59 protein-coding genes, 1 other RNA gene, 1 pseudogene and 1 other annotated feature (1 of these 62 running past the window's edge) are annotated in these 57,671 nt (G+C 36.0%); of the genes and pseudogenes, 35 read left to right on the forward strand and 26 right to left on the reverse strand.

What is annotated here, in order from left to right; genetic code table 11:
- Positions 1-439 precede the first annotated feature (439 nt).
- A complete protein-coding gene (locus tag ACP3VS_RS15140; protein ID WP_012292536.1) occupies positions 440-2,626 on the reverse strand; it encodes an MMPL family transporter in 2,187 nt (728 codons plus the stop codon).
- Between the two features lie 116 nt (positions 2,627-2,742).
- Between ACP3VS_RS15140 and ACP3VS_RS15145 the strand changes: the two genes are divergently transcribed.
- The 4 genes from ACP3VS_RS15145 to ACP3VS_RS15160 all read left to right on the forward strand — a co-directional run bounded on the left by ACP3VS_RS15145 (position 2,743) and on the right by ACP3VS_RS15160 (position 6,589).
- On the forward strand, positions 2,743-3,372 hold the full coding sequence (locus ACP3VS_RS15145) for a TetR/AcrR family transcriptional regulator (protein ID WP_230584527.1): 630 nt from the start codon (positions 2,743-2,745) through the stop codon (positions 3,370-3,372).
- Between the two features lie 477 nt (positions 3,373-3,849).
- Entirely contained in the window at positions 3,850-4,278 is a 429-nt protein-coding gene (locus ACP3VS_RS15150; protein WP_012292538.1) for a DUF1641 domain-containing protein, read from the forward strand.
- A gap of 45 nt (positions 4,279-4,323) precedes the next feature.
- The gene (locus ACP3VS_RS15155) at positions 4,324-5,508 is read left to right on the forward strand and encodes an NAD(P)/FAD-dependent oxidoreductase (protein ID WP_012292539.1); all 1,185 of its coding nucleotides are present in this window, start codon (positions 4,324-4,326) and stop codon (positions 5,506-5,508) included.
- A gap of 127 nt (positions 5,509-5,635) precedes the next feature.
- Positions 5,636-6,589, forward strand: coding sequence for a methyl-accepting chemotaxis protein (locus tag ACP3VS_RS15160; RefSeq protein ID WP_012292540.1), 954 nt, complete (start codon positions 5,636-5,638; stop codon positions 6,587-6,589).
- Positions 6,590-6,656: 67 nt separating this feature from the next.
- Here the strand turns inward: ACP3VS_RS15160 and ACP3VS_RS15165 are convergent, their stop codons facing one another.
- Entirely contained in the window at positions 6,657-8,318 is a 1,662-nt protein-coding gene (locus tag ACP3VS_RS15165; protein ID WP_426389126.1) for a M20/M25/M40 family metallo-hydrolase, read from the reverse strand.
- A gap of 238 nt (positions 8,319-8,556) precedes the next feature.
- Between ACP3VS_RS15165 and ACP3VS_RS15170 the strand changes: the two genes are divergently transcribed.
- On the forward strand, positions 8,557-9,285 hold the full coding sequence (locus tag ACP3VS_RS15170; RefSeq protein ID WP_012292542.1) for an IclR family transcriptional regulator: 729 nt from the start codon (positions 8,557-8,559) through the stop codon (positions 9,283-9,285).
- Between the two features lie 42 nt (positions 9,286-9,327).
- Here ACP3VS_RS15170 and ACP3VS_RS15175 read toward each other — a convergent pair whose 3' ends face one another.
- Both ACP3VS_RS15175 and ACP3VS_RS15180 read right to left on the reverse strand, forming a co-directional pair.
- Positions 9,328-10,578, reverse strand: coding sequence for an MFS transporter (locus ACP3VS_RS15175; protein WP_281486776.1), 1,251 nt, complete (start codon positions 10,576-10,578; stop codon positions 9,328-9,330).
- A 65-nt stretch (positions 10,579-10,643) separates the two neighbouring features.
- Positions 10,644-10,909, reverse strand: a binding site (T-box leader).
- Positions 10,910-11,086: 177 nt separating this feature from the next.
- Positions 11,087-11,290, reverse strand: a complete 204-nt coding sequence (locus ACP3VS_RS15180) for a hypothetical protein (RefSeq protein ID WP_031418317.1) — start codon at positions 11,288-11,290, stop codon at positions 11,087-11,089.
- 95 nt (positions 11,291-11,385) lie between these two features.
- Here ACP3VS_RS15180 and ACP3VS_RS15185 point away from each other — a divergent pair, with 95 nt between their 5' ends.
- Positions 11,386-12,354, forward strand: coding sequence for a quinone oxidoreductase family protein (locus ACP3VS_RS15185; RefSeq protein ID WP_426389129.1), 969 nt, complete (start codon positions 11,386-11,388; stop codon positions 12,352-12,354).
- Between the two features lie 49 nt (positions 12,355-12,403).
- Here ACP3VS_RS15185 and ACP3VS_RS15190 read toward each other — a convergent pair whose 3' ends face one another.
- Positions 12,404-13,210 (reverse strand): EcsC family protein, encoded by an 807-nt coding sequence (locus ACP3VS_RS15190; protein WP_012292545.1) that lies wholly within the window; start codon positions 13,208-13,210, stop codon positions 12,404-12,406.
- A gap of 150 nt (positions 13,211-13,360) precedes the next feature.
- Entirely contained in the window at positions 13,361-14,722 is a 1,362-nt protein-coding gene (locus ACP3VS_RS15195; protein ID WP_281486774.1) for a PLP-dependent aminotransferase family protein, read from the reverse strand.
- Between the two features lie 96 nt (positions 14,723-14,818).
- On the opposite strand from ACP3VS_RS15195, the gene ACP3VS_RS15200 reads away from it, so the two are divergent.
- Positions 14,819-15,403 (forward strand): GNAT family N-acetyltransferase, encoded by a 585-nt coding sequence (locus ACP3VS_RS15200; protein ID WP_012292547.1) that lies wholly within the window; start codon positions 14,819-14,821, stop codon positions 15,401-15,403.
- 113 nt (positions 15,404-15,516) lie between these two features.
- A complete protein-coding gene (gene ldmS / locus ACP3VS_RS15205; protein WP_036218073.1) occupies positions 15,517-16,668 on the forward strand; it encodes an L-aspartate--L-methionine ligase LdmS in 1,152 nt (383 codons plus the stop codon).
- 15 nt (positions 16,669-16,683) lie between these two features.
- On the opposite strand, the gene ACP3VS_RS15210 is transcribed toward ldmS, so the two are convergent.
- The 5 genes from ACP3VS_RS15210 to ACP3VS_RS15230 all read right to left on the reverse strand — a co-directional run bounded on the left by ACP3VS_RS15210 (position 16,684) and on the right by ACP3VS_RS15230 (position 22,174).
- Positions 16,684-17,391: an ABC transporter permease gene (locus tag ACP3VS_RS15210; RefSeq protein ID WP_012292549.1), complete on the reverse strand. Its 708-nt coding sequence runs from the start codon at positions 17,389-17,391 to the stop codon at positions 16,684-16,686.
- The gene (locus ACP3VS_RS15215; RefSeq protein ID WP_012292550.1) at positions 17,388-18,236 is read right to left on the reverse strand and encodes an ABC transporter ATP-binding protein; all 849 of its coding nucleotides are present in this window, start codon (positions 18,234-18,236) and stop codon (positions 17,388-17,390) included. The genes ACP3VS_RS15210 and ACP3VS_RS15215 overlap by 4 nt, the downstream gene beginning before the upstream one ends.
- 146 nt (positions 18,237-18,382) lie before the next feature.
- The gene (locus tag ACP3VS_RS15220; protein WP_012292551.1) at positions 18,383-19,339 is read right to left on the reverse strand and encodes a LytTR family transcriptional regulator DNA-binding domain-containing protein; all 957 of its coding nucleotides are present in this window, start codon (positions 19,337-19,339) and stop codon (positions 18,383-18,385) included.
- A 12-nt stretch (positions 19,340-19,351) separates the two neighbouring features.
- Positions 19,352-19,966, reverse strand: coding sequence for a dienelactone hydrolase family protein (locus ACP3VS_RS15225; RefSeq protein ID WP_080695161.1), 615 nt, complete (start codon positions 19,964-19,966; stop codon positions 19,352-19,354).
- Positions 19,967-20,062: 96 nt separating this feature from the next.
- The gene (locus ACP3VS_RS15230) at positions 20,063-22,174 is read right to left on the reverse strand and encodes a choice-of-anchor I family protein (RefSeq protein ID WP_426389134.1); all 2,112 of its coding nucleotides are present in this window, start codon (positions 22,172-22,174) and stop codon (positions 20,063-20,065) included.
- A 271-nt stretch (positions 22,175-22,445) separates the two neighbouring features.
- Here ACP3VS_RS15230 and ACP3VS_RS15235 point away from each other — a divergent pair, with 271 nt between their 5' ends.
- The 5 genes from ACP3VS_RS15235 to ACP3VS_RS15255 all read left to right on the forward strand — a co-directional run bounded on the left by ACP3VS_RS15235 (position 22,446) and on the right by ACP3VS_RS15255 (position 26,779).
- On the forward strand, positions 22,446-23,495 hold the full coding sequence (locus ACP3VS_RS15235; protein ID WP_031418330.1) for an NAD(P)/FAD-dependent oxidoreductase: 1,050 nt from the start codon (positions 22,446-22,448) through the stop codon (positions 23,493-23,495).
- Positions 23,496-23,563: 68 nt separating this feature from the next.
- Positions 23,564-24,013 carry a hypothetical protein gene (locus ACP3VS_RS15240; RefSeq protein ID WP_099805778.1) on the forward strand — a complete coding sequence of 150 codons (450 nt, stop codon included), beginning with the start codon at positions 23,564-23,566 and terminating at the stop codon, positions 24,011-24,013.
- Positions 24,014-24,031: 18 nt separating this feature from the next.
- A complete protein-coding gene (locus ACP3VS_RS15245) occupies positions 24,032-24,361 on the forward strand; it encodes a helix-turn-helix domain-containing protein (RefSeq protein ID WP_426389173.1) in 330 nt (109 codons plus the stop codon).
- 107 nt (positions 24,362-24,468) lie between these two features.
- Positions 24,469-25,983: a DEAD/DEAH box helicase gene (locus tag ACP3VS_RS15250; RefSeq protein ID WP_012292559.1), complete on the forward strand. Its 1,515-nt coding sequence runs from the start codon at positions 24,469-24,471 to the stop codon at positions 25,981-25,983.
- Positions 25,984-25,999: 16 nt separating this feature from the next.
- Positions 26,000-26,779, forward strand: coding sequence for a YqhG family protein (locus tag ACP3VS_RS15255; protein ID WP_012292560.1), 780 nt, complete (start codon positions 26,000-26,002; stop codon positions 26,777-26,779).
- 34 nt (positions 26,780-26,813) lie between these two features.
- Here ACP3VS_RS15255 and ACP3VS_RS15260 read toward each other — a convergent pair whose 3' ends face one another.
- Both ACP3VS_RS15260 and ACP3VS_RS15265 read right to left on the reverse strand, forming a co-directional pair.
- Positions 26,814-27,134 (reverse strand): ArsR/SmtB family transcription factor, encoded by a 321-nt coding sequence (locus tag ACP3VS_RS15260; protein ID WP_012292561.1) that lies wholly within the window; start codon positions 27,132-27,134, stop codon positions 26,814-26,816.
- Entirely contained in the window at positions 27,134-27,556 is a 423-nt protein-coding gene (locus tag ACP3VS_RS15265) for an SRPBCC family protein (protein ID WP_031418335.1), read from the reverse strand. The genes ACP3VS_RS15260 and ACP3VS_RS15265 overlap by 1 nt, the downstream gene beginning before the upstream one ends.
- A gap of 163 nt (positions 27,557-27,719) precedes the next feature.
- On the opposite strand from ACP3VS_RS15265, the gene ACP3VS_RS15270 reads away from it, so the two are divergent.
- The 6 genes from ACP3VS_RS15270 to ytxJ all read left to right on the forward strand — a co-directional run bounded on the left by ACP3VS_RS15270 (position 27,720) and on the right by ytxJ (position 31,832).
- Positions 27,720-28,358, forward strand: coding sequence for a LysE family translocator (locus tag ACP3VS_RS15270; RefSeq protein ID WP_031418337.1), 639 nt, complete (start codon positions 27,720-27,722; stop codon positions 28,356-28,358).
- Between the two features lie 221 nt (positions 28,359-28,579).
- Positions 28,580-29,452: a LysR family transcriptional regulator gene (locus ACP3VS_RS15275; protein WP_031418339.1), complete on the forward strand. Its 873-nt coding sequence runs from the start codon at positions 28,580-28,582 to the stop codon at positions 29,450-29,452.
- A 119-nt stretch (positions 29,453-29,571) separates the two neighbouring features.
- Entirely contained in the window at positions 29,572-30,279 is a 708-nt protein-coding gene (locus ACP3VS_RS15280; protein WP_036166667.1) for a CoA transferase subunit A, read from the forward strand.
- On the forward strand, positions 30,279-30,920 hold the full coding sequence (locus ACP3VS_RS15285) for a 3-oxoacid CoA-transferase subunit B (RefSeq protein WP_099805776.1): 642 nt from the start codon (positions 30,279-30,281) through the stop codon (positions 30,918-30,920). The genes ACP3VS_RS15280 and ACP3VS_RS15285 overlap by 1 nt, the downstream gene beginning before the upstream one ends.
- Before the next feature lie 68 nt (positions 30,921-30,988).
- Entirely contained in the window at positions 30,989-31,402 is a 414-nt protein-coding gene (locus ACP3VS_RS15290; RefSeq protein ID WP_012292567.1) for a VOC family protein, read from the forward strand.
- Between the two features lie 100 nt (positions 31,403-31,502).
- The gene (gene ytxJ / locus ACP3VS_RS15295; protein WP_012292568.1) at positions 31,503-31,832 is read left to right on the forward strand and encodes a bacillithiol system redox-active protein YtxJ; all 330 of its coding nucleotides are present in this window, start codon (positions 31,503-31,505) and stop codon (positions 31,830-31,832) included.
- A gap of 56 nt (positions 31,833-31,888) precedes the next feature.
- Here the strand turns inward: ytxJ and ACP3VS_RS15300 are convergent, their stop codons facing one another.
- Positions 31,889-32,350, reverse strand: a complete 462-nt coding sequence (locus ACP3VS_RS15300; RefSeq protein ID WP_012292569.1) for a hypothetical protein — start codon at positions 32,348-32,350, stop codon at positions 31,889-31,891.
- Positions 32,351-33,090: 740 nt separating this feature from the next.
- On the opposite strand from ACP3VS_RS15300, the gene ACP3VS_RS15305 reads away from it, so the two are divergent.
- Complete coding sequence (locus ACP3VS_RS15305) at positions 33,091-33,696, forward strand: hypothetical protein (protein WP_139015309.1); 606 nt, start codon at positions 33,091-33,093, stop codon at positions 33,694-33,696.
- Positions 33,697-33,828: 132 nt separating this feature from the next.
- Positions 33,829-34,302 carry a hypothetical protein gene (locus tag ACP3VS_RS15310; protein ID WP_031418344.1) on the forward strand — a complete coding sequence of 158 codons (474 nt, stop codon included), beginning with the start codon at positions 33,829-33,831 and terminating at the stop codon, positions 34,300-34,302.
- 128 nt (positions 34,303-34,430) lie between these two features.
- On the opposite strand, the pseudogene ACP3VS_RS15315 reads toward ACP3VS_RS15310, so the two are convergent.
- Positions 34,431-34,526 (reverse strand): annotated as a pseudogene (locus ACP3VS_RS15315) (IS3 family transposase); the annotation flags it as partial.
- 154 nt (positions 34,527-34,680) lie between these two features.
- On the opposite strand from ACP3VS_RS15315, the gene ACP3VS_RS15320 reads away from it, so the two are divergent.
- On the forward strand, positions 34,681-35,235 hold the full coding sequence (locus ACP3VS_RS15320; RefSeq protein WP_012292571.1) for a GNAT family N-acetyltransferase: 555 nt from the start codon (positions 34,681-34,683) through the stop codon (positions 35,233-35,235).
- 269 nt (positions 35,236-35,504) lie between these two features.
- Here the strand turns inward: ACP3VS_RS15320 and ssrS are convergent.
- Positions 35,505-35,697: non-coding RNA, 6S RNA (gene ssrS / locus ACP3VS_RS15325), on the reverse strand.
- A gap of 246 nt (positions 35,698-35,943) precedes the next feature.
- On the opposite strand from ssrS, the gene ACP3VS_RS15330 reads away from it, so the two are divergent.
- The gene (locus ACP3VS_RS15330; RefSeq protein ID WP_031418345.1) at positions 35,944-36,282 is read left to right on the forward strand and encodes a zinc ribbon domain-containing protein YjdM; all 339 of its coding nucleotides are present in this window, start codon (positions 35,944-35,946) and stop codon (positions 36,280-36,282) included.
- Between the two features lie 22 nt (positions 36,283-36,304).
- Here the strand turns inward: ACP3VS_RS15330 and ACP3VS_RS15335 are convergent, their stop codons facing one another.
- Entirely contained in the window at positions 36,305-36,841 is a 537-nt protein-coding gene (locus tag ACP3VS_RS15335) for a zf-HC2 domain-containing protein (protein ID WP_036166670.1), read from the reverse strand.
- Between the two features lie 103 nt (positions 36,842-36,944).
- Positions 36,945-37,583: a YfbR-like 5'-deoxynucleotidase gene (locus ACP3VS_RS15340; RefSeq protein ID WP_031418347.1), complete on the reverse strand. Its 639-nt coding sequence runs from the start codon at positions 37,581-37,583 to the stop codon at positions 36,945-36,947.
- 171 nt (positions 37,584-37,754) lie between these two features.
- Between ACP3VS_RS15340 and ACP3VS_RS15345 the strand changes: the two genes are divergently transcribed.
- Positions 37,755-38,195, forward strand: coding sequence for a hypothetical protein (locus ACP3VS_RS15345; protein ID WP_012292575.1), 441 nt, complete (start codon positions 37,755-37,757; stop codon positions 38,193-38,195).
- Positions 38,196-38,243: 48 nt separating this feature from the next.
- On the opposite strand, the gene ACP3VS_RS15350 is transcribed toward ACP3VS_RS15345, so the two are convergent.
- From ACP3VS_RS15350 to ACP3VS_RS15365, 4 genes are all read right to left on the reverse strand, one after another.
- On the reverse strand, positions 38,244-40,085 hold the full coding sequence (locus ACP3VS_RS15350; RefSeq protein ID WP_332292205.1) for an ABC transporter permease: 1,842 nt from the start codon (positions 40,083-40,085) through the stop codon (positions 38,244-38,246).
- Positions 40,075-40,836 (reverse strand): ABC transporter ATP-binding protein, encoded by a 762-nt coding sequence (locus ACP3VS_RS15355; protein ID WP_031418349.1) that lies wholly within the window; start codon positions 40,834-40,836, stop codon positions 40,075-40,077. The genes ACP3VS_RS15350 and ACP3VS_RS15355 overlap by 11 nt, the downstream gene beginning before the upstream one ends.
- Before the next feature lie 103 nt (positions 40,837-40,939).
- Entirely contained in the window at positions 40,940-41,926 is a 987-nt protein-coding gene (locus ACP3VS_RS15360; RefSeq protein ID WP_012292578.1) for a sensor histidine kinase, read from the reverse strand.
- Positions 41,923-42,612 carry a response regulator transcription factor gene (locus ACP3VS_RS15365; RefSeq protein WP_031418350.1) on the reverse strand — a complete coding sequence of 230 codons (690 nt, stop codon included), beginning with the start codon at positions 42,610-42,612 and terminating at the stop codon, positions 41,923-41,925. The genes ACP3VS_RS15360 and ACP3VS_RS15365 overlap by 4 nt, the downstream gene beginning before the upstream one ends.
- A gap of 371 nt (positions 42,613-42,983) precedes the next feature.
- Between ACP3VS_RS15365 and ACP3VS_RS15370 the strand changes: the two genes are divergently transcribed.
- Entirely contained in the window at positions 42,984-43,964 is a 981-nt protein-coding gene (locus tag ACP3VS_RS15370; protein WP_036160660.1) for a GGDEF domain-containing protein, read from the forward strand.
- Positions 43,965-44,224: 260 nt separating this feature from the next.
- On the opposite strand, the gene ACP3VS_RS15375 is transcribed toward ACP3VS_RS15370, so the two are convergent.
- Both ACP3VS_RS15375 and ACP3VS_RS15380 read right to left on the reverse strand, forming a co-directional pair.
- Positions 44,225-44,407 (reverse strand): hypothetical protein, encoded by a 183-nt coding sequence (locus ACP3VS_RS15375; protein WP_012292581.1) that lies wholly within the window; start codon positions 44,405-44,407, stop codon positions 44,225-44,227.
- Between the two features lie 359 nt (positions 44,408-44,766).
- Positions 44,767-45,093, reverse strand: coding sequence for a LytR/AlgR family response regulator transcription factor (locus ACP3VS_RS15380; protein WP_281486763.1), 327 nt, complete (start codon positions 45,091-45,093; stop codon positions 44,767-44,769).
- Between the two features lie 457 nt (positions 45,094-45,550).
- On the opposite strand from ACP3VS_RS15380, the gene ACP3VS_RS15385 reads away from it, so the two are divergent.
- From ACP3VS_RS15385 to nhaC, 8 genes are all read left to right on the forward strand, one after another.
- The gene (locus ACP3VS_RS15385) at positions 45,551-46,306 is read left to right on the forward strand and encodes a 3D domain-containing protein (protein WP_031418351.1); all 756 of its coding nucleotides are present in this window, start codon (positions 45,551-45,553) and stop codon (positions 46,304-46,306) included.
- A gap of 124 nt (positions 46,307-46,430) precedes the next feature.
- Positions 46,431-46,982, forward strand: a complete 552-nt coding sequence (locus ACP3VS_RS15390; RefSeq protein ID WP_012292584.1) for a superoxide dismutase family protein — start codon at positions 46,431-46,433, stop codon at positions 46,980-46,982.
- Positions 46,983-47,271: 289 nt separating this feature from the next.
- On the forward strand, positions 47,272-48,264 hold the full coding sequence (locus tag ACP3VS_RS15395; RefSeq protein ID WP_031418354.1) for a TAXI family TRAP transporter solute-binding subunit: 993 nt from the start codon (positions 47,272-47,274) through the stop codon (positions 48,262-48,264).
- 114 nt (positions 48,265-48,378) lie between these two features.
- The gene (locus tag ACP3VS_RS15400; protein ID WP_426389146.1) at positions 48,379-48,897 is read left to right on the forward strand and encodes a DUF1850 domain-containing protein; all 519 of its coding nucleotides are present in this window, start codon (positions 48,379-48,381) and stop codon (positions 48,895-48,897) included.
- Positions 48,894-50,933 carry a TRAP transporter permease gene (locus ACP3VS_RS15405; protein WP_012292588.1) on the forward strand — a complete coding sequence of 680 codons (2,040 nt, stop codon included), beginning with the start codon at positions 48,894-48,896 and terminating at the stop codon, positions 50,931-50,933. Before ACP3VS_RS15400 ends, ACP3VS_RS15405 begins: the two co-directional genes overlap by 4 nt.
- A 248-nt stretch (positions 50,934-51,181) precedes the next feature.
- Complete coding sequence (locus ACP3VS_RS15410; RefSeq protein WP_012292589.1) at positions 51,182-51,325, forward strand: hypothetical protein; 144 nt, start codon at positions 51,182-51,184, stop codon at positions 51,323-51,325.
- 191 nt (positions 51,326-51,516) lie between these two features.
- The gene (locus tag ACP3VS_RS15415) at positions 51,517-52,626 is read left to right on the forward strand and encodes an amidohydrolase (protein WP_012292590.1); all 1,110 of its coding nucleotides are present in this window, start codon (positions 51,517-51,519) and stop codon (positions 52,624-52,626) included.
- A gap of 281 nt (positions 52,627-52,907) precedes the next feature.
- A complete protein-coding gene (nhaC, locus tag ACP3VS_RS15420; protein ID WP_012292591.1) occupies positions 52,908-54,356 on the forward strand; it encodes a Na+/H+ antiporter NhaC in 1,449 nt (482 codons plus the stop codon).
- 56 nt (positions 54,357-54,412) lie between these two features.
- On the opposite strand, the gene ACP3VS_RS15425 is transcribed toward nhaC, so the two are convergent.
- Entirely contained in the window at positions 54,413-55,654 is a 1,242-nt protein-coding gene (locus ACP3VS_RS15425) for a hypothetical protein (protein WP_426389149.1), read from the reverse strand.
- Positions 55,655-55,734: 80 nt separating this feature from the next.
- Between ACP3VS_RS15425 and ACP3VS_RS15430 the strand changes: the two genes are divergently transcribed.
- Both ACP3VS_RS15430 and ACP3VS_RS15435 read left to right on the forward strand, forming a co-directional pair.
- A complete protein-coding gene (locus tag ACP3VS_RS15430) occupies positions 55,735-56,847 on the forward strand; it encodes a mandelate racemase/muconate lactonizing enzyme family protein (protein ID WP_012292593.1) in 1,113 nt (370 codons plus the stop codon).
- Positions 56,848-56,858: 11 nt separating this feature from the next.
- Positions 56,859-57,539, forward strand: coding sequence for a hypothetical protein (locus ACP3VS_RS15435; protein ID WP_012292594.1), 681 nt, complete (start codon positions 56,859-56,861; stop codon positions 57,537-57,539).
- A 59-nt stretch (positions 57,540-57,598) separates the two neighbouring features.
- On the opposite strand, the gene ACP3VS_RS15440 is transcribed toward ACP3VS_RS15435, so the two are convergent.
- Positions 57,599-57,671, reverse strand: the final stretch of a protein-coding gene (locus ACP3VS_RS15440; protein ID WP_031418362.1) for a Fe-S oxidoreductase. Its footprint extends 638 nt past the window's final position; only the last 73 of its 711 coding nucleotides appear in the window; its start codon lies off the right edge, out of view; the stop codon is at positions 57,599-57,601.

The following is a 57,671-nucleotide window of genomic DNA, read 5'->3' on the forward strand; positions in this document are numbered from 1 at the left end:
ATAGCGCATAACGGCATCGAGTTTTTGTTCATTTGTAAATTTCGTCATAAAAAAACTACACCTCCAATTGTTAGATGTGTCTAACAATTGGGGTGCAGTTCACTCCTTATCATCGTCTTCGTTTTTGTCGCTTTGTCACAAATAGAGTGTTGGTACAGATACAATCTACCTTTTATAGACGTTCTTGTGTTTCAGGGTCGTAGAAATAAAGTGAACTAGCAAAATCAAAGGCATATTTTTCGAGGGTATTGCCTGAAAAGGAGTTAAGCAATGGAAAGCGTTACTGTAATTTAGAATAGTTTAATAAAGTCAATCCTTTAATAGAGATCCTATAAGGCTCAGTTTAGAATAAATATATGACTAATGTTTCTAGTATTAATAAAAAAATAACACGGATATTAGCAAGTGGATTTGCTAATGACCGTGTTATTTATAAAGGTTAGACTTCTTTTTTGAATAGTTTTCCTGGCCAGAAGGCGTATTTGCCTAGAACCGTTGTGATTGCTGGAACAAGCAATGGTCGAACAATGAATGTATCCAGAAGTACACCGATTGCTGTGACAACACCAAATTGAACAAGTACTTGAATTGGTAATGTTGCTAGTACGGCGAAAGTACCTGCTAAAATAAGTCCAGCAGATGTTATGACACTTCCCGTTCGGACAACTCCTTCTTCTACAGCTGTTAAATGATCAGTTGTTTTACGTTTTTTCCAAATCTCTGAAATCATAAAGATATTATAATCTTCGCCGAGCGCTACTAAGAACACGAATGCATACAATGGGATAGCTCCCGAAATGGCTTCTGCCCCCATAATATGATGTAAAATCAACCAACCTGCGCCTAATGCTCCAAAGTAAGAGATAATCACGGTTGCCAATAAATAAACAGTGGCCGTAATGGAACGCAAATAAACAAATAATAATAATGCGATTAAAGCAATCATGGTTGGCATAATAACCGTTTCGTCACGCTTAGTTATTTGTTGGGTATCATACTGACTAGCAGTTTCTCCACCAATCCAAACATGCTTATCAGCATTTTTAAGCCCACTTTGCTCGAGTATTTCGATAACCTCTGCCTTTAACTCAGGAATATGAGCCAACGATTCCTTTGCATAGGGGTTAGCATTTAAAGATAGTTCATATAACTGAATCTCATTATTTTTTTTCCCTATTTGAACATCTGCCACACTATCAATATAAGGAATTGTTGAAAGCTGTTGCTGTAAATTAATTTCATTTCCCCCTGTATCAATCACTAATTGTACAGGTGCTAATTCTCCAGGAGAAAAATTCTCTTCTATTAAAGTGAAGCCTTCTCGTGACGGCATGTCTTTTGGGAAGGATGAGAGTAAATCAAACGTATATTGAATACGTGGAACGAATGCTGCTAATCCGCCAAGTAATATAACGGTTACCGTAATAACAATCCATGGCTTCTGCGTAACAAAATGTCCGATTTTATGACTAATCTTATGTGATGGCTTATGTTGTTTTTTTCCTTTGTTCAGTGCCATTTCTTCTGTACGTGGAACAAATGGGAAGAAAGCTACACGACCAATGATGACAAGAATTGCAGGAAGGACGACGAGAGCTGCAATTCCCATTACAAGTACACCAAAGCTGAATGGCACGGCAAAGCGTTGAAATGCGCCGTAATGAGCCAAACTAAGGGTAGCTAGACCAATGACAACTGTTAGGGCACTCATTAAAATAGCGCCACCTGATTCTTTCACAGCAAGTTTCATTGCGACAGTTTTATCTTCAACATGGAAGAGAATTTCTCGGTATTTAGATATTAGGAATAAACAATAATCAGTACCTGCACCAAAAAGTAATACCGTCATAATAGAGACTGCCTGTGAATCTTTATCAATCCATCCTTGATCCGCAAAGAAGCCTAATGTTGGGCTGATTACTCCATAGGCAAGACCTACAACAAGTAAAGGAATAATAGCCAGTAATGGCGAACGATATATAATTATAAGTAGTACTAAAACGAGTAATACTGTTGCAATCAATAGCTTTACATCTGCTTGGGAGAATAAACTAACAGCATCAGTAGCGATTCCAACTGGTCCTGAATAACGAACATGTAGCATATCATTCGAAAGTTTTTTATCTAATTGGACTTGGTTGCTCTCCATTATTTTGGTTAGTTTATCTAAACTATCCTGTAGGACATCTGTAGCAACCCCCTTTTCAAAAAATACAGGTGTAACGATGGTTGTGCCATTTTCTGAAGTAGCGGCTGATAGAGCCTGGGTTGGCATTTTATCAAATGGTGGAACCATCGTTTGATGAGCTAAGGGTTTAGCTTGAAGCTCACTGTATACACCTTGTATGGCTGAATAGTCTTGATTGGTTAGTCCACTGTCACGATACCAAACCAATAATAATGGTGTACCGGCATCATTAGGGAATTGATCGGCAATTATTGCCGCAGCCTGTTCAGACATTTCCGTGTCAGGTAGGTTTTTGCCTGACTCACTTTCAATACTATTGATTTGTGGCCAAGCAAACGACAATACAATTACTAATAACACCCAAAAGGCTAGTGCTAATAAGCGCCCCTTTTTACTTGCAACCATTGAGCCCCATTGCTCAAGTGGATGTTTTTTCATAAGAAAACCTCCATTCCTGTAAGTGATTTAATTATATATACTAGAAGGTTAATTAATCAATCTAGAAATACCGATATGTTATAATATGAGTAAAAAGATTGTTTTTTATAAAGGAGGTGAACTTGTTGAAACAGTCACCGCGTATGCTTGGAAGACCTCGCCATGATGAAAATGCGAAACCGACAAAAGATCTAGTCCTTGAGACGGCTACAAAACTTTTTATTAAAGAAGGCTACAAAAACATTTCGATGGATGATGTAGCGAAAGCTTGTAACGTAACAAAGGCGACTATCTATTACTACTACCCAACTAAAGGCGAATTGTATACATCGGCACTAATTGCTATGATGGATCGTATCAAGCTATCTATTCTACAAATTTTAGAGCAACAAAAACCATTTAAAGAACGTCTTGAACAGCTCGTTAAGGTTCATTTATCGGCAACTATTGATATTGATATGAATAATTTTATGCGGGAGGCCTCCATCAATTTATCGGAATCTCAGTTGAGACAAGTACAAGCATCCGAAAATGAAATGTACCACACCATTGAGCGGGCTATACAAATAGAAATGGACAAGGGCACGATTCGAAAAGGAAATGCCAAGTTTTTTGCTCATAACTTTATGGCACTGATGACGGTAGGGTATTTTAAAGATGGCGACGGGAAAACTTTGCTAGGTTCAATAGATGTAACGGCAAAAGAAGTAACAAATTTCTTTTGGCTATCTGTTCAAAATAAATAAAGCTTCCTAATTTTTATGAAAGGAGTTATCTCATTAGAATAGAGATAGCTCCTTTCATTGTTATAAAGGTCATTTGAATTTTAAAAAGAGTCTCTAAAAATGACAAAAAAGTGAATGACAGCTACAAAATTTGATGCATTAGAAAATTTATGATAGTAAGGCAGTTAATAGTTGATAAAATCAATGAATTTTGAAAAGATTGTCGAAATTGTGATTTAGCGCATTGAAATAATGTACAAACAGTCTTATAATGAAGGTTGTAATGTCACCAAGACAAGATAAGGATGGTATTATGATGCGCTTTTTGCGACTTAAAGTTAACATTGTAATAACAAGTCATACGAATCGCTATCCAGGCCTTGTGACTGGTGATTGTGTAGGATATACGCTGTAACGACTGTTAAGTTTTACCTTAATGGTCTTTTTTACATGTAAGCAATAAAAAATAGTACTAGTGATGGCAAAGGAGAGTTCAAAATGTCAGAAACGAATAACCAAGCACAGGCTGAACAAGTAACTGTGAGTAAAGAGCAATTAGATGTACTAGATCAATTACTAAAACCTGAAGTTCAAGAATCGCTTACAACTTTAGTTGAGCAATTACCAAAGTTAACTGAAATGATGACTTTATTAACGAAATCATACGAGTTTGCTCAAGCTGTAGCAACAGATGAAGTGCTTAAAAATGATACTGTGGGTGCAGTAACAGAAATCGCTGGACCTGTAGTAGGCTCTGCGAAAAACCTAGCAGCAACTGCAATTGAAGCGAAAGACCGAGCATCTGAAAGCCACGAAGTAATAGGTTTATTCGGTCTTGTGAAAATGCTAAAAGACCCTCAAGTTCAAAATGTATTCCGTTTTGTTAATGCTTTCTTACAAGTAAGCTCAGAACGCAAAGCTAAATAAGACTTAAGGTAAATTCAATTCGTAAGGACGGAGGATTAATTAATCATGTCAAAAGAAATCGTCATCTTAGGTGCAGGTTACGCTGGCGTTTTAACTGCATTAACAGCACGTAAGTATCTATCAGCTGATGAAGCTAAAATTACTGTAGTAAACCAATTCCCAACACACCAAATTATCACTGAACTTCACCGTTTAGCCGGTGGTACCATTGCAGAAGGTGCTGTTGCATTACCACTTAAAAAAATCTTTAAAGGTTTAGATATCGATCTACACATTGCAAAAGTAACGAAATTCAATGTAGATAATAAAAAAGTGGATTTAGATAATGGCTATACATTAACGTACGATACGCTTGTAGTATCTTTAGGAAGCCAAACTGGTTTCTTCGGTATCCCTGGATTAGAAGAAAACTCAATGGTTCTTAAATCAGTAAATGATGCCAATAAAATTAACAAACATATCGAAGATCGCATTAAAGCATATGCACAATCTAAAGATGAAGCAGATGCAACAATCGTTATCGGTGGTGGCGGTTTAACAGGTGTTGAGCTTGTTGGTGAAATCGTGGACAACTTCCCGAAAATCGCTGCAAAACACGGTGTTAACTTTGCTGATCTTAAAATTAAACTTGTTGAAGCTGGTCCAAAAATCTTACCAGTACTTCCGGATACACTTATTCAACGCGCGACTGAAAGCTTAACAAAACGCGGTGTGGAATTTATTACTGGTACACCTGTAACTGGTGTTGACGGTAATGTTATTTCTCTAAAAGACCGTGAACCAATTGTTGCAAACACACTTGTATGGACAGGTGGGGTAGCACCACTTCCAATAGTAGGTGAATCAGGACTTGCAGCTGACCGTGGTAAAGCAACAATTAATGAATTCCTACAATCTACATCACACGAAGATGTATTTGTTATTGGTGACGCATCTGTAGCATTACCAGCTGATGGTGGTCGTCCACTTTACGCGCCAACTGCGCAAGTTGCTTGGCAAATGGGTGAGCTTGCTGGTTATAATGTTTTTGCACAATATAAAAACCAAGAGATGAAATCATTCTCAGCAGTGAACTCTGGTACACTTGCAAGCCTAGGCCGTAAAGATGCGGTTGCTACAATTGGTGCAAGCAACACAGAACTTAAAGGTCTTCCTGCAACATTAATGAAAGAAGCTTCGAATATTCGTTATTTAACACATATTAAAGCTCTATTCGGTTTAGCTTACTAAAAATTTTGGTCCCACTTCTATTAGGAGGTGGGATTTTTTTATGGAAAGTCTACCTTTACGATATTTGTTTATTAATTACTTCAAAGAGAGTAAAATTAATACAAATCTAGTTATGGAGTGATGACATGTGTTAACGATATTTCAATCAAAAAGAGAAGATATAGAGCAATTTAAGGGGAAAATTGACGAGTTGAATGCAAAGCTAGATAAGAAGGATCATGAATTTCAAATTTTTCTCAATGAATTACATAAGGAATTAATTTCAACGATTGGACAGCACGATATAGTTAATCATCAACATGTCATTTTAGGTGAAATGGTTACAAATATTTTAAGCGAATTTAATCGTGTAGAAAACAGCACCATTGAATCCAATACCATATCTGGACATGCTCTAGAAAAGGGAAACTCTTTAATTCATTCATCAGATGAAATGGTTTCTTTATCGATTGAAAGTAAACAAGCTGTAAAGGAAGTTCAGCATGTCATTGATGAGCTTGGTGAGCAATCAAAAAAAACGACGAATAGTATGAACCATTTAAGTGAACGTTCAAAGCAAATAACTGATATCGTCAAAGTAATCAGTGAGATTTCTAATCAAACCAATTTACTTGCCTTAAATGCATCTATTGAAGCAGCGAGAGCTGGGGAGCATGGTAAGGGGTTTTCAGTCGTTGCAGAAGAAGTACGAAAGCTTGCTGAAAATACAAAGTCAAGCACAGAGGATATTGTGAATCTTACGAAAAAAATTGAGGATCAAATATCTGAGGCATATGAGGATAATAAAAATAATATGCAGCTGGTGACAGAAGGACTTCAAAAAAGTACAGATACGTCTGAGCAAATTAACGCATTACTCCAAATCATAATGAATGTCCAAGGTGAAGTGAAGGAATTACTTGATTATATAGATAGCCAAAAAATTTCGACTGAAGATGTCATGAGTAAATTTAAAACAACAACAGCTCTTTTTGATGAAACAAATAAAGTTTTAACTGACCATATTGATGAATCAGATATCGTCACAAAAAAATTACTAGAAGCTGTTGAAAAGGTGAAGGGTTTTCCTCATTCAATTTAACTATAGTTTTACTGGATACATAAAAAAGCACCGTTCTAAAAATAATTAGAGCGGTGCTTTTTCGATATTAAAGATTGGATTTGAATATTTCTTTTGTAGCCTTCTGAATGAGCTTTGGTAGCACGCCGAAGGAATAAGGCTTATAAACTCTCTCAGTCCATTTGTGGCCATCTTTTCCGTATACACCCATTGTAACAGAAGGGATATTCAGCGCCTTTATTTTTTCAAATGGTAGGGGATAGAGTGTATCCCATTTTGGGAAGTTATTGAGCAACTCTTGGAGTTCCTCTTGTGTAGCATGAATAGATAAGAAGCTTCCATCCGCTAAATAAGGGAAAAAGCGTTTAACCTGAAATACTTCGCCTGTTTCTTTCGCTACCTCATGAACGACCTGTGAAATGGCTTGCTTTAATAGCTGGTCTCTTGCCACACTTTCCTTTAAATAATTATGGGGAAGGAATGGTGGTGCAAAGTATAAGACAACTCGAGGCTTATGCTCAGGATCTGCCTTTTGCAGCGCATCAACGATTGCAAACGACTGTTGGCGTAATTCCTTACCTGCATTTTTTTTCAAGACATCAGCAATAATAAGCTCGGTTTCAATACCCTTTCCGTTTAAATAAACAATAAACTCATCATAAGTAACAACGTCTATATGCCAGGATAATGAACGCTTAGGTATGTTGGAACGCTCTATATATTTCTCATACTGAAGCTGTAAATATTGCTTTGCTTCGATACATGCCTGTTGTGCGACAGACTTAAGTTTCTTAACAACATGATCTGGAGACTCTTCATATAAAAAATAGTTAAAATAAATTCGGCTAGTAGACGCGGTTTGAACTGTATAGGATTCTTTGGTGTCTCGTTGATATAAGCATGTAGGTGGAAGGATGGTTTCACCTATAATTGCCTCCATTAATGCTAAATTATTATGAATACGCTCCGTAATTTTTGCTGCCACATAATTGGGGTCGATGCCACTTAATGTATCTCCCACATGTACTTCTCGCCCATAAATGTAGAAGGATGGCAGTAACTTTCCAGCAACACCCGTATAAATATAACGATGAGGGTCATCACCATATAAAGGAGTTGTAAAGTCAGTATTAATGGCCATTAGAAAATCTAGTTCCTGATCCATTTTTAAACGATTAAGCTCATCTAATGCGTCAATGATGCCATTATGCTCGGCCTCTTCGCCACCATTTAAAATAAGTAATATATTTCCTTCTAGTTCATGAAGATGATTGGTGAAATATTGTACATTGGCAATATGGACAGCAGCTCCGCTTTTCATATCTACAGCTCCACGCCCAAACATCCAGTCGCCACTTTGAGCATCCTTCTGTACATCCCTATTTCCTTCATAGGTTTTAAAGAAATCCTCAAGCTTGGTAGGAGAAAAAGCAAACTCTTTTAAATGACCATAATCCTCTATGTCCACTGTATCCAAATGAGCGTGATAGATAATGGTCCTTTTTGTTTCATTAGGACTTTTTACGAAAGCAAAAAGATTTTTTCGGCCAATAGGGTCCTGTTTTACGTTTAAAGTCCAAAGAAATGAAGGGTTTTCTTGATAGTAAGGGAATTCCTTCATTTTCGCATAGATATACTCAATAATTTTCCCTTCACCTTGAGTACCATTAATACTATTAATATTTACTAATTCATTTGTAAGCTTTTCAATTTGCTTTGCGATGGGTAACTGTCTTAGTTGTGAATACATGTATATGGCTCCTTTTTTGTTCGATTAGATATCATTCAAAATAGCAACTATACTTACTTCATTGTTTCGTTATGTGAAAATTAATCCGTATTGTGGAATATGATTCATCATATAAGAAAAAACCGTAAACGTCAATTTTCATTTTTATAAAATTCTGTTTCTTTTTATTAATTTATTCGGTTGCAACTCTATATAAATGAGTAAAAATTCGTTAAAATGAATAAAAGGAGGATGAGCAATGATTCAATCTATTGAAAGAGCAATGATGATTATTCATGTACTAGCGAAGAATCCTAAACGATTCTTTTCTGTTCAAGATATATATAATGAAACAGACTTACCTAGCAGTACAATTTATCGATTATTGTATACATTAGAAAACTTTGATTTAGTAGAAAGAAATGAGGAAAAAAAGGAATTTCGTTTAGGGTATACATGGTTACAGCTCGGCATGAAAATGTACCACCATACAAACATCCGAGAAAAAGCCCATCCGTTATTAGAAGAGCTTGCCGTTAATGTGCGGGAAACAGCGTATTTAAATATTCCAAAACTAAATAATTCTATTATTATTGATCGTGTGGATAGCCCCAAAAATGTCCGTATTATTGATATGATAGGTGAAAAAATCCCCTATCCAATTGGAGCAGCGAATAAAGTATTACTTGCATTCTCAGAGAAGGAAATGCAAGCTGGCTTTCTAAAAAATATAAGTGATCTTGAAAAAATAGAGTTAATGGAACAATTAAATGTCATCAAAGATAAGGGATACTCTATTAGCTATGGAGAAAAAACAAAGGGAACAGTATCAGTGGCAGCACCTGTTTTTGATTTGAATAAAGAACCAATTGCAGCAATTAGCGCAGAGTGCTTTGAGTATGATACAGATACTGAAAAATTGGAAAGTATTGCAAAGGAAGTCACACGAGCTGCTCACCTTCTTTCACAAGAGCTAGGTCATGTGTAAATAGGTCTTCTCCACGTAAGGAAAAGACCTATTTTTATTTACCTAGTTATGAGACTCAGAAGTACTTTGATAAAAAGTGGCTTTAGAAGGGCATATCGTTAAAATAAATAAAATGATAGCTACCGTTACCATGACAAATGAGGCACTTACTATAACAAATCGTATAGAAATAATTTCAGCAGTAACTCCAAATGAAGCTGTCAAAATTATGATGAAAAGGGCTTCAAAAAAACCATAAATACTCCCTATACGTCCCATGCTTTCAGCAGGGATATTATTTTGATAAAAAGTATAGAAACCTGTATTCGCAAAAGCTGTTGCGAATGATAAGAGGAAGCAACCTAAAGCTGCCATAAAAAAGGTATAGGAAGAAGTAAACAGTAAATAACCGAAGGCTGTCATTATAGACCCCATGCCGATTAACCAAGCAGTAGAGGTTTTTTCAACAAAGGCTGAATTGGTTAGAGAACCAATTAGTACACCGACACCTGCAATACTGACCAAAACCCCATATTCTCCCTCCGATAAAGCAAGTACTTGAGTGGCAAACGCTGCCTCTAAAGAATCAGTCGCTGTCATCAATACAATGGTAGCACTAAATAAAAAATAGACTGCCATCACATAGGCATTTTTAAAGCTAAAATGGACGACCATTTTCCAATCATAGAGCAATATTTTATAAAATGTTGTTGCTTTTTCTGTACGAAGAGCAAAGCCTAATTGTTCATGTCCTTCAACGTCCGGCATTTTTATAGTTATGCAGGCAGATAAAAATAAAGCAATAGCATTTAAGTATATAGCCATATTCGGTGTACCTAGTGTAAATAGAAAGCCTGCAATAGCTGGACCTGTTAGGAAGGCACCAGAATCAAGCAGACTACGTAATGAGTTAAAGCGTTTTCTTTGCTCTATCGGTATCAATTTAGTGATATAAGTCATAGAGGTAGGATGATACATAGAACTAGTAGCTGTAATGATAAAGACTAAAATATAAATCCATCCTAAGCTCAAAAAGCTAGGAAGTGCGACAATCAGTATGGACCGGCAAAGATTCAATAGGATCATCAGGTGTTTTTTATTAAAGCGGTCTATTAAACTACCAGACCAAAAATTAGTAAACAATGTGGAGAGAGCTCTGATAATATACAAGCCAGAAACAGCAAGTGCTGATTCTGTCAGATTGAGTACAGTAAGGTTCAAAGCAATAAAATAAATCCATTCACCGATACTAGAAATACCAATACTACTTAAAAGGATAATTGGATAACGCCACGATTTTAAAGATTTTTTCATATAAATTCCTCCTCTTGCAAAAGTGACCTTGCAAAATAAAAAAATCCCACCCCCAAGACAGTAGTCTTAGGGACGAGACGGAAGAATTTATGCTCACGTGGTGCCACCCTAGTTCACTATTATGTTGTTGCCATAATAGCCTTTTCAGTACGACATGAATGAATGTTTATACTGTAACTCTATAACGGGAGTTCCCGTCGCACCATCATTCTAATAGAAATCCAATGCGCTACTCTGAGGCTTGTTTCAATAATTCGTTCTTGCTCGTTTTCAGCAACCGGAGCTCTCTGGGAAGAACAGCCTTATTTACTCTTCTCTTCACTGTATTTTGGTTAGTGTAGCATATATAGATAATTTTGGTAAGTGCTACGGTGAAATAGATGGTCCATTTTTTTGAATGTAAGCTTTTAATTGGATGAAAAGCGACTCGCAAAACGGGATAGTATGAGTTAATTGGAAGTATCCTCAAGGGAATGATATAAGTTCATCAAAACAGCAAGATTGAGAGCTATTTTTCCTGTGAAAAATGCGGGTCTGCTGTGCCAATTGCCAAAAATGCGTGTTTATCTAATAGATTAGCCGTTGTATGGTCCAGTGACAATAGAGGTGATAACAGTGGGTATCCAGGTTTTTCGTAACTATAGCCCTGTACCAGATAACATAAAGCATATACGATTGCTGCCTTAATTAAAGAAATCATACGGTATTCCATTACAGTTCTCTTGCTTAGGTTTAATTTTCACAAAGGTATCTCCATTCTTTGGAAATTTAGTTTATAATTCGACTATAACAAGGAGGGAGAAAAAAATGAAGGCTATCGTAATAAATGAATTTGGTACGTCTGATGTATTAACATATGCCGAATATCCAAAGCCTACAATCTCTACAGGAGAAATCCTAATACGTACAATCTATACGAGTGTGAACTATGCAGATATTAAAAATCGGACAGGTAATAAGGCTAAAGGAAACTTTCCAATGATTCTTGGGTTAGATGTTGCTGGTATTGTAGAAGAGGTTTTTAATGATAACAGCAATTTTCAGAAGGGGGACCAGGTCATTGCATTTCCGATAAATGGTGCTTATGCAGAGTATGTCGTAGCAAAGGAACAGTTGGTCTTTAAAGTTCCGTATGATGTACCGCTAGAGAAGGTAGCAGCTGTGCCAACTGTATCGTTTTTATCGTATATCTTAACACATCAGATAGCACCAATTAGTCAGAATGATTCGGTGTTAATTCATGCTGCATCTGGTGGGGTAGGAACAATGCTTATTCAAATGGCCAAAAAGCTAGGCGCTAAACAAATTATTGGAACTGTAAGTACATTAGAGAAGGCACCGATAGCCTATCAGCTTGGGGCAGATCATGTTCTTACATATGACCAATTTAGTGAGCATGTACGAGACTTTACTGGAGGTATTGGCGTCGATATTATCTTTGATTCGATTGCGGGAGCTATTACGGAGGAAAGCTTAACTTGCTTAGCACCATATGGCACTCTTGTACAATTTGGCAATAGTGGAGGCAAGGCAGGAACTATTATGACATCAGATTTACATAGTAGCTGTCGTAATGTAAAAGGATTTAGTCTGGGTACGACTAGGGACTTAAGACCAGAAATGTTACAACAGGTCGCTCAACATATTTTTACTTTATTAAAAGGGGATAGTTTCCAAGTGCCCATTGCTAAAATATTTCCATTAGAGGATATGCAAAAAGCTCATGAACTGATGGAAAGTCGTCAGCATCAGGGAAAAATAGTAATTAAAATGTAGAAACAAGGGAGGGTGACGCTCTTATAAGGAAGAGCGCCATCTCTCATCATCAACTTTCTAATTCATTCAATTTTTCATAAATTCGTCTTTTTCGATATAACATAATACCCGTTTCAGCAACATCTTGAATCATTCCTTTATTTGCGTATGCACCGAAGATCATACCAGCAATAGGTATCATTTGAAACAGTTTTTTCCAGCCCAGCTGGTCCCGATACGTATAAAATACCTCCTGCCAGCCTTGTAGCTGAGAAATCATATTGTCAGTAGCTTTATGAGTACTATTCATAGTGGAAAGCTCCTGTAAGATGGCTTCTTTCCCAACAATATCTGCACTTGTGAATTGCAGGCATTTCACAATAAAAATACGCTCCATTTTATCATTAGGGTCATAGCCATGAATAATAGCAATTTCTTGCAATGTCTTCAGCGCGGTTCCTAAAATAACGGGTATATCAATAGCCAAGGTAAATATTCCGCCAAACCCCGTAGAAGCACCTTGAACAGTCGCAAACTTTACACGCTCATTTTGCAATTTATCACTGAGAGTAATCATATCCTCTAATGGAATTTGACCAATATCTGAAATGCTCAAAATATGCTCTGTGGAAGAATGGTTACGGACTTTTTGAATCATGGCTTGTTCATTGATTAAATATTTTCCACCGGATTGTATGTAGTTCCCTAATTCATCGACTAATAATGCAATTTTATTTTGAATAAAAGTAGGCGTCATTTTATCTAACAACTTAAACGGTATTCTACCTAGTTTCTCCCAAAACCATAAATCCCTTTGATCCTTTTCCCAATCCTGAATTTCCTGCAAGTGCTGCTCTAATAGCTGACGGTTCTCCATTATTGTCTATCCCCTTATGTGTTCATTTACCTTTACATACGAAAAAAACATTATAAGGTTTCGCCTTGTCTCGAATCATCTGTATATTTTTTATGTCTAAAACAAAGTTTCGTGTATAGACTGACTCCGACCATCTAATAAAATGACAGGTTATTGCCAGACGGAAGCAAGGAGTGCAATACCTTCATCAATTTGCTGAAGTGTCAGTCCACCGTAGCCTAAAATGATTAAAGTATCCTCTGTACCATGCTGATAGGAAGTAGAACATGGATAGACAAGAATTCCAATCTTACGAGCAAGTTGAATCGCATTTTTCTCAGAGAGTCTATTAGGTAACTTCATCACGATATGTAGCCCAGATTTTTCACCGATGATTTGAAATTCCTCCGAAAAATGAGTGGAGATAGCAGTTAGTAGAGCTTGTTGTTTTTTACGATAAACTGTCCGCATTTTCGCTAAATGTTTATCAAATTGACCTTGTGCAATGAAATCAGCTAAAACAAGTTGCTCTACTCTGGAGACAACTGATTTTTGATCATGGTTAAAGGCATTAAACGATGCAATTAATGACTTTGGTAAAATCATATAACTGATTCGCAAAGAAGGCAGCAACGTTTTAGAAAATGTTCCAAAATAAATAACTTGTTGAAGCTGATCCATTTTTGCTAAAGAGGGGATTGGCAGCCCTTTATAACGAAATTCAGAGTCATAGTCATCTTCAATAATGTATGCCTTATTCAAATTTGCCCATTGCAACAAGGCGGCTCTTCTCTCTACGGTCATAATCATGCCCAAAGGAAATTGATGAGCTGGTGTTGTGTATAATATGTGAATTGTTTTTGAAGGAAGAGTTATACCGGCTTTATCCACAGGGATGGCCTCTGTAGACAAACCGCATTGTCGTAAAGTAGTATGTGCCCGTTTAAAACCCGGTTCTTCTACTCCGACCTTACTCTGGGGACCTAAAAAGAGACTAAGGGCTTGAAGTTGACTTTGTGTTCCACCATAAACAAACACTTGTGAGGCATCACAAACAACGCCACGTGAACGTTGTACATAGCGCGCAATCTCGGAGCGTAATAGGTCTTCACCTGCCCAGGGACTTATGGATAAATTATTCTTGTTTACATGTTTTTTTAGGAGCTTATGCCAAAGTGAATAGGGAAAAGCCTCGTTATCCACATGCCCGTTATGAAAATCATACTGAATGTCATTGGATATGATTGTCCTTAGAGGAAACTCATGCTGCTGTTCATCTTGTACCCAATCAAATTCAAAGGGAGCAATAAAATAACCCGACCGTTCTTTACTATAAACATAACCTTCTGCCAGTAATTGTTCATAAGCCTCCTTCACAGTATGTACACTTACATCGAGAGTTCGGGCAAGGGCTCGCTTAGAGGGCAATTGCTCATGACCTAATAGCCTTTTAGATAAAATAGACTGTCTAATTTCTTCGTATATCTGAATGTATTTGGCTGAATCTCCTGTCAATGAAATGGATAGCTCCACAAGATAACCTCCTTTGGTATGGTCTGGTTTTTAATAATTGGTACTTTCTATCATATCAAATTTACCGTTAAATAATTAAAAAAGGAGTGATACATCATGGAGTTTATGGCATTAGAAAATGAAATAGTTAAACTGAAGCCTTTAGAGTTAAATGATTTATCGGGGATATTAGAGGCGGCGAGTTATCCAGAAATTTGGTCACATATGTCCACAACGATCGAAAAAATGGTGGATGTGCATAACTTTGTGGAAAATGCTTTATTAATGAGGCGTAATAAAACAGAATTTCCTTTTGTTATTGTGGATAAAAAGACTGGAGAGATCATAGGGTCTACACGTTTTATGGATATAGATGATACACATCAGCGGGTTGAAATAGGAACAACATGGCTGACACCAGTCTACTGGCGTACTGCTATTAATACCAATTGTAAATACCTATTATTACAATACTGTTTTGAAACCCTTCATTTACAGCGAGTTCAAATCAAAACTGATCATGAAAATATTCAATCTCAGAAAGCTATAGAGCGTATAGGGGCGACAAAGGAAGGAATATTACGGAATCATATGATTCGGAAAGATGGGACCGCTCGCCATACAGTGATGTATAGTATTACGTTAGACGAGTGGCCGCAGGTGAAAATTCACTTAAATCAATTATTAGGCGAATCTATTTAATATTTGGGTTTTAATGGATTTTTATTGGCCGCTAAGACTGTTTTTTCTATTAAAAAGTGTCAAAAAATAAGGGGAAGGGTAGAGTACTTAAAAATTGAAAGAGGGTAATCTACTTGAAACCAAAATACACGCTAAGACAAATCTATGGTGAGAATGCAGTTTATACACCAAGAACGCCGTTTAGTGATAATCCATGGATGATGGACGATCCTCATAAACTGGATGCCCTAACCTCTAGAGAAGTAGCTATTGCTGATATTCCTGTATTAGTGCACCGAGCTACCCAAACTGAAAAAGCTCAGGAACTACATCGATTAACAGGTTTACCATGGGTCGAACAGCCTTTTAGTTATGACACACAGGAGGAGTATTTAGCCCATATTCGTTCTTGGTGTGAAGACGACAAAACGATTGTTTGTCAATATATACATGACTTGGAACATATGGACCGTCAATGCTATTGGATGGATGCCGAGAAATTTAATGAATTGAATTCAAAAGCATATATTGATCATTTAATCGATAGCAAATTTGTTCCGAGTCGTTTAAATGTTGAAACCTATAGGCTCTCAGATGCCATCAAAAATTGGCAACCGCCTGTGGTCCTTAAGCCGGGCGATGATTCCCCAACCTCTGGAGGATATGGAGTCATCATTTGCCATAATAAAGAGGAACTGACGGAAGGTCTGCGGCAATTCCGAATGACGGGAACGGAGAGCATAATTATTGAGGAGCTATTACAGACAAAGGACAATTATAGCTGTCAATTTGTCTACTCAGAGGAACTAGGTATTCAATATTTAGGAGCCTCACAACAAATTACCGATGAAAACGGTATTTATCACGGTAATATAATAGTAGATGAAGTTCCTGAAAAAGTAATTGAGGTAGGAAGACATATTATGGAACAAGGTGTTGCAGAAGGTTTTGTTGGTGTAGCAGGATTTGATTTAATTGTCACAGAGGCTGGTGATGTTCAGGCTATTGATTTGAATTTCCGCCAAAATGGCTCCACCTCTATGCTAATGTTTCATGATACTTTAGGTAAGCCTATCAATAAATTTGCCTCCTATGCAGCAAAAAGTCCAAAGGAAAATGACGTTTTCTTTCAAACCATTAAGAGGTTTGTTGAACATAAAATATTATTTCCGTTATCATTTTATGACGGGAATTATTTCGATGAACCTGTTCCCTCTAGATTTGTTGGAATATGGTATGCCGATGAACTTAGCGAGATTGAAAAACTTGAGCAAGAACTATCATAGTAAAAAGAATGGTCATTAATCGACCATTCTTTTTTTATAAATAATTGCAGCGAGAAACCAAGAAAGTAGGGACCAAACAATTATCGTCATCATAGGAATGATTACATCTGTCACTGAATATTTACCTTCTAATGCTTCGGCTAACAGTAATAATTGTGAGCTTGGTAACCATTCTGCAATCTTTAAGATTGGATAAGTAGAAGCAAAATTTAGGGCAATTGGGCCAAAAGAGAAAATAATGATAACCGGTAATACAATGATGGAACCTTCCATTATAGACTTAGAAAATAATCCACAAATCGTTCCAAGTGCAATATAAAATACAGTTGAAAGTATTAATGAAATAGCTAAAATGAGTAGGTTAGATGGGTTATATCCCACAATAAAAATAGACATAGCTACCACGATCATCGTTACGATAAAAACAAATAGGCTTTTACCAATTAAAATATCTGCTAGTGAAGCAGGGGAGAGCATCAGGCTTCGTAATGTGTTTTTCTCCTTCTCCTCTGCAATTAAACAGCATTGTATATAAACTGTTACCATAGAAAACGTTATATTAATAGGTAAGAGATAAGCGTTGATAGAGGATGCACCAGATTGATTATACAAAAATGCCAAAATTATTGGTAAGAGTACCATCGAAGATACGGCATAGTTACGTGAAAATTCCTTATAATCTTTCATTAATATAGCTTGAATTCTTGTCATTGAAATATTCATACTAAATCACTCCCTGTTATTTGCATAAAAATATCGCCTAATGTTGGTTCATTTGTATGGATTCGAGTAACGTCATTGGCTTGCATCCATTGATACAGTTTCTCGGCATCTTGAGCCCCGTTTTGGATCACTTCTTGTGTACCATTTTTAAGCTCAACAGTCATGGAATCAGTGCCAAATTCCTGCTTCAAGTCGCTTGGAGTGCCAATTGCTCGAATTTTCCCTTTATGCAGGAAAGCAACTCGGTCACAGAGTATTTCGGCCTCGCTCATATCATGGGTTGTTAAAAATATCGTTGTCCCCATGTTATTCAGCTTTCGTAAACCATTATAGATATGTTCTGTATTTACAGGATCAAGTGCAGAAGTAGGCTCATCTAAAAATAATAATTCAGGCTTATGCATTATAGCTCTAGCCAGTGTAACACGCTGTATCATGCCCTTTGAAAGCTGACTTATCTTCTTTTTGCGATCAGCATATAAATTTACAAAATCAAGAGCTTCTTTGACGGCAGTGACTGACAGCTCATATAGCTTACTATAGAGTAATAAATTCTCTTCTATAGATAACCTCGTATACAAACCGCTGTTATCTGTTAATATGCCAAAACGTTTACGATTTTGACTTTGCTTCATGTCAGCTGCTGGCTGTCCAAATAATAGAACATTTCCAGCAGTGTTTTCAGTTTGCGCAGTTAATATTTTAATAGTAGTTGTTTTTCCAGAGCCACTCGGACCAAGGAAACCAAATATTTCTCCTTTTTGTATAGTAAAGGAAACATCTTGTAGTGCGATTTCTTTATTAAAAGTTTTTTTCAAATGCTGTACATCAATTACTGCTTTCATGTGTAAGCCTCCTGTTTGTTGTTGATGTCTAAACTATAAACAACAAGTGAAAGGTACACAGCAATAATTAGATGAGAGGAGGAAAAATGACTACCAACAACACGATATGGAAGGTGACAGGAGTCGTTTATTTCCTGGGAAATCTACTATATTCCGAGTATTTTCTTTAAATCTGCTAGTTTATTTTTCGACAAAGGCACAACAGTTTTATCAGTGCTGTTGAGTGCAAGGCTATAGCTATTGCGCGTCCATGTAATGATTTCGCGAACCTTTTGTAGGTTAACAATGTATGAACGGTGGCTTCTGAAAAAGCCGAATGGTGTCAATTTTTGCTCTAGCTCATTCAGTGATAGTGTACATGGGTAGGATTCACCTGCAACATTAACAGAAACGACGCCTTCAACACTTTCAATATAATCAATTTCGGGCGGGTTAAATAAAATAATCTTGTCATTTTTCTTTGTTGGAATTTTATCAATGCGAATCGGCGAATTTTCAAATGGGGGAGGTGTTTTCTCTAATTCTTCCTCTTTAACGTCTAGTGTATGTAAGCCAGCCCCATCTAATCTATGTATAGCAGTACTTGCAATCATTAAGTCTTCTAGATTATTAGAAAGTAAAATGATGCTTTTTTGTCTTTCTGTGAGTTTTTTTAGTATTTGTTGGACATTTTGCTTAGAAAAATCATCGATATTTTGAAAGGGTTCTTCTAATACAAGAAGCGATACTTCCTGAAGATAGGTACCCAATAACTTTAATCGTTGTTTTTCACTAGTAGAAAGCTTACTAATTCTCATGTTTTTTTGTTCAGTTAAGCTAAATAGCTTTAATAACTCCTCAGCCTCATTAGGTGTACGTTTGAATAGTTTCAAATTAAACCGTATATGCTCACGAACAGTAAGGCGTTCATAGAGAGCACTTTCGCGAAAATATGTAAATGTATGATCTCGTTTCATAAACCATTGCATTAAAGTATGTATTTTAGAAACATCTGTGTAGATGCCTATAATCATGCCGGGTTGTAAGGCTATAGGAAAGCTTGGATAAATCACATTACCTCTTTCAATATATGGTTCAACCAAAATATCTATATTTTCTTCCATTGTTTGTTCCTCCTAATGTTGTTCTACTCCTAAAAAGTTTAAGATATTTGTGTGTGCTTGAAAGTAGCTAGATGGACAAAAATGGGAATTATAAGTATCCATAAAACCATGCTGTCCGTGATATTGCTTTGTTTGAACATTTGATTTATGTTCGAGTACATTTTTTATTGCATTCACATCAAAGCTACTTTCACAGCTTGGTAGAATGACCAAGGTTGGACAAGATGGTTGGACGTCTAGGAATTGGCGTATACGTGAGCCATAAACACAAATAACTCGATGTAGGGGGAGCGTTGATAATCGCCAGGCTAATGTAGCACCTACACTATATCCAATTAGCACTACCTCTTCATATTTTTCACATGCCTCTAGTAGGTTTTTTGATAGCATCTCAAGAGGTGCGTCAAAGCCGACTGTATGGAAGAAAAAATCATAAGCTTGTTGTTCCTGTTTATATGAGAAGGATTTTCCTTCTGGATAAAGCAAAACACAGCAAACGGAGGTATGTTCATCACGGTAGGCTTCGGCTTGTTCTTTTATAAATTGATTGATGCCATATATTTCATGTAAAATAAATATTTTTCTTTTCATGACGACCTCTTTTGGTTTTTTCCAATAGTGTATCAAAAACTAGCGTTTACGTATATTTTAGTAATTTATGGATTGAGGTTTATTTTAGCTAGAATAAAAAAAGCTGTTCGAACACTCGAACAGCATGAAGGATTATTTAAGGGTAAATAATTTGTAGAGTACCGATGTAGCATCAGCGCGTGATAAAGTGCTTTGTGGTTGAAACAATTGTTGTTTGTTACCTGTAAAAATTCCAGCTTGCTGCAAAATATAAATCGCTTCCTTTGCAGGAGGAGAAATAGCAGCATCATCCTTAAATAATTGTTGAGTATGATGGTTAGGCAAGTCCATTTCAGTTAATTTTATAAAATGATATAGAATTACAGCAGCATCCTCTCTTGTAATAGGCTTATGAGGATTAAACATTTCATTGGATGAATTGATTAGCTTCTTTTCATATGCCCAACCAATAGCATCCTCAAAATAATCGCCTGTTTTTACATCGGAAAAGGGAGCTTTGGATGTTGAATTTATTTTTTGTGCACGACTGAGGACAGTTATAAATTGTGCTCTAGTCATGGGAGCATTTGGATTAAATTGATCCTTAGCTACACCATTCAATAAATGCTTATTTGCTAGTTCCTCAATGGCTGTTTGTGCCCAATGACCTTGTATATCTAAAAATAAACTTTTATATGGACTACCAAATGTAAAAGCAGTAACGGTACCGCTGACCTCATGTGCGGCAAGTAAAGTTGGAAGCCCTGTAGTACTAGCTGAAGCAGGAATGAAAGCTAAACCTTCTGGTGATACATCTCCCTTAATATCTTCACCAAAATCTCTTTTATTTATATATTGAACAAATGATGGTGAATTAGGGTTTGTAATATCATACATCATGATGCCACCAACCCGTTCTATACCAATAAAGGCATACATGCGATCACCGATTTGTCCAATTTTCACATCCTCAGGCTCAGGGCCCTTTTTACCGCTGCGATTATCAAGCTTTGTATTATTATTGGAAGCATTGAAGTAGTCAGGTAATGAATGGGCAATAATCTTTTCAAAATCACTACCACTATCAAATACTTGAGTCATTGATTCTGCTTCATAGATAGAGAAAGATCGACCTCCAAAGCTATACATTTTTTCAGGTTGTAAGCCATCATAGTCTGAGGTATCAAAAAGCACAACTTCATTGCCTCTTAGTTCCATTTCAAGTTCGTTTACATAGCCTTTCCAATCACGTGAGTCACCCTCGTTTGCTGTCACTAAATAGGTTTTACCGTTCACTTCATACGAAGAAATCCCATCAGGCATATAGATGCCGTAAAGATTTTCAGGAATGATTTCAATTTTTTTATCTTTCATGAAATCAAGCGCATTTTCTTTCTTACGATGATCCTTAAAACCTAGTGATTGCACATTTTTCCATTCACCTGATGTAAGATCTAGCGTAGCTATTGCATTTGCCTCCTGTAAGGTAACATAGGCTGTATTACCTTTTTTATTGACAGCAATATACTCAGGTTCGAAATCTACAGAAGGATTCGTCTTTTTCTTTAAAACGATACCTTTAGCAACAAGCTCCTCACGTTGAGAATCTAAAGCCTCGAAATTAATATCCTTTACCGTTGCTTTAGTAATGTCAGTTGGTAGCTCGATAATACTAACACTGCCTTCTGGATCAACGGCTTTCTCATAACCCTCACGAGGCTCTCCTTCATTTGCTACAAGTACCTTTTTCCCGTCAGGTGTAAAGGTGATCATATCGGGCTGTTTACCAGCTTCTACAATATGAAGAATATTACCGTTGTAATCTAAAAATACTGCTAATCCATTGTCATTATAGTCTCCAGCTTGAACAGCGGCAGCTATCAAATCGGAATCGGTGTTAATACTAATACTTGTCACATCTCCATAAGAGAAGTTTGGTTTGATTTCTTTTAAACCTTTTTCAAGATTGACCGTTTTCTCGACCTTTACGGCAGAGTAGGAAGAGCTTTTTGGTAAAGGGACGATTTCAATTTGCTTTGTTGTCCCATTGATTACATAGTATTTGTAATTGTCCGCATTGTAGGCAACAATTTCTGTGGCCCCTCCATCTTCATTTTTCACGCCAGAATCATAGCGAGAGGAGACATTTAAGTTAAGTTCAGGTGGTAACTCTTCTACCGCATAGGATTGATTTTCTCCTATTAAAAGAGTAGCCATAGCTAAGGAACAGCCTGCTGCTAGGGCAGCTAATTTTTTATACTTCATACATATTAAACCTCCATTAAATGTTAGTTTAAGAGTACATGCTCAATGTAAATACCGTATAAAGATTATTTAAAGAATAGTAAGAATTGACAACATAGCTTCCAAAATGGGAAGTTTTACTTGATAATGATTATCATTATCGTATAATAAGGGAGTAAGAAGTAGTAAGTATTTCTATAAGATGAAAATACAGTAGGGTTTTGTAGTTATGTTGTTACCACGGCCCAATTGTTGAGATAGGAAATAACATAAATGAAAGGTGTGCTACGATTTGTTTGAACAAGAAATGTATGATGTAACGATCATTGGTGGAGGACCGGCAGGATTATATTCTAGCTTTTATTGTGGCTTACGTGAAATGAAGACGAAGCTAATTGAATCACAGCCACAGCTCGGGGGTAAAATCCATGTTTACCCGGAGAAAATGATTTGGGACATTGGGGGCGTTACGCCAATTTCAGGTGGCCAACTAATTAAGCAGTTAGTGGAGCAGGCCTTAACATTTAATCCCTCTATTTACACAGATGAAAAGGTATTATCAATTGCCAAAAACGACGAGGGGATTTTCGTTATTACAGCTGAGTCTGGGAATATTCATTATTCAAAAACGGTCATAGTTGCTATTGGTGGGGGTATCCTTAATCCTCAAAAAATAGAGATTGAGGGAGCAGAACGGTTTGAGGTATCTAATTTAAACTACACCATCAAATCCTATGAAAAATTTAAAAACAAAGCGGTTATCATTTCAGGTGGCGGTAATACCGCTGTAGATTGGGCATTAGAGTTAATGGAAGTAGCGTCAAAGGTATATTTAACCTATCGAAAAGATCAATTGTCTGCACATGAGGCTCAAATTACGGAGCTAACGAATAGTGCCATTGAATGTCATTATAATTCAGAAATTACGAAATTAATTGCGGATGATCAAGAAGGAATGATTAAAGCGATTGCTTTAACGAATCATGAAACAGGTACTATAACGGAAATTCCTATCGATGAAGTTGTTATCAGTCATGGCTATGTACGCGATAAGGAACTATTAGATAATAGTCCATTAGCAATTGAACGTAAAAACGATTATTTCATTGCTGGTACTATAAATAGTGAATCCTCTATTCCGGGACTTTATGCGGCAGGAGATATTTTGCACCATGATGGCAAAATCCATTTAATTGCAGCAGCTTTTCATGATGCATTGCACGCAGTGAATAGTGCGAAAAAATATATTCAGCCCGATGCTTCTGATGGCGGTATTGTCTCTTCCCATAATGATATTTTTAAACAACGTAATCGCAAGCTATTACAGGAAAGCTTAAAATAATTAATCTTAGGAGCACTCGATGTATTTTAGGTGTTCCTTTCGTATTGTTTTAAGAGCATGATAAGGGAATGGAGATAGTAGGCATAGAAGAAATGTTAGAATTTTATTCAATGGCACCTTTAACATGTATGTCTGTCACTACTGACCATATTTCTTCTGAGACGGTTACTAACAGGACAGTGGAAAATGTCGCTAGACTAATCTTCCCAGTCAAAGGTATAGGTGACATAAAAATAGAAGGTACTAATTATCGCTTAAAAAAAGGAAGGATCCTCCATGTTGGTCCCGATTTTCCCATTCAAAACATGGCCGTAAGGGATACCAAATTAGAATATGTAGTGATTTACTTCCAACTATTTGATGGACATGTAAAATTTCCGCTTTATAATAGTCATTTTGTTATACAGGTAGGAGAGCACATGAAATGGATGAACATGGTGCAGCAATTAGTTGAAATGAGTCATAAGGGCAGTCATTTATCACTTATTCAATCCAAAGCTCTCTTTTTAAATATATGAGAGGAAATGATTGTATTGATGAAGTTGAAAGACTATCACATAGCATCCATCATGACGTATATACAAGAAAACTTTACAAAGAATATTACTGTGAGCGATATAGCGAATGAATGTAATTGGGACCGTAGAAAATTGAGCTATGTGTTTGAAAAAAGAATGGGTGTCAGTCCACATGTTTATTTAACCGATTTACGTATTCAAAAATCGAAAATGCTATTAAGGTCGCCTGATTTATCTATAAAGGAAATAGCTAAGCGAGTAGGTTACACAGATTATTTTTATTTTAGTCGTGTATTTAAAAAAGTGACAGGTTTATCACCGAGCATTTTCCGTAAACATATGAATTAACAAACACTCGATGAAATAATTACATTCATTGGGTGTTTTTTGTATAAAACGAACATAGCTTTCTCCTTTTTGGACAACATAAGAAGAAATACTGACATGGTGGGGTGATGATCATGAAAATAGAGAGGTCGTCAGAATGGGTAGAAGGTTTTATCAATCGCGTCAATGATCTTGAACAATGGCAGAGCTGGTCATTATATAAGATGAACTATGATATTGTAAAAATGAGATTAATCCCTGATTTCACAGGATTACAAGCTACAAAGTATTTACCTAATTTAAAACCTCTTGCACATCAGCTAGAAGCAGCTGAAACAGTCATTCAGCGCATGAATGGAAAAGCCATTTTAGCAGATGAAGTAGGTTTAGGTAAAACCATTGAAGCTGGTTTGATTTTAAAGGAGTATCTTTTAAGGGGTCTTGTAAAAAAAGCGTTAATATTAGCGCCGGCTTCTCTGATTAATCAATGGATTGAAGAGTTAAACTTAAAATTTCATATACCTGCTATCGCTTATAAAAAAAATTGTCCAATAGAGCGCTATGACGTCATAATCATGAGTATGGATACAGCGAAAAAAAGCCCTCATAGGGAACGTATTTATGAGCAGGATTACGATATGATTATTATTGATGAGGCCCATAAATTAAAAAATAATAAAACACAAATTTATGAGTTCGTCCAAGGATTAAAGAAAAAGTTTTGCTTATTATTAACTGCTACTCCTATACAAAATGATGTTTTCGAATTATATTATTTAATTTCCTTATTAAAACCAGGACATTTAGGAAGCTACGATACCTTCCAATCAGCCTTTTCAGCCAGTAAGCATCATCTAGAGCATGATGATTATTTGAAAGAATTGGTCAACCAGGTGATGGTGAGAAATCGAAGAGAAGATACAGGTATTGAATGGACCAATCGTTGCGTTCAAATTGTACCGATTACATTTACGGAAGAAGAAAGAGCCGTTTATGATCTCCTTGGCTCACTTGAAAACAAAGGATCTTTTGCGTTAATTACGTTGCAGAAGGAAATGTGCAGTAGCAAGGAAGCTACAGCATTAACAATAACAAATATGCTGAAGGAGCATGGACAATCACAAGAAATGGAAGACATTTTAGCCAAATTAATGGCCTTAGAAGTGAATTCTAAAGCAGAAAAAACAATTGAGATTATTGAACAGGCGAAGGATAAGGTTATTATTTTTACAGAGTATCGTGCAACTCAAATCTACTTACAATGGTATTTACATTCTAAAGGAATTTCGAGTGTGCTGTTTAACGGTAAATTTAATAAAAGTAAACGAGATTATATGAAGCATTTATTTAAAGAAAGAGCACAAGTACTCATTGCCACAGAGGCTGGTGGGGAGGGGATAAATCTCCAATTTTGTCATCATGTCATCAATTATGATTTACCATGGAATCCTATGAAGCTAGAGCAACGAATTGGTCGTGTCCATCGTTTGGGACAGGAGCATGATGTTCACATATATAATCTTGCTATTGAAGATACCATTGAAGAAAAAATCTTGGAATTACTTCATACCAAAATCGATGTGTTTGAAAAAGTGGTTGGTGATTTAGATGCCATTTTAACAAACTTAAAAAAATCAGTGTGAGGTAAGGAGGGAAACTATGTATCCGCAGCAAGTTCATGAGTATTTAAAGGGATTTTTCTCCGAAAATGACTGCCCTATTTTAGGGGAAGAGGAACATTCTTTGACCGTGCAGTTGACGGTAGATATTGATAAAAGAATTATGAATAGACCATTTTATTGGCAATATATAGAGGCCACTAATAGTGAGCCAAACCCTGCTCAGGTGACCTTTATTACAGATCAGACAGCTATGGCTGGTAACTTATTTGGTGAGGTTATTCATTATGGCTCACCACGGTTAAATCAGCTTTTTCATGCGACAGGAGAACTAGGTGCCTATGTTCAATTATTTGAAAAAGTTGATCATGGAATGGGGCAGGTTATCCTAACACCATGGCTAGGTGTTAACTTTAAAGTCTCCTATTGCTGTGATCGGACAAAAGAAATGATGTACTCATTTGGTATTAACTTGTTAACGGGTGTTATCAAGGAGGATTTTCATGAAACGATTTATGCCTCAGATTTTGACACCGAACCAGCAGAGAACGTTTTTCATGTGCAATATATTATTAAACCAGCACGTGCACTTGAAAGATTAAATGCAGCGGTGGATTCCATTATTGAAAAGGATGATCACTCGTGGGCCATTGAAGCGCAAAAAAGATGGCAACGTGATCAACGAGTATTGGATTATTTTTATGAGGATGTAGAGGATAAACCCGAATGTTATGAAATTGAAAGAAAAGCATTAGAGGAGCAATACGAATCTAAAATTAAAATTGACATTATTAATGGAGGATTATTCTACCTCTTTTAAAGGTGGAGCTGTCCCAATTAGACAGCTCCATTTTTTAATTGTCTTCCACCAGACTTTGTAGCTGAGCCAATTTATTGTCCCAAAACAAATGAAAGTATTGGAGCCAATCCTCAATTTCTTTTAAACGCTCACTATGCAACGTGTATATCTTTTCGCGGCCCTTTTTTTGAGCAGAAACAAGCTCTGCCTGTTCTAATATTTTTAAGTGCTTTACGACAGCTGTTCGACTAATTGCAAAATGCTCTGAAATATTAGAGATAGGTCTATCATTAGATGCAAGTAGCTTTAAAACATTTCTTCTTGTAGGATCTGCAATTGCTTGAAAAACATCATATTTCACTGCTTCTTGAATCATTAGGCTTCTGCAACTTCTTTTAATTTATGATGGATAATCATTGTCCAACCGCCATCCATTTTTGTGCGAATGGCCTCAGTAGCAGCGTTAGCTTTTGGAATAATATGTGAAGCTTCCTTCCAGCCACCATGTGTTAAAGTAAATTCTGTTTGTTCTCCGACTTCTTTTAGCTCAAAAGTAACGAACCAACCATCCTCATCCCAAGCAAATCTTAGAAAATGTGGCGCATCTACACGTTCAACTTTACAAGGTGAAGGACCAAACGGTGATTGAATCGTAAATTCATGTCCCTCAATAGGTTGAAAATTATTGGGCATAAACCAAGAAGCAATTTTTTCTGCAGTTGCTACAGTGTCCCACACCTTTTCTATAGGTGCATTAAGTGTAATTGTTTTAACAATATCGGGTAATTTTCCGCTCATGTGTAAATCTCCTTTATAGATAAAATGAAACCAATAGGTGTTACGAATATATAACACCTATTGGTTATATGTCAAGTCAAAATAAAAATTAGTATCTTTCTGTAAGGAAGTACATATGCTACAATTATTTTTATAATTTTCTGACAAAAAGTGAGGGAGAGAAATGGTGAACATCTCTGTTTTCTTAGTTATGTGCATTTTACTTATAATTTTACCTGGTCCAGATACAGCCATAGCGACAAAGAATACCTTGACTGTAAGTAGGAAAGGAGGCTTGCAGACTATTTTAGGGTCCTGTGGTGGTTTATTGATTCATACATGCGCAGCTGTCATTGGGCTATCCGCTATCATTGTGAAATCAGCTTATGTATTTGCCGCATTAAAGTATATTGGTGCAGTTTACTTATGTTATTTAGGTATTAAAACATTATGGACCTTACGGACAATTCGCGCACAATCAACCGAAGTGCAGAATGAAGCTAATATGGATCATAAATACTCGCATCAATCATGCTTTAAGCAGGGGTTCCTCACGAATGTCACGAATCCGAAGGTTGCTGTATTTTTCCTAACATTTCTTCCTCAATTTGTGGATGGAACGGGTGGAACATTTCTACCATTTTTAATCATGGGATTAATCTATACAGCTTTAACGATGCTTTGGTTTGTATTTTATGTCTATCTGTTAGATCGCATTAGTGCATTTATGAAAAGGCCAACTACTAAGGCAGTAATCGAAGGATTGACGGGTGCTGTATTAATTGGTTTCGGCATTAAATTAGCATTGGAAAAGGCCCACTAATAGTAAATACACCACTATATTTAGATGTGAAATCTAATGATACGTGGTGTATTTTTTGTTGAAGAGGTCTTTGGGGAATAAAGGAATATCCTCTCGACTACAGTTGTAGGTTCAGTGCACTTAATTTTTGTAGAAGGATTACCATAGATGAAGAAGAATTAATTACTATAAGAGAATTTTGCTAAGTCTTTCATCAAAAAGAATAAATGGGGAAGATGTTTATGGAATTACGAGATTTAAAAGCATTTATGTCAGTTGTCGAGCATGGTAGCTTTACGAAGGCTGCGAATGAATCCTTTGTATCTCAGCCATCATTAAGTAAAAGCATAAAAAAATTAGAAGATACATTACATGTAGAATTATTAAATAGATCTACTCGCAATGTCGAGCTAACAGATGCAGGGAGTATTGTCTTTAAACAGGGGCAAAAGATCATGCTTTCCGTTCAAGACTTGCACATTTTACTAGATGATTTATTAAATATAAAGACAGGTTCAATTAAGCTAGGGATTCCACCTTTAATTGGGACATTATTTTTTCCGAAAATAGCTAGAGAATTTCATCAGCAATATCCTGATGTGCATTTGGAGCTTGTTGAACGAGGCGCAAAAACAGTGGGTACGTTAGTAGAAAACGGTAATGTGGATATGGGTATTGTCGTATTACCGACGGATGAAAGAAAGTTTTCGGTGCAGCCATTTGTAGAAGATCAATTTTATGTATTTATAAATGAATTACACCCATTAGCTCAATTTAAAGAAATACAATTGCAAGACTTAAAAAATGAAACCTTTATTATCTTTGCTGAGGAGTTCGCTTTACATGATTATGTTATTAAGTCATGTGAAAGTGTTGGATTTTCACCACATGTAGGCTATAAAAGTTCACAGTGGGATTTGATAGTTGAATTGGTATCATCAAATTTAGGAATAACATTACTGCCATATTCTATCGCTGCTAAGCAAACAAATAAAAATGTCAAAATGATTCCTTTAGCTAATTTTGATATGCCCTGGCGTTTGGGTATTATCACCAAAAAAAATACATATCAATCGTATGCCTTAAAACAGTTACTGAACACGATGCGTAAGTAAGAGGTGGGGAGATTTATTCTATTTTGGAATAAGTGGTATTCTAATTAATTCCTTTACTTGTAAAATGTTAATGAGGTAGAATTTTCCTTAATAAACGAGCAATTTTAGGAGGTTTCGAGATGAAGGATGGGAAAGTATGGCGTTCATTTGAAGAAGCGGTTGCTGATATTAAGGATGGGGATATGTTAGCAGTAGGAGGCTTTGGTCTATGTGGTATACCAGAAAAGTCTATTGCGGCTTTAGTACAAAAGGGTACAAAGGATTTAACGGTAGTTAGTAATAACTGCGGAGTAGATGATTGGGGTTTAGGCTTACTATTAGCGAATAAGCAAATAAAAAAAATGGTTGCCTCTTATGTAGGCGAAAATAAAATTTTTGAACAACAATTTTTAAGTGGGGAGCTAGAGGTAGAGTTAACACCTCAAGGAACGCTTGCTGAGCGCCTACGTGCAGGAGGAGCGGGGATTCCAGGATTTTATACAGCTACTGGAGTTGGTACGCCAATTGCTGAAGGCAAAGAAGTAAAGATTTTTGATGGGAAAGACTATATTTTAGAAGAAGGAATTGCTGCTGATTTTGCTCTAGTTAAAGCATGGAAGGCAGATAAGCTAGGAAATTTAGTGTACAGAAAAACATCACGTAACTTCAATCCGCTAGCTGCGATGGCAGGTAAAATTACCATTGCTGAGGTGGAAGAAATTGTAGAAGTTGGCGAGTTAGACCCTGATCATATTCATACACCAGGAGTTTTCGTTCAGCGTGTTTTATTGGGTGAAAATTATGAGAAGCGTATTGAGCGTCTGACAGTGAAAAAGGGGGAAGAGTGATGGCTGATACAAGACAAAGAATCGTAAATAGAGCAGTGAAAGAAATCCAAAATGGCATGAATGTAAATTTAGGTATTGGTATTCCAACTTTAGTTGCCAATGCTATTCCAGCCGATTATGAAGTGCTTTTACAATCAGAGAACGGATTACTTGGTATCGGTCCCTATCCAGTTAAAGATGACGTTGATCCCGATTTAATTAATGCTGGGAAAGAAACAGTAACAGCTATGCCGGGGGCTTCCTTTTTTGATAGTGCAGAATCATTTGCTATGATTCGTGGTGGCCATATTGACCTTGCTATTTTAGGTGGTATGGAAGTATCAGAGACTGGAGATCTGGCAAATTGGATGATTCCAGGGAAAATGGTCAAAGGAATGGGGGGCGCCATGGACCTGGTGGTAGGAGCAAAGAGAGTCATCGTCGTTATGGAGCATGTTAATAAAAATGGTGAATCCAAAATTAAAAAACAATGTGATCTCCCATTAACAGGTAAAGGTGTTGTCCACCGGTTAATTACAGACTTAGCTGTATTTGATTTTACTAAAGAAGGGATACAGCTTATCGAATTAGCAGAGGGCGTTACTTTAGAGGAAGTAAAAGCAAAGACTGCGGCTTCGTTTCATATAGCGTTAGCACAATAATTCAGACTTAGGACTGTTTTCAACGTGATTGTACCATTCTATACTCGTTTAAAAAGGGAGAGTTTCTGATGGAACAACAATGGACGAATGAACTAGCAGTTGCACAGGTCAGAGTAGCAAGGCCAACTGATCAATTAAAAGAAATTGAACGGTTTTATTGTGAGGGCATTGGACTAAAAAAAATTGGTTCTTTTTCAGGTCATCGTGGCTATGATGGAATAATGATTGGTCTTCCAAATGTACACTATCACTTGGAATTTACAGAACATGTTGAAGGAAGCCCTTGTCCTGCTCCAAGTAAGGACAATCTTTTAGTACTCTATATTCCAAATCAAGAAACAATCCGTAGTATTGCTAAACGCTTATCACAAATGGGGTACCCTGAAGTAGAGCCTGAAAATCCATATTGGATGCAGAAGGGTATTACCATTGAGGATCCTGATGGCTGGCGCCTTGTATTAATGAATACAGAAGGCATTTAAGTAGAGGAAGAAATGCACGAGCTATAAAGGTAGCCTCGTGTGTTTTTTTGTTACAATAAATACCCTATGTAGTATATAATTGCAAGGGAGGTATTCATATATGCAACGAATTAAAACTTTGGTTAGTTGGGGAGAAGTGTTAGAACAGTCTCACAAAAAGCCCTGTCTTGTCTTAAAATTTAGTCTGACATGTATAAGCAGTATTTCAGCTTTAAAAGAGTTCAAAGCCTTAGCGACAGAACTCCCTAAATATCTGGTCATTATCCAAAAGGAACGTGATGTTTCCAATGCTATAGAACGTGATTTACAGGTAAAACACGAATCACCTCAGTTATTAATTTTGCAGGATGGGAAAGGAATTTGGCAAGCAACCCACTATAAAATAAAACGACCTCTTTTAACAGAGGGGCTGAGAATGTATGTAAAATGAGCAAAAAGATACCCCTCTATACATGGAGGGGTATCTTTTTGCTCATTTTAATAAAATTAATCCTCTAAAGCTTCACTTTCATGATAATTTGTAGCAGTTGACTCGATATCAACTTGTAAATAATTGGCCCAATCTACTTTATGATAATCCTCTTCACTAAAATAAATATTCAATACTTCAGTCATGGTTTTATCTCCATCTGGTTGGGTAAGTGGAGCATACCAAGTAACAGCAGGTGTTTTTACATCTTTCAGCTTCGACAAATCAGCAAAAATTTTAGTGGAGTCCTTCAGCATTTGACTTTTCGATCCCTCTGTCACATCTGTATCCTGTATGGATATGGTGACAACACCTTTGGACTCTTCAACCGTAAACTTATTTTTAACAATTGCTCCGACAATATCTTCAACAGAAGTGTTTTGATCTACTGCTACCTCCTTTGGATTGTCACTCTTTCCGCAAGCTGTTATTAGAATTGAAGCAAATACCATTACATACATTAACTTTTTCAATATCATTACCTCCCTTGTTACTCCATATATGCGCAAAATGAAAGGGAATTATACAAAATATGAGAAGGTTGTATGTACTTTTTAAAACTAGAGTTTCAAAACGTTAGACGAACGTGGCTTTTTGAGGAATTTATTAGAAATAGGATATATCAAATTGGAGATATAGAAGGTGCTGTAAGGTATTTTTCATAAATAAAAAAGTACCTTAACCATATTGGCTAAGGTACTGTAAAGGTTGATATTCAACAATCAGTTGATAAAGGATTGATAAGATTTGGCTAGATAAGTTTGACGCTGGCACGCTGACAAATGGAGATTTAAAAGGATTAGAAATTATCATTTACAACGTAGTGCTTAACAGCACATGCCCGTTACCATAATTGGTATTGTTTTTTTTGTATATCTGAAAGTCAATTTACTGTCAACAGATACTTAAGTACAAATTGTTAATTTATGATTACAAAGTGAATAAATACTACAATGTAATTAAGGTCAAACAATAGGTTTTATAAATGTTGATAATGTAACTTTAGTATCACTTTATTTTATAAGAACCGCCAAAATATGGCGTTCTTGATGGCGTTATGTGGCGCTTAATGTAAATTTAATGTAAATTCCACGCCGGAAAATGGCGTGAATCAACAATTGAAATGAAAAAGTTTCCAATGATAGGATGATAATAACTCGAGGGAAAGTGAAAATGTTATAACGTTTTTTTCAAAATGTAATAAATGGAGGACAAAAAAATGTCGAAATTAAATTTTTTTAAAGGTTTTGTAGCATTAATTTGTTTTGCACTAGCATTCAGTATAATTTCTCCAAGTTTGGCTTTTGCAAGTGAATCACAAGCAGTAGAATTAGAAGATTCTTTAAATCAAGAACCCAATATTATCGAAGTAGAAAATGAGTCACAAATTGATAATCAAGAAATAAATACAGATGTAAATACTTCTATAGATGACTTAAATGGTCCTAGGGCTGATTTCGAATCCGAAGTACAACCACATGCATTACCTGTCATTCCATTATTAGCCGGCCTTGTAATTAGGCAAGGAGTTTCATATATTGTAAAGACTTCTTCGAAACGAGTACTTAAATTAAGAAGCCATGCTTCTGATCAAGCGGTAGATCGCGGTATTACTGGAAAAATGATAGATGATGCTTTGACTAATGGTACTAAATATGTCGATGTATTAAGCGGAGAACGTGTTGCTTGGATTGACACAGGAGGCAACCAAGTTGCTGTATTACTTAAGAAAGATACTGATGTTATTGATACTGTTTATTTTGAAGATCATAAAAAGTTAAAGTGGTTCAAGAGTAATTGGAAATATGTAGGAGATTATGAGTGATAATACTTTTATAAAATTTAACTCCTGACAATTTTCAGTTCAAAAGTTATGCTAACATTCCGTAGTATAGTAGAATATGGACCGATGGAATTAATATTAATTTAAAAGGTTAATAAAAAAGGAGAATTAATTATGGTTATATTAAAAGATTACTCAAATGATCCCAATTGTGAAGTTGAAATAATCTTAAAATTAGTAAATGATTCAAGTGTGAAATTCTCCATAAATTTCAGATCAGGTGATAATTTTCCTAGGTTGCATAAAGAAATTACATGTTTAAAGGATGACTTCATAAAATTATTAGATGATATAAAACATCTTGATAGTTCACACCTAAGTATGTTGGAGCCACACGATCCTGGATTATGTATCTATCATATTCCTCACTACGGTAAATATTATTATCCTCAATATGGTTTTTTACAAATACCTGACAATGAGAGGATAGAATCTGAGACTCGTTACAAATTAATTTTTGTATTAGACGCCAATGATAAGAATAATCTTGGTCCAAGAGAATGTGGTCCTGCATTTTGTATAATAGTAAAAAGGGAACAAATTAACGAGTTCGTTCAAAGTTTAAAATCAGAATTAAGTAGCTTTTAAGTTTATAAGAAATCACATGTTTTATTAAAGTAGAATTAAGCAAGCTGTATTCGGAAATAAAAATAAAGCCAGGCGCTCAATGTGAACTGCACCCCGTCAAGTAGACAGTGGTAATAATAAAAAATGTATTAAACGGCTTGTGTCCTGAATTCTAAAGGACTCAAGCCGTTTAATCGTCCCTGACACCGATAGTAATTATAAAAATGAATATAATCATCAATCGCTAGTTATAACCCTTCAATGAATCGTACTTATGTAAATGAGAAATAACAAAAGAGATAAGTTTTACTTGAAACTATATAAAATTTAAAACGTAATAAATATATGGTTAATATAACCAATTATTAGTATTACCACTTTTTTTGGAGGATAAGAAAAATGACAGTTAGTTATTGGACAGGGAAAAATCTTACATTACGAGCGATACAACCAGAAGATATCATTATATTTGATTTTCTAGATGATGAAATTCTTAGAAATATGGATTCGATTCATTTTCCTCGCTCAACTGATAAAATGACAGAATGGGTAGAAGAACAATTATCTGAAGATGATGACGAATTCCGTTTTGTTGCAGTAGATAGAAACAATAATATTGTTGGTATGATTGAAACTTTTGATTGTGATTTGAAAAATGGTATCTTTGATTATTATTTAGCTGTATTCGAGCCTTACAGAGGTAAAGGGTATGCAAAAGAGATGATTCTCATGGTTCTTCGATTCTTCTTTTCGGAGCGCGCTTATCAAAAAGTAAATACAACGGTTTACTCTTTCAATGAACCATCAATGTGTCTACATGAAAAATTAGGTTTCATGAAAGAGGGGCAACTTAGAAAAATCATTTTCACGAAAGGCGATTATTTCGATGGTATTTGTTATGGAATGACAAGAGAAGAATTTGAACAAAATCATGGATCTCTTATTAATCAATAAATATGCGATATAAATGGAATTAGCTGATTTTCCTAATAGAGAAGGTTAGCTTTTTTGTATAAAATAAATCTTCCACAAATGTTAGTAAGCCTGTTGATAAAAAGGGGAAGTTGAAAGGTCCATGAAAGATTGGGTATATTTTGCGGAGGTAAATAGTTGATTATGTTTATTTATTATTAATTGCAAATAAGTTTAACCCCTTGGCTATTTTGGAATGAAAAAAGTACCTTAACCATATTGGCTAAGGTACTGTAAAGGTAAATGTAATATAAAAAGCCGCGTATGCCGTAGTTATTATAGAAAGTTTTAAACCACCACTCCTCAAAGTGGGTGTTCGCAGAAGTTTTCCTGCTTATCCTCATGCACCGTAGTGTGAGGCCCGTCATTCCAACTCCAATAATAAAACTCCCTTTTACAGCTTAAAGGTTAAAACTTAATATTATACGAACAATGCAGCCTTTATGGATATAATAAAGCATGATCGACAAACATGCAAGTAAGATGATTGCTTGAAATAAGTCAATGGGCGGGTGTCCCAAATCATGCAATACGTAACGGCAAATGTATTTAGAAAGGTACTGGGCTTCATATTATTTTCACAAATACGAACAAAAAATACGAACAACCTTTGCTTATTATGGACGACTGTGTAAAGATAGGAGCATATAGAGGATTTATCTAGCAAAAAAGTAAAGGGAGGAAGCAGGAATGGCAGCTTATCCAAATTGTCCGAAATGTAATTCTGAATACACATATGAGGATGGAACAAATTATGTATGTCCAGAATGTGCGCATGAGTGGAGCATGGAGGCAACGGAACCCGAATCAGATACACTTATTGTCAAAGATGCAAATGGTAATTTGTTAGCTGATGGTGATTCAGTTACGGTTATTAAGGACCTAAAGGTAAAGGGAAGTTCATCTACTTTAAAAATAGGGACAAAGGTAAAAAGTATTCGCCTTGTAGAAGGGGATCATAATATTGACTGTAAAATTGATGGCTTTGGCGCTATGAAGCTGAAGTCTGAATTTGTAAAAAAGGCATAGGGAAGTGTAAAGCGTCTAAACGTTAGTTTGAGTTTAGGCGCTTTTTTATTCTAAAAATTTTGCGTAATAAAATGGCAAAGGCCGCACCCACTAAGGCAAAAATCGTATGGAGGAGAGCGATATAACTTGCTCCCATCACAAGTGCCCCAAATTCTGTCAAAGAGTAGGCGGTAATATAGAGCTCATTCGTAAGGTTGTCGATAATCGCCCATACCAATACAGGTACAGAGCTAATGATAAAAACAATCCAAATGTTTTTATAAAAAAGGTAAGACAGACAACCGAAAATGGCATATGAAATGACAAAGCCCATTTGGTTTCCAAGTAACGATGAGTTAATAGCAAACATGAATGAAAGTACAATAAATATAATATGGAAAAAAGATAATGTTTTTTTCATGGGTATGTACTCTTTTTGAATTTGTACTGAGCTAAAGAGCTGCTGACAGTGCGGACATTTTGCCAAATGCTGCTCTACATATATTAATGTGGATGCTTGGAGCATTTGTTTCTTATATAACAGTAATAAATCTTCTATAATTGGGCATTCTTCTGACAAAACTCTCCCTCCATTCAATCACCTTTCATTATACGATTTTTTTAGAGGAAATAAAAAAAGCCTTCCTGAACTTTTCATTCGGAAAACTTGTACATGCACCTGACTATTTGGCTGTTAGTACTTCATTTGTTAATGCTTGTATATCAATATGAGTTTTTTCCTGTACGGCGTCTTTTAATATTTCAGTGCGGAAATATTGGACAGTTGCCTCAAGTGGAATGGCTAAAAGCTTCGATAAAGCATTTTGATACATATAGACGAATTCTTTGTCAGTATTGCCACGCTTTAATTCTGCAAAAGCTTCGTAAAATTGGTCCAGTTTATCTGCAAATTCAAGTAGACGCCCTTCTATCGTACTATCCTTGCCTTCTTTCATGCGCTCAAAGAAAATGCCTTGAAATTCTTCTGGAATCTCATTGCTAATAAACTTTTCCATCATTTTCTCTTCCACATGTGCTAGCATTTGTTTTAGCTCGGGACTAGCGTGTTTTACTGGAGTTTTAATGTCGCCAATAAAAACTTCAGCAAAGTCATGATTAATTGTTTTTTCATATAAAGATTTCCAATCAATCTTTGCTCCATTCATTTCTTCTAATGTCGCAAAAAACATCGCATATTGTGATACTTTCCAAGAATGTGCTGCCACGTTATGTTCTTCAAATTTGAATCGCCCAGGGCACCGAATAATTCGTTCTAAATCATTGAGGCTTGTAAAAAATTGATGAATTCCTATAAAAATCACTCCTTTTGTTCTTTAAGTGCATGTTACTATAAACGATACCCTCTTTGTGAGGTTTTCAAACAATTTAACAATGATTCAATTTGTGTTTACAAAGGATTCACAATTACTGAATAAGCAGACAGAGGTTGAATGCTATAATGTAGGGGACTGATGAAAGGGGGAGTATACATCATGTTTTCCATTTATACGCTTCTTCTTTATATACATATTTTAAGTGCCGTTCTTTCGATTGGGCCATTGTTCGTTGTACTAACGATTGTAAAAAAAATGCGTACAGCTTCAAGTGGTGAAATGCCACCATATATAGAATCTTTTAAAGGGGCTATTGCCATTGTCAAACATTCAGGACATGTACTTGTAGGATCGGGTATTTTACTAATGTGGCATGCGGGTTATCATTGGAGTACTTCGTGGATTGTTCTCACTTTCCTTGTGATGTTTGCATCTATTATCTTTTTAGCCAGAGCGTTTAAGCCAACATTACGTACTTTTAATACACAAGCTTATAATCAGCAACAATTTGTTGCACTATTACAGCGCAAGGCGTGGATGTACATTTTGCTACTGCTTATTATGTTATGGTTAATGGTGGCAAAGCCAATTATTTGGTAACAAGTCTTTTATTATTGAAAAATCGCACCCCCAAGGAGTGCGATTTTTTTAGTTCACTAGACGTTTGAAATAGCTTTGTCGTATCCATAAATAACTGATGAGGAACAGCACAAAGAAACAACAAGAACTGGCAATGGAAACCTGTAAAAATGCTGTAGAGACCATTGTACGCATAGCTAATAAAGTAGTGAGTAATAGAGAAATTGCTATAGTGAACGGAACAAATATAAGAATGCCCAGTTCCTTTGCAATAACGGAGGCTAATTCTTTCTTAGACAGTCCCAGCTTACGAATGCCCATATATTTTTCTTTTTCCTGTAATAATGTTGTCTGTAAATAGAAGTAAAGTATACTCATGGCTGCACTTAAGAAAATTAAACTTAACATAGAGCCAATGAAGAACATAACGCTTTTTACAAACATTTCTGTATCATATAATTCGATTTTGGATGTAACGTAACGTTCACCAGGTAAGGATGGTATGTCCTCGGTAATGGTATTTGCCAATTCTGTATGTGCTGTCCAATTATCTAATTCATAGATATAGGTTTTATAAACAGGGTAGTCAATCGACTGATAAATAGAATCTGGCACAATGAAGTATGTTTCCTGAAACCCTGTAGATAGTAGGTTCTTTTCGTTCATTTCAGCTAGTTTGAATGATTTTATATAACGGTCACTAGCATTGTTGGTTATCGGGGCTATACCATGATTCCCAGCGACAGCAATAAATTCATTTTCATTCAGGCTAATTTCCTTTTGCTGTAGCAGGTTGTAATCAGATAATGACATATAGCCAAGGCGTCGATTCTCATCTGATTTAAATTCAATAAAATACTTGTTTGCTTTTACTGTTGCTAGCTTCTTTTCAAGATAGTCTAAATCTGCCTTTATTATGTTGTCATTAGCTTTTGGATCCGTAATATATTGAAAGCTATACGGATAATTTCCTTCACTATCTTTTTGAACATTGTAATATGAGCTAAACAAAATGCTTGTACATAAAAATACGCCACTTAACAAAATGGTAATTAGAAATAGCATATTTGCATGAGATTTCATTTTTGCATTTAAATTTGACGCTAAAAGCATATTTGTTTTGCGAAGATAAACAGGGGATTTCTCAAATATTTTCAAAAATAGACGTAAGCCTTGAGCAATGATTAAATAAATCGTACAAAGTATGCTAGCAAAAAATAATAAATAATAGAGAGCACCTAAAGACGCTACAATAGCATGCTCAATCTTTAGTAAATAAGCTAAAAGTGAGGTCATCATAATGCTAGCAGCTAATAAAATATAATGTGGTCGAATCGATTTTTCAATCACAGTATCACTTTTTAATAGCTGTATGGAGGCTTCTTTATTAATAAATTTAGTGACGACTTTAGAAATTATCATAAATAAGATTAAAAACAAACCTATCGTTAAACCAATTGCTTGTAGAGGAATATACATACTAAATGTTTCTGCTTTTAACACTACTTTAGCCGCCATTAAGAACAGGGGGGTCATGACAAGACCAAGAACGATTGCTGCTATAATCGCCATTATTCCAATGAATAGGTTTTCACGGAATATTAGCTTTCGTACTTGTTTCATGGAAGCCCCTGTAATCATGAAAATGCCAAGAGTCTTTGTCTTTTTGCGTAAAAATGCCATGATTGAATAAGTAATATAAATAAATGAAAATAAATAAACAAGCATACTGGCAAGCATTAATGAAATGCCAAGTGTTGAGTCGGGATCTAGGTCTTTTAAGCTGGGATGAAAGACGATTACAGAAAATAAAAAGAATATAATGATGGAAAACATACTGCTCAGAAAATAAGATACATATGTCCATTTATCTCGTATAATGTTTTGGATAACAATATGGTTAAAGGTCATGTTGACCCCCACCTAAGAAAGCAAGAGTGTCCATAATTTCTTGATAAAACTGCTTACGATTGTTGCCTCGATGTATTTCATTATATAATTTGCCATCCTTGATAAATATAATACGATTAGCAAAGCTTGCTACGTAAGGATCATGTGTGACCATAAGAATGGCAGTTTGTAGTTCTTGATTGATGGAGGTGAATAAATCCATCACATCGTTGACAGCCTTTGAATCCAAATTACCTGTAGGCTCATCTGCTAACAATAAGCTCGGTTTATGGATAACAGCACGAGCAATAGCTACTCGTTGCTTTTGCCCACCTGAAATTTCATAAATGCGTTTCGATAATAGCTCCTCAATTCCAAGAAATTGCGCTACATGCTTTAAACGGTGACGCATTTTGGCGCTAGGTAAGCTATCTAATGTCAGCGGTAATAAAATATTTTCCTTTACCGTTAAAGTATGAACAAGATTAAAATCCTGAAAAACAAAGCCTAATTCAGAACGTCTAAATTTTGCAAGTTCCTCATCATTTAAAACATAAGGATTTCTATTATTAATAACAATATCTCCAGCAGTGGGGCGATCAATGGTGGATACACTATTTAAAAATGTCGTTTTGCCACTTCCGGAGGGCCCCATGACGGCTACGAACTCCTGCTGTTGTAACTGGAAATCAATACCGTTTAATGCCTTGTAGGTAATCTCTCCGATATATTCTTTTTGCAAATTGGTCACTTGAAGAATGATGTTTCCCAACTTGGAACCACTCCTTTAAATTGATTTGATAGCTTTAGTATAAAAAAGGAGCGATCAATAACCCATTTCGCTTGATGACGGGAATATGACAAAGTTGTCATATTCATTTTATAAGACTGCTTGAGAAATTGATGGAAAACGTAGTGTGATCATGTGAGGATTGTAAGGTGAACGGATGGTTTAGTATAGTTAAAACCTTTTTCACTAAAAATAATCCTATGCCTGTTGCTTCTCCATTTGTTCGTCCCTTTTTACCTGTATAAAACAAATCAAAGACACGTGCAATTTCGCTAGTAGGGATTGTCTCACCACGGTTATCTATGTGCAAAGTGTCGTTGTCATAATCAATATGAATAGTGCTTTCTACTTCACTGTATTTGACAGCATTATTTAATACTTGATAAAGGACAACCTTTAACCATTTACGATCGGAGTAAATCATTTGATTTTCTGTAAGCGTTAATTTTGGGAAAACTTCTTTTGTAATAAAATAATCCTTCAAATCATTAATAACTTCTTTTACAAGCTCTTTTAAAACAATAGGCTCAATTTTTAAATCAGCTACTAAATTTGAACTTCGCTCATACGTTAATAGCTGATTGAGTGTAAATGCCAGCTTATCACACTCCTTGCTGATTGTTTGCCATTGCTGTAATTCGTTCGAAGTTTTGAAGGACGCTGATTGTGTAATTAATTGAATGACAGATAACGGTGTTTTCATTTGATGAGCAAAATGTGATAATACAAGGTGCTTTTCCTCTGCTTGCTCTATTAATTGTTGCTGTTGCGTTAAATATAGATATTGCATTTGTCTTAGTTTTTCACTATAGGCTTGTTCCATCGATGCTTGGGGCTCATACAGATGAAGGTCTTCCTTTGACAAATCAACTTTTTCTAAGTGTGTATATAGTCGTCTTCTTCGGTAATAACGGCCTACAAACCAAAGGATAAACAGAAAGCTAACGAGAAAAATAAAATAAAAATAATGCGATGTTAAATCATCTAATGCTTGAATCATCCAAGGTAAGAGAAGGAAGCTAATACAATAAAGAATAATAATACTCACATGATCTTTAAAAAACAGCTTCATTTTCTCTCCTCCACAAGTTGATAGCCTAGACCACGAATGGTTTTAATTTCAAGCTGTGAGTGGATAGCTTCCAATTTTCTTCGTAGTCGACCAATGTTTACAGATAAGGTGTTTTCCTCCACAAAGGTTTCATCATCCCAAATAGCACTTAATAGTTTTTGACGAGCTACAACATTTGGGTAGGCTTCGAATAATAGCTTACTAAGCTGCATTTCTTTTAATGTTAACAGGCTTTCATGGCTATTTGTTTGGAGACGGACAGTGTCTGGGTTTAATGTAGTATTGGCTATTGTAATGGTAGACGTATCGAAGGAAGCATACTCACCATATGTACGCCGAAGTAAACCATTAACCTTTGCCATAAAGACATCTAGCGAAAATGGCTTAGTAATAAAGTCATCAGCACCATTTTCGATACCGTATACTTGATCGATATCGTTGACTCTAGCAGAGACAATGATGATAGGACAAATCGAAAGCTGACGAATTTTACGTGACCAATAATATCCATCAAAGATGGGGAGATTTATATCCATAATGACTAAATGTGGTTGGATGTCATTAAATTCTTCTATGATGTGCTGAAATTGTTGCACTGCATGGCATTCAAACTGATATTTCGATAAATGTTCGACAATCAGTGAAGCTATATTGCTATCGTCCTCTACTATGTATATCTTGTACATTTTTATCGACCCTTCCCTCATTCTTTACTTTATAATGTACCCTGATTCCATAAATCTTATAGAAGAATTGTACCCTGGAACATAAAAAAAGAGCTACCACAAACTTACTTGAAGCTATTTAAGGTTAAACTCCTTGTTAGACCTTTAGAATTATAAAGAATACTTTAAGAATGAACAGAAAGAACTAATTAAGATGTATGTTTTCTTTGAATTCAAGCGCTTTTCTCATTAAAGTAAAAAATGCCCAGCTGTTAAGTTTTCTTTAAGAAGTATGGCGTATGATGATTAAATAGATATATTAAATAAAGTTTAAGTTAAAACATAGATAAGATTTAACGAAAAAATCATCTCAATGGGAGAAATGATCTATTGTGGGTAAATTCAAGTTAAAGTTATCATTTCTTATTGTTAGTATGACAATAATGGTTGTACTCGCGACGTCTAGTGTTAGTATTTGGAGTAGCTATCAAAGTTTTAATGAAATTTTGATGGAAAATCAACGTGTAATGCAAGATACATACGTAAAGGAATCTTCGGCAATGAAGGACGGCTATCTAGAGGGCTTGCTGAAGGAAGAGGCTACAAATGAAAAGGTTATTCCTTTTAGCCTGTTTTTAAAAAAGGTTATTGTCCCGATTATTTTAGTCATTGCTGTAGTATTAGTGCTCGCTATATGGCTAGTTTTAAAAATAGTACGCCCCCTAAATGAACTTTCAACGATGATAGAAGCTGGGGAAAACGGGCAGGAGAAGGAACAAATTGCTGATTGGTATTATGAAGCAAAGATACTGAAAAGAAGCGTACAAAATATGATGATTTGCGCAGAAAGTAAAATTACTGATTTAACGGAGCAATTAAATGTTGACTCATTAACAGGTATTCCGAATCGCAGAATAATGGATCAAACTCTCCATGAATTAATTATTAATAAAGTTCCGCATGCGGTAATACTAATTGATTTAGATGATTTTAAAAGTATAAACGATACGTATGGTCATACCGTAGGGGATGAAGTATTAAAAGCCTTTGCTCATCATATGCAGCTTAATATGGGGGAGCAAGGTATGTGCTTCAGATATGGTGGAGAAGAGTTTATGATTATTTTGCCTTCAAGGAGTATAGATGAAGCGGTAGAACTAGCAGAAAGCTTGCGGGTTAAACAAGCCTTACAGGAAACTGCGTGTGGTAGACCCGTTACGATGTCTGCCGGAATTACTGCCTTTACACCGAATGTACAGAGCCCAAATCAATTGATAGAAATTGCAGATCATGCTCTGTATAAAGCTAAACAATCAGGAAGAAACTGTTTATGCGTAGTAAGGAATATGAGACAAATGATTATTAAATCATGAGTAAAAGCATGCTAGCTTTCTACACTAGCATGCTCTTTTTCGTCACTCTTGTTCTGAAATGATTTGAAAAAGATTGGTTGTTTCCTGCATAGGCAAAGCATTCAAGACAATTGAGTATGTTGAAAAGAGTTATAAATCTTTATAGCCTCTGCACGGTTCCCAATATTAGAATAGTGCTTGATTAATCCCTGGACAGCTTGATCAGAATACGGATTTAACTCTAGAGCTATAAGTAACGTTCGTTCTAGATTTTTGACAACCTATATTTGTTCACAATAATGGGCGAGTTCTTTCAGGAATTGAGTAAATAATTTATTCATCAAATTAACTTTGCTAGCTATCCATGGATAGGCCATCGTTGCCATAAATTCCCCACGATAATTTTGAAGAAGTGCTTCAGCCCTTTTAATATCTAATTTTTCAATTTGTTCTTTTTTATTCAAAATAATCTCTAAATCAATAGCATCACATTCAATATTGTCTAGTGTTAAAATATAACTCCCGTTCGTATACGATTACCTCTAAAAAGCCATATGCTGAAAGAGAGGAGCGAAGATATGAAAGAGTGATATGCTATTGAACCCTTGCTTTATTAAATTCAGTATAACCCTAAAATTATCAATAATAGTATCACGAGAAACAGGGGGATTAAGATGTGAAAACAGCAATGCAAACAATTCTTTCGTTTTAAATACGCCAATGAAGAGGTTTTCCCTCATAGGAAACAACAAATTCTCCGAAGCATTTTATTTTTAACAACGGTGTGGGTGAAGTAGTTCCTCAATCCTATAAATAGTCGTTGCTAAGCGAGATGTTGAAGCAGCTTTAACAGGTAATCAATTGATGGTAGCTCGAAGGCTTGCACAGCATAGTCTCGATAAGCAGTAACAAAAACAATATAGATGCTATGATTCCACGATGTTAATAATTCCGCAATCTCTAATCCATTCATACTTGGCATTTCAATATCTAGAAATGCTACTTGAAAGTCTAAGTTCGGTCCCTCGATAAGGAGTTCTTTTACAGATGTAAAAGTTTCAATAACCTCAATCCTATCAAATTCTTGCAAGTGTTTATTCATACTGACAAGTGCTAAAGGCTCATCATCCACCAATATCGCCCGAATCACAATAAAAACAAGACCTTTCCATTCCAGTCTAGAGGTTATTAGATTGAGATAACTAACCTTTTACAGATGTGTAGAGACTGGCTGCTGAGATAAATTGCCAGATTGAAGGGCAGCAGACTATTTAGATTCCTTGTATGTTACTTACGATTATCTTCTGGATTAATTTCCGATATTTATGTCATCTCTTTCTCTTCTATTGCCCTTAAATAGTAAATATCTAATATAAAAAATACTAGTCTAAACAATGATTATTTTCCATCTAATTGGACAATTTGCTAAAAAAATAATCGAAATTGTATAATTTTCCGTTTTTATAGTAATAATTCCTAATATCAGGCAGATAGCCCTGAGTTATTAATTTGCGAGCTTACTGTTGATTGCATACTAGATTATTTAACTCTAGCGTGCTAACGGCAGACTTGCAAAAAATAATAAAATATTGGAGGTATTACTAAACATGAAGAAGAAAGCTTTAGCTTTAGCAGTAACTTTGACCGTTGGTTTGAGCCTATATGCCAGTCCTTCCTCTGCGAAAGACAATTCCGGCAATATATTGTGGGCACTCCCTCAAATTTATAATTTAACTGTTGGAGAATTTCAACAATTTACAGAAATGGACTCGTTATGGTTTTATCCAGAGCAAGATTTAGTGAAGGATACATCAAATACAGAAAAAACATTGGAAGATGAATATGTCATAAAAGGTGGTGACACATTATTTTCAATCGCACGTAAAAACGATATAACAGTAGATGAACTAAAAGCATGGAATAACCTTGCTACAGATTTAATCTTTGCTGGTGAATCAATAGCTATAAAAGCTTCGGCTGCTAAACCGAAACCTAAAACATCCGAAGCAGTTACACCTAAGGCTGCTACAACAGCAAAAACAAAACCTGTGAGTGCTCCATCAAATGGTTCTGGAAGAACGTTAACAATGCGTGCTACTGCCTATACAGCATATTGTGAAGGTTGCTCAGGAATTACAGCGAATGGAACGGATATTCGATCCAATCCAAACTTAAAGGTAATTGCAGTTGATCCTCGTGTCATTCCACTTGGTTCAAAGGTATGGGTTGAAGGCTATGGTGAAGCGATTGCGGCTGACACGGGTGGAGCTATTAAGGGAAATAAAATTGATGTATTTATTCCTACCGAGGGACAGGCTCTTCAGTGGGGCGTCAAAACTGTAACCGTTAAGATTTTAGACTAAATAATGAAGGGATTTCTCATTAGAGAAGTCCCTTTTGTGCATGTAACAACCTCGGTAAAATTTATAAGAAGTGCATAACTATTGATTAACTTGGAAACCATCAGAAATAAGAGGAGGTATTTTTATGAAAAAAACAAGCTTAATTAGCCTTTCTTTATTAGTTTTAGTGGGTGGTTGTGGTTTCTTTGATAAGAAAGAAGAAAAAGTACAAGTAAATGCGTCATCCCCCTTAACAGCTACTGCAAAAGTAATTGGTGCAAATAACGAAAGCTATGGGAATGCGTATTTTCAGGAAGAAGATAATGGTGTTATGATGACACTGGCATTAACAGGACTACCCCCGGGTACACATGGAATTCATATTCATGAAGTAGGGAAGTGTGAGCCCCCTAAATTTGAATCGGCTGGTTCGCACTTTAATCCGACCAAGAAAGAGCATGGTAAGTTAAATCCCAATGGTTATCATTTAGGGGATTTACCAAATCTAGAGGTTGGTGACGATGGCAATGTCGATTTAAACTTCTTAGCAGAAGGGCTAACACTACAAAAAGATCAGCCAAATTCTTTGTTAGACAGTGATGGTAGTTCCATCGTTATTCATGAGTCAGCAGATGATTATAAAACAGATCCAGCAGGTAATTCAGGGGCAAGAATTGCTTGTGGTGTCATTCAATAGAAGAAATATGTAAAAAACTGTATCCACTATTGGATGCAGTTTTTTGATTTCATCATTCATATACAGTTTTAATACATAAGGGGAGAGTCTTGAACTTAGAAATTAAAGGTTTTTTATAGATAAAAATAGGTTAATTAAATAATAAACTGCTGATGAATATCAATGAAGTTTATAAAGGGGTGCATAAACATAAAATTCAGAATTTACTATAAACTAATTGACATAATAATACTAAATTTGATAATTTTAAGTAGATTGCCTTTACTATTATACAGAGGGGGAAAATACTATGAAAAAGACACAATTTAAATGGTTGCTATTATTAAGTGCGTTTGCACTAATGATTTTAGCTGCATGTGGGTCAGATGGGGGAAGTGGCTCTAAGGATACGAACGAGAACGCTTCGGAGTCATCTGAAAAGCCCAAATTTTTAAGCTTATTAACTGGTGGAACACAAGGTACTTACTATGCACTTGGCGGTACATTTGCTGATTTAATTACGACAGAAACGGATATCAAAACAACTGCTGAGGTGTCTCAGGCATCTGCTGCTAATATGACTGCTTTGCAAGAAGGTAAAGGCGAAATTGCATTTGTTCAAACGGATATTGCTTACTATGCTACGGAAGGAAAGTTAATGTTCGATGGAAAGAAAATTGATACAATTTCAGCTTTAGGTGCTCTTTATCCTGAAACAGTACAATTAGTTACTACAGAAGCAACAGGCATTAAGACTTATGCGGATTTAAAAGGGAAAAAAGTGTCTGTAGGGGCACCTGGTTCAGGTACTTATGCGAATGCCGAGCAATTACTGGAGATTCACGGCTTAACGATGGATGATATCAAAGCTCAAAATTTAGATTTTGGGGAGTCAACAGATGGTCTTCAATCAGGCCAAATTGATGCGGCATTTATTACTGCAGGTACGCCAACAGGTGCAGTTGAAGCGTTAAATGCTACAACGAAAGTAAATATTGTTGGTGTAGATGCAGGTAAAGCAGATGAATTAATTGCTAAATATCCTTATTATGCAAAGGATACAGTAAAAGCAGGGACTTATGGAATTGCAGAAGATACAGAAACAGTTTCAGTTCTTGCTATGTTAGCCGTGAAAAAGGAACTACCAGAGGATGTTGTCTATGCTATGACAAAAGCTATCTATGATAATACTGATAAAATCTCTCATGATAAAGGTAGATTTATCAAAGCTGAAACAGGTTTAGATGGAATTAGTATTGACATTCATCCAGGCGCTCAAAAGTACTTTGATGAGAAAAAATAGACAAAACGATTACTAAAATATGAAGGGGGCTCGGATTGCGTAAAGCTTCGAGTCTTTTTCCTACTATACGGTGAAGTATAGGCGAGTAGCTTTTAAAGTGGGGAGAAGGATGAAATGCAACAGGGGAAAGTTAGTATTACAGTAGTTTTAGTAATCTTCTGCTTAATTATTGTAGTTATTCTTCCATTTCAAAAGGTATTCAGCTTTACAGAAACGCGCATGGCAAATCCGAGAGTGCACTACATACCAATTACTGAAAGTGAAAAATTTCAAATTAGATATACCCACTCCATACATAATTCAGATGTATACGAATCCTATCAATATGTTAAGGGAAATCGTATTCAGATGATAGAGATGGAATATGAAGATTTAGCAATAGGTATGCCAGGCTATGCCGAGGAGGGCCAAACGTTTATAGAAAGGGACGGTAAATACGTTCTTCAATTTGATGACCATCGTGAAATTGACAATTTTACCATTTTAATTGGCGATTTGGGTTTAGACCTTGTATTCAACTACGAAGATGTGGAATATGATTTAAAAAAAGATTTACAAAGGGGAAAATCCTATTTATTTGAAATCAGGCACCTATCACTATACGAACAGTGGAAAGGAGTAAGAATGCAATGACAACACAGGAAAAAGCAAAGAAAGAAAGAGTAGAAGAATTCGAGCAAATTTCTGCTGAAGAGCAACAAGCTATATTAGAAAAATATGATATTGAATCCAACGTAAGAGCTGTAACAGGTATTATGAGGCATGTCATTTTCTATGGTCTTTTAGCATTCTCTTTGTTTCAACTTTATACAGCCATTTTCGGGCAATTCCCAGCACAAATTCAACGTACCATCCATTTAGGCTTTGGTTTGACACTTATTTTTCTACTATTTCCTGCTCGTAAAAAAGCACCAAAGTACAAAATTGCATGGTTTGATTATTTATTGGCTTTGCTTTCAGTGGGGGTAGGGTCGTACTGGTCTTTAAACTATACTGAGCTTGTGAATCGCAATGGCTCCATCACACAAATGGATTTTATTGTAGGTCTTATCGCTGTTGTATTAGTGCTTGAAGCCGCTCGTCGTGCCGTTGGGATACCAATTACGATTATTGCAGCTTGTTTCTTAATTTATGCTTACTATGGTCCATATTTTCCGGCATTTATGGCACATAGAGGACAGGATTTAGAGAGTATTGTAAACCTTATGTATTTTACAACAGATGGAATTTTTGGCACACCGATTAGTGTGTCAGCCACTTTTATATTTGTATTTTTACTCTTTGGAGCTTTTCTAGTAAAAACGGGGGTCGGTCAGTACTTTAATGATCTAGCCGTTTCATTGGCAGGTAAATTAATAGGAGGCCCAGCAAAAGTAGCAGTCTTTTCAAGTGCACTACAAGGTACTATTTCGGGAAGCTCTGTAGCCAATGTCGTAACATCAGGCTCCTATACGATTCCAATGATGAAAAAACTAGGCTATCGTAAAGAATTTGCAGGTGCAGTTGAAGCGGCAGCGTCAACGGGTGGTCAGCTAATGCCACCAATTATGGGGGCAGCGGCTTTCCTAATGGTAGAGTTTATTGGTCGTGGCATTACCTATTGGGATATAGCGAAAGCGGCAGCTATTCCAGCACTTCTATATTTTACAGGTATTTGGATTATGACGCACTTTGAAGCAAAACGAGTTGGTTTAAAAGGTCTTAGAGATGATCAAATGCCAAACCGAAAAGAAGTTTTTAAGAAAATTTATCTTCTATTACCGATTATTGCGATTATCGTGCTAATGTTGACGGGGACACCTGTTATGCATGCAGCGTTGTACGGAATCATTATTTCGATTGGGGTTGCAATGTTTAATAAGGAGACACGGCTTAAACCGATGGATGTGATAGATGCATTGGTGGAAGGCGCTCGTACTGCGTTAGGTGTAGTGGCAGCAACAGCTTGTGCAGGAATTATTGTAGGGGTTGTTGTCAAAACAGGGCTTGGTTTAAGTCTAGCCAATAGTTTAGTAGCTTTGGCTGGTGGTAGTATTATTTTGACATTAATTTTCGTGATGATTGCCTCCCTTATACTTGGTATGGGTGCACCAACTACCGCAAATTATGTGATTACATCCACAATTGCAGCTCCAGCCATTGTAGCATTATTATCACCTAACACACCGCAAGAGTTAGTGCCAGTAGTTGTATTACTATCGGCTCACTTCTTTGTGTTCTACTTTGGAATTATTGCAGATATTACACCACCTGTAGCTTTAGCCGCCTTTGCAGCCTCAGGGATTTCAGGTGGGGATCCTATTAAAACAGGAGTTAATTCAGCCAAGCTTGCTATTGCGGCATTTATTATACCGTATATGATTGTCTTTTCACCGTCTTTACTAATGATTGATACGACAGTACCACAGATAATATGGGTTGTATTTACTGCTATTACAGGAATGGTTGCCATCGGTTCGGGTGTTATTGGGTATTGGTACCGTAAACTGTATTGGTTTGAAAGAATAGTAGGGATAGCCACTGGTCTATTACTTATTTATCCAGAGAAATTCTCGGACTGGGTAGGTTTAGGCATCTTTGTTATCATGTTTGTAATTCAAGTATTATCAAATAAAAAAGGCAGTGATAATGATCATACGAATGGAAAAACAGGTGTGACAATATCGTAAATTTTTGATTTTATACAATATACATCTGCTCTATTAATAGCTGGCTAACAAATTTCTGTCAGCTATTAATGAGCAAATTTTTGATTTTATTGTAATTTGTTGGAAATTATAATGTGTTGATTGTTCTAAAATAGAGATTGGTTTTATATTTTTAATGCATAATGAGTATAATTTATTGCATTTTATCGAAATCCTATTGTATAATTCTTTTATCAGAAAATTCAATTAAATAAAAGAGGGGTGCTACAATGGGTAAATTGTTAAATTCAAAATTTGAGACATACCTAATGGATCAAGAATATGATCTAAAGGAAGAGGAAGAAAAAAATGAGGAGCCATTAGCGATGGTGCAATATGAGGAATATCCTGAAGGGTTTTTTACAAGTTTATAATGAATACATGATGGGCTATGTTGAAAGAGATAACAACTTTTAACATAGCCTATTTATTTATGTCTTAGGCAGTTTTAAATAGCATATAAATTTATTAAGCTTTTTCATATTAATGGGTCTTACTGCGTATATACTTTTATAAAAAGGATTCATGTATAATGTAAAGCAAAAATGCGTATAGAGGTGTCGTTATGTCAAAAGCTATAACATTAGAAGAAACAATGTATCAATGGTTCGAGCATTTTCACAATTATCCAGAAGTGAGCTGGAAGGAGTTCGAGACAACAAAAAAATTAGCGTCAATATTAGAAGAATTAAATGTTTCTTATCGTCTGCTGGGGGATGTCCCGGGATTAATTGCAGAAATTGGAGCAGGTGAAGAAGTTGTTGCGGTGCGTGCTGATATTGATGCTTTGTGGCAAGAAGTGGATGGGGAATGGCAGGCGAATCATTCTTGTGGTCATGATGCTAATATGACCATGGTGCTTGGGGCATTATTACTACTTAAAGATCAATCATTGCAACATCGTGTCCGTTTTATTTTCCAGCCTGCCGAGGAATTAGGGAATGGTGCATGTGCTGCTTTTGATCGAGGAGCGGTTGATGGGGTATCACATTTATTTGGTGTACATTTAAGACCTATTGAAGAACTACCTCTCGGTAAAGTTTCACCAGCTATTCATCATGGTGCTGCCTATTTTCTAGAAGGGGCTATTCAGGGGATTGATGCACATGGGGCGAGACCACATCAAGGTAAAAATGCCATTGATGTCATTATGGCTGTCCAACAAATGTTAAACAGTATTCATCTATCGCCTTTTGAGCCACATTCTGCAAAGTTAACAAAAATTATTGCTGATGGAGGTAGTACAAATATCATTCCAGGAAATGCTAGTTTCTCGATGGACATTCGAGCACAGCATAATCACCAACTTGAATTACTTCGTAGCAAAATTGAGTCTGGTTTAAAAGCAATTCAGCAGCAGTTTGAAATAGATATGGATTGGAAGTGGGTTGATTTCACACCAGGTGCGGAAGTTTCAGCAATTGCTGCAAAAATGGCGAAAGAGGCAATTGTTGAAACATTGGGCGAACAATATTTAGCAGATGAAATAACGACCCCAGGTAGTGACGATTTCCATTTTTATACGGTAAAGAAGCCAGAATTAAAAGCGGCAATGATTGGCATTGGGGCAAACTTAACACCAGGATTACATCACCCTAAAATGACATTTGATCGTAGTGCCTTAATTGATGCTGCTAAAGTACTTGCTTGCGTATTAGAAAAAAAACCTGAATAAAAAAATATTTTTTTAGCTATGTGAAAAATGCAATGATTTTTTCATATAGCTTTTTTTGCATGGGAATTCCCTGAAATGCATGGATATTCAAGGGTTTTTCGAGGCTTCTTATTGCTACTTGAAAGCGTTTTATTGCCCTAAAACAAAGAGATTTGCTAGAGAGGCATAATTTTTTTGCGTTGACTTTTAATTTTTTGAATATTAAGCTAAAAAACGTAAAAAATTATTTGCGTCTTTGAAAAACCGAAAAGGGATTTGGTGCAAAAAAAGGGGATGGAAGAATGAAAAAGGATATTAATGCGGGCTGGGCACTACTAACTTTTGCAGTTATGATCATTACTATGTTGATTACAGTAGTTGTTTTAGAGCAAAGTCCTCACGTACCTCTTCTTGTTGGCACAACTGTAGCAGCAATTGTTGCCAAAATGCATGGATACAAATGGTCTGAAATTGAAGAAATGATGTATAAGGGGATACGTTTGGCATTACCTGCCATTGTCATTATTATTTTAGTAGGTTTGACAATTGGAGCATGGATTGGCGGCGGAGTCGTAGCAACGATGATTTTCTATGGCTTAAAATTAATATCTCCAGCGTGGTTTTTAGTAACGATTATGCTGTTATGTTCAATCGTGTCACTAGCTATTGGTAGTTCGTGGTCGACAATGGCGACAATCGGTGTCGCAGGCATGGGTATTGGTTTAAGTATGGGTATTCCAGCGGCTATGATCGCCGGGGCAGTTATTTCAGGTTCTTACTTTGGTGATAAAATGTCACCATTATCAGATACAACGAATCTGGCAGCTGGTTTAACAGGTACTAATTTATTTGAACATATTAAGCATATGCTTTATACAACGATTCCAGCGTTAATTATTTCACTGGTTGTTTTCGGATTTTTGGGTAGAAAATTTGCAGATGTTTCGATGAAATCGGAAGAAATCTTAACAACGTTAAAAGTAATGGATGAAAGCTTTGTTATCTCTCCTTTACTCTTACTTGTACCAGTGGGTGTTATTGTTTTAGTAGCTAAAAAAGTTCCAGCAATTCCAGCTTTAATTATTGGGATTGTATCCGGCTTCTTACTACAGATTTTTGTACAGGGTGGTTCAGCTGCAAGTGCTGTACAAGCATTACAAGCTGGATTTGAAATCTCGACAGGTAATCACATGGTAGATGAATTATTTAACCGTGGTGGTTTAGATTCTATGATGAATACGGTTTCAATGACCATTGTAGCGATGACATTCGGTGGGATTCTAGAGTATTCAGGCATGTTGAAAGCTCTGATGAATGTAATTGTGAAGTTTGCTAAATCTACAGGTAGTCTTATTGCTTCGACAATTGCAGCGTGTGTCACAACGAATGCAACGTGCTCAGAGCAATACATTTCAATTGTAGTCCCTTCACGTATGTTTGCAGGTGTCTATCAGCAACGAGGCCTACATTCTAAAAATCTATCTCGTGCTTTAGAAGATGGGGGAACATTAACATCTGTTTTCTTCCCATGGAATACTTGTGGTGTGTTTATTTTAGCGACATTGGGTGTAGGCGCTATGGAGTATGCACCATATGCTATTCTTAATTTCATGGTACCTATTATTTCCATTATTTATGGATACATTGGATTTGCTATTGTTAAATTAACACCAGAAGAAATAGCAGAAGCAGAGAAACGTAAAAAGGAACAAGAGATGGAAAACACTGATAATATGGTAATGGTTGATTAATCATAAGAATTCTCGTAGATGCTCAGCATTTACGAGAATTCCTTTTATATAGTTGGTTAATAGGTGGCGAAATTTAATTCATAAATGGTGCGAGGTCTACCTTGTTGATGTGTCATTTCTTCGCCAACGACCTTTGCATAACCTTGATCTACTAATTTTTTAATAATACGCTCAGTTGTACGTCTAGTAACCTGTAGATATTCTGAAAGATTCTGCGATGTAAATTGTGCAGATTGCCTTTCATGACTAAAATTGATGATTTTAGAGATATTTAATGGACTTAAGTTTGTCAGTTTGGCCATTTGTAATACATAAGGATCATCTGTTTTTAAAGATAATTTACCTTCTGATTTTGGAAAGGGACCCAATAGATTTTTATGTTCATCTAGTATATAAATTTCAAACGGTTTTGAAAATGTTAAGGCATGCTGGGCATTTTGGGTGGCTTCTAAAATAGAGTGTCCATACCCGAAGGCTAGTTTAAATGGTATTTCTATTTGTTTAATTAGCTCTTCTAAAGCTTCCTTTTCGAGTGCATTTTGTAAATGTCCAGCAGTTGTATAGAGCTCAAAGGTATGCGATGAAATTTGTTTATACGTTGAAAAGGTAGCCTTCGCAATTTGATTTAAAATAGCTGAATCGATGAAAGAATTAGTAGGAGTCTCAAAAAATCCAACTACGGCCTTAAATGATTCGGATTTTGTTAACAGCGATTTGGTTTTGGTTTCTTCGAGACATTGAATAATCGAATTCGTGGCATCTATCATGCGCATGGCAGGTATTTTCTGTGCTTGTAATGTATCAAAAACACTGTGGATACTTGTAATTACGAAATCTATAGTTTTGGTATTCCACAACGCAATGTGACGCTTTAATATATGTTCTGTTGGTTCTGTAATAGAAATATGTTGAATATGTGGCTTCGGACCCATATATTCAATTTCTGCTAGAACATTATCTACAAATGCTGGACTCATTACATCAATCGAAATTCTATTGATTGGTACAGCATGTTTAGCTACTAGTGATAATAGAGTTGTAGAGATAGTTGTTTCATCTTGTTTAATGTAATTCCAAGGTATTGGTAGTTCCGAGAGGAGAGATTGAGCATGTAAAAAGGGTAATGTTCCTCCGAATAAAAGAGCATCACAGGGTTTAATTTGCTTCATTAAAGCTGGCGCCTCAGAGGGGTGACTGTAAAGATAAAATTCTAATTGAATATTGTCTATATTTTGTGCGATACTAATAATACGCTTCATAAATGCTTGAGAACAAATAATCGCTATTTTCGTAGACATGGGCATCGTTCCTTTTCTATTTTTTTAAATATTTAGCGACATATTAGCGACATATATAACAACGAAGGAGACTGATTATTATGAAAATCCAACAAGTAGAAATTTATGCTATACATTTACCGCTAATTGATCCGTTTATCATTAGTTATGCTACATATGATACAATGCCTTCTATTATTTTAAAAGTAACAACTGATACTGGTATTGTGGGGTATGGAGAAGCGGTTCCTGATGAACATGTTACAGGTGAAACTTGGGAAAGCACATATGCTGTGCTTCAACATCATCTTGCACCTGCTGTTATTGGTGAAGATCCGTTGGCCTTTGAAAAATTGCACGATAAAATGAATAAGGTTGTGAAAGATGTTCCGGCAGCAAAAGCAGCTATTGATATTGCTTGCTTTGATATAGCTGGAAAAGCATTGGGGGTTCCTGTGTATCAGCTTTTAGGTGGGCGTTATCATGAAAAATTCCCTATCACACATGTGTTAAGTATTGGAACGCCCGAGGCAATGGCTGAAGAGGCTGCTAAGCGTGTAGAAATGGGGTACCGTTCATTTAAAATGAAGGTAGGTACAGAGGTAACCCGTGATGTTGCTCGTATTAAAGCAGTAAGAAAGCAAGTGGGTGAAGATATCGCCATCCGAGTAGATGTCAACCAAGGGTGGGGAAATGCTGCAACTACTTTACAGGGCTTACGTGCGATGAAGGAATTAAATATTGATTGGTTAGAGCAACCTGTTGATAGTGAAGATATCGATGGAATGGTAGAGATTAAGTCGAAATCTGATGTACCTCTAATGATCGATGAGGGGATTCGTGGAGTACGTGAGATGCGTGAAATCATCGCCAAGCGTGCTGCAGATAAAGTAAATATAAAATTAATGAAATGTGGCGGCATCTATCCAGCCATGAAACTAGCAGTTATGGCAGAAATGGCAGGTATAGAATGTCAAGTTGGTTCCATGGTTGAATCCTCAGTTGGCTCTGCAGCAGGTTTCCATGTAGCATTTTCTAAGAAAATTATGACAAGTGTTGAATTGACAGGACCATTGAAGTTCTCGAAAGACGTGGGTAATCTTCGTTATGATGTTCCTTTTATCTGTTTAAATGAACAACCGGGGCTGGGTATTGACGTAGATGAAGCTGTTATGAAGGAATTATGCAAGTTTTCAACTGTTGTCACAGCCTAAGGAGGCGAAATATGGAAAAAATATATGAAGGTATGCTAGGGGAGACTCCATTCTTTGTCACAGAGTTAACAACTCAACATTTACAACAAATCGAGGACTTGCAGGTGGAGGTTTATGAAGCTTTAGCTGACAAGAGCATCTTGCAGCCTTTGAGCACCGAGGAATTCGAATATATTTTAAATGGTCAAGGTATGATGATAGGTGCTTACACAGGAGAGAAATTGATTGCCTTCCGTGCCCTATTAAATCCTCCTATTGATGAGGAGCATCTTGGGTATGATTGTGGAATTCCTGAAAACGAATTTAATCGAGTTTTATATCAGGAGATTTCCAATGTGTCACCAAAATACCGTGGCTATGGTCTACAAAAAACATTAGCAACAGTAGTGATGAGTAACATCGATGTGGAAAAATACGATTACGTTTGTTCAACGGTTAAGCCATTTAATATTCCGAGCTTAAAGGATAAGTTCTCTCAAGACCTCGTTATTAAAGGATTAAAAATTAAATATGTAGATAAACTACGCTATATATTCTATAAGGATTTACGTCAAGAGCTCCCTTTATTGACAGAACAACAAGTAATTAACATGGGAGATACAACGGCTCAACAGCAGCTTTTAAAGCAGGGCTTTATTGGTACGTCTATGTATGAGGAAAATAATGATTGGTTTGTAGTATACGAAAAATAACATAAAAAGCCTTATCTTTCACATGTATTGGTGGAAGGTAAGGCTTTTTCGTCGTGCTATTATTTCTTCATTGGACAAAATCCGCATGCCATTAATCCCGGTATATCTTTGGAAAAACAACAAGATTTACGG

Origin of the sequence: Lysinibacillus sp. VIII_CA, from assembly GCF_049943995.1 — a bacterium.
In the GTDB taxonomy this organism is placed as follows: Bacteria; Bacillota; Bacilli; order Bacillales_A; family Planococcaceae; genus Lysinibacillus; species Lysinibacillus pinottii.

What these genes read in the sequence shown, in the direction of transcription:
- ACP3VS_RS15140 (WP_012292536.1), bottom strand. Translation starts at nt 2,626, where the DNA reads ATGAAAAAACATCCACTTGAGCAATGGGGCTCAATGGTTGCAAGTAAA.
- ACP3VS_RS15150 (WP_012292538.1), top strand. Translation starts at nt 3,850, where the DNA reads ATGTCAGAAACGAATAACCAAGCACAGGCTGAACAAGTAACTGTGAGT.
- ACP3VS_RS15155 (WP_012292539.1), top strand. Translation starts at nt 4,324, where the DNA reads ATGTCAAAAGAAATCGTCATCTTAGGTGCAGGTTACGCTGGCGTTTTA.
- ACP3VS_RS15165 (WP_426389126.1), bottom strand. Translation starts at nt 8,318, where the DNA reads ATGTATTCACAACTAAGACAGTTACCCATCGCAAAGCAAATTGAAAAG.
- ACP3VS_RS15170 (WP_012292542.1), top strand. Translation starts at nt 8,557, where the DNA reads ATGATTCAATCTATTGAAAGAGCAATGATGATTATTCATGTACTAGCG.
- ACP3VS_RS15175 (WP_281486776.1), bottom strand. Translation starts at nt 10,578, where the DNA reads ATGAAAAAATCTTTAAAATCGTGGCGTTATCCAATTATCCTTTTAAGT.
- ACP3VS_RS15180 (WP_031418317.1), bottom strand. Translation starts at nt 11,290, where the DNA reads ATGGAATACCGTATGATTTCTTTAATTAAGGCAGCAATCGTATATGCT.
- ACP3VS_RS15185 (WP_426389129.1), top strand. Translation starts at nt 11,386, where the DNA reads ATGAAGGCTATCGTAATAAATGAATTTGGTACGTCTGATGTATTAACA.
- ACP3VS_RS15190 (WP_012292545.1), bottom strand. Translation starts at nt 13,210, where the DNA reads ATGGAGAACCGTCAGCTATTAGAGCAGCACTTGCAGGAAATTCAGGAT.
- ACP3VS_RS15200 (WP_012292547.1), top strand. Translation starts at nt 14,819, where the DNA reads ATGGAGTTTATGGCATTAGAAAATGAAATAGTTAAACTGAAGCCTTTA.
- ACP3VS_RS15210 (WP_012292549.1), bottom strand. Translation starts at nt 17,391, where the DNA reads ATGAATATTTCAATGACAAGAATTCAAGCTATATTAATGAAAGATTAT.
- ACP3VS_RS15215 (WP_012292550.1), bottom strand. Translation starts at nt 18,236, where the DNA reads ATGAAAGCAGTAATTGATGTACAGCATTTGAAAAAAACTTTTAATAAA.
- ACP3VS_RS15220 (WP_012292551.1), bottom strand. Translation starts at nt 19,339, where the DNA reads ATGGAAGAAAATATAGATATTTTGGTTGAACCATATATTGAAAGAGGT.
- ACP3VS_RS15230 (WP_426389134.1), bottom strand. Translation starts at nt 22,174, where the DNA reads ATGAAGTATAAAAAATTAGCTGCCCTAGCAGCAGGCTGTTCCTTAGCT.
- ACP3VS_RS15240 (WP_099805778.1), top strand. Translation starts at nt 23,564, where the DNA reads ATGGAGATAGTAGGCATAGAAGAAATGTTAGAATTTTATTCAATGGCA.
- ACP3VS_RS15245 (WP_426389173.1), top strand. Translation starts at nt 24,032, where the DNA reads ATGAAGTTGAAAGACTATCACATAGCATCCATCATGACGTATATACAA.
- ACP3VS_RS15250 (WP_012292559.1), top strand. Translation starts at nt 24,469, where the DNA reads ATGATCATGAAAATAGAGAGGTCGTCAGAATGGGTAGAAGGTTTTATC.
- ACP3VS_RS15255 (WP_012292560.1), top strand. Translation starts at nt 26,000, where the DNA reads ATGTATCCGCAGCAAGTTCATGAGTATTTAAAGGGATTTTTCTCCGAA.
- ACP3VS_RS15260 (WP_012292561.1), bottom strand. Translation starts at nt 27,134, where the DNA reads ATGATTCAAGAAGCAGTGAAATATGATGTTTTTCAAGCAATTGCAGAT.
- ACP3VS_RS15265 (WP_031418335.1), bottom strand. Translation starts at nt 27,556, where the DNA reads ATGAGCGGAAAATTACCCGATATTGTTAAAACAATTACACTTAATGCA.
- ACP3VS_RS15270 (WP_031418337.1), top strand. Translation starts at nt 27,720, where the DNA reads ATGGTGAACATCTCTGTTTTCTTAGTTATGTGCATTTTACTTATAATT.
- ACP3VS_RS15275 (WP_031418339.1), top strand. Translation starts at nt 28,580, where the DNA reads ATGGAATTACGAGATTTAAAAGCATTTATGTCAGTTGTCGAGCATGGT.
- ACP3VS_RS15280 (WP_036166667.1), top strand. Translation starts at nt 29,572, where the DNA reads ATGAAGGATGGGAAAGTATGGCGTTCATTTGAAGAAGCGGTTGCTGAT.
- ACP3VS_RS15285 (WP_099805776.1), top strand. Translation starts at nt 30,279, where the DNA reads ATGGCTGATACAAGACAAAGAATCGTAAATAGAGCAGTGAAAGAAATC.
- ACP3VS_RS15290 (WP_012292567.1), top strand. Translation starts at nt 30,989, where the DNA reads ATGGAACAACAATGGACGAATGAACTAGCAGTTGCACAGGTCAGAGTA.
- ytxJ (WP_012292568.1), top strand. Translation starts at nt 31,503, where the DNA reads ATGCAACGAATTAAAACTTTGGTTAGTTGGGGAGAAGTGTTAGAACAG.
- ACP3VS_RS15300 (WP_012292569.1), bottom strand. Translation starts at nt 32,350, where the DNA reads ATGATATTGAAAAAGTTAATGTATGTAATGGTATTTGCTTCAATTCTA.
- ACP3VS_RS15305 (WP_139015309.1), top strand. Translation starts at nt 33,091, where the DNA reads ATGTCGAAATTAAATTTTTTTAAAGGTTTTGTAGCATTAATTTGTTTT.
- ACP3VS_RS15310 (WP_031418344.1), top strand. Translation starts at nt 33,829, where the DNA reads ATGGTTATATTAAAAGATTACTCAAATGATCCCAATTGTGAAGTTGAA.
- ACP3VS_RS15320 (WP_012292571.1), top strand. Translation starts at nt 34,681, where the DNA reads ATGACAGTTAGTTATTGGACAGGGAAAAATCTTACATTACGAGCGATA.
- ACP3VS_RS15330 (WP_031418345.1), top strand. Translation starts at nt 35,944, where the DNA reads ATGGCAGCTTATCCAAATTGTCCGAAATGTAATTCTGAATACACATAT.
- ACP3VS_RS15345 (WP_012292575.1), top strand. Translation starts at nt 37,755, where the DNA reads ATGTTTTCCATTTATACGCTTCTTCTTTATATACATATTTTAAGTGCC.
- ACP3VS_RS15350 (WP_332292205.1), bottom strand. Translation starts at nt 40,085, where the DNA reads ATGACCTTTAACCATATTGTTATCCAAAACATTATACGAGATAAATGG.
- ACP3VS_RS15360 (WP_012292578.1), bottom strand. Translation starts at nt 41,926, where the DNA reads ATGAAGCTGTTTTTTAAAGATCATGTGAGTATTATTATTCTTTATTGT.
- ACP3VS_RS15365 (WP_031418350.1), bottom strand. Translation starts at nt 42,612, where the DNA reads ATGTACAAGATATACATAGTAGAGGACGATAGCAATATAGCTTCACTG.
- ACP3VS_RS15385 (WP_031418351.1), top strand. Translation starts at nt 45,551, where the DNA reads ATGAAGAAGAAAGCTTTAGCTTTAGCAGTAACTTTGACCGTTGGTTTG.
- ACP3VS_RS15390 (WP_012292584.1), top strand. Translation starts at nt 46,431, where the DNA reads ATGAAAAAAACAAGCTTAATTAGCCTTTCTTTATTAGTTTTAGTGGGT.
- ACP3VS_RS15395 (WP_031418354.1), top strand. Translation starts at nt 47,272, where the DNA reads ATGAAAAAGACACAATTTAAATGGTTGCTATTATTAAGTGCGTTTGCA.
- ACP3VS_RS15400 (WP_426389146.1), top strand. Translation starts at nt 48,379, where the DNA reads ATGCAACAGGGGAAAGTTAGTATTACAGTAGTTTTAGTAATCTTCTGC.
- ACP3VS_RS15405 (WP_012292588.1), top strand. Translation starts at nt 48,894, where the DNA reads ATGACAACACAGGAAAAAGCAAAGAAAGAAAGAGTAGAAGAATTCGAG.
- ACP3VS_RS15410 (WP_012292589.1), top strand. Translation starts at nt 51,182, where the DNA reads ATGGGTAAATTGTTAAATTCAAAATTTGAGACATACCTAATGGATCAA.
- ACP3VS_RS15415 (WP_012292590.1), top strand. Translation starts at nt 51,517, where the DNA reads ATGTCAAAAGCTATAACATTAGAAGAAACAATGTATCAATGGTTCGAG.
- nhaC (WP_012292591.1), top strand. Translation starts at nt 52,908, where the DNA reads ATGAAAAAGGATATTAATGCGGGCTGGGCACTACTAACTTTTGCAGTT.
- ACP3VS_RS15425 (WP_426389149.1), bottom strand. Translation starts at nt 55,654, where the DNA reads ATGTCTACGAAAATAGCGATTATTTGTTCTCAAGCATTTATGAAGCGT.
- ACP3VS_RS15430 (WP_012292593.1), top strand. Translation starts at nt 55,735, where the DNA reads ATGAAAATCCAACAAGTAGAAATTTATGCTATACATTTACCGCTAATT.
- ACP3VS_RS15435 (WP_012292594.1), top strand. Translation starts at nt 56,859, where the DNA reads ATGGAAAAAATATATGAAGGTATGCTAGGGGAGACTCCATTCTTTGTC.